We start from the raw sequence: 57,671 nt of genomic DNA on the forward strand, positions 1-57,671 counted from the left end.
CTCCCAGGCGTTCCCCATCACGCCCCCTCCCGACGGAAACGGCGCAGGAAACACCGACGAAGCAGCGGGGAAACGTGGGTCGGGCATCGTGGGGGCATCGCGTCGCCGATCGAAGGGGGAACCCCGATGAGCAGGAAGATCGTCGTCGTCGGCTGGGGGCCGGCGGCCCACCGTCTGGTCACCGGCCTGCTCGGCACGGATGCCGAGGTGGACGTCACCGTCTACGCCGGTGAGGGCGCCGTCGCGCACGACCGCTCCGCGCTGCCGAGCACGTTGGCCAGGAGTCGCGCGGGCCACGAAGGCCACGCCGCTCACGAAGGCCACGCCGCTCACGAAGCGCCCGGGGCTCGGGACCGCGGGGACGTCGCGTTCGACACGACCGCGGCCGCCCTGCCGACGCCGAACGACCCGCGGCTGGACCTGCGCGCCGGGGTCCGGGCCGTGGCCGTGGACCGGCTGCACCGACTGGTCCATGGCTCTGACCAGTGGGTGCAGCCCTACGACACGCTGGTGCTGGCCACCGGCGCCAATCCGGTGCTGCCGCCGATCAGGGGGCTGCGAACCGCTGACGGCCGGGACCTGCTGCCCGGCGTGCACTCGGCACACAACGCCGCCGACTTCCACCGGCTGGCCGAGGCGGCGGCCCGCGGGGTCCACGCGGTCGTCATCGGCGGCAGCAGCACCGGGCTCGCGGTGGCGGCGGCCCTGCGGATCTCCCGCGGCGACGACCCGCTGCACGTCGAGCTCGTCGACCAGACCCCGGCCACCCCCGAGATAACGCCGACCGACGCTTATCTGACGCTTCGGCGCACGGGAGTGATCGCCTACCAGGACTGCCGGGTCCGGGCCCTGGAATCAGGGTCCGCCGATGCCCTGACGGCGGTCACCCTCGCCGACGGGCACCGGCTCAGCTGCGACCTGGCGGTCATCGCCTGCGGCACGGCCCCGAACACGGCGCTGGCGTGGACCTCGGGGCTGGCGGTGGCGCGCGGGATCGTCGTCGACGACACGCTGCGCAGTGTCTCCGACCCGCACATCCACGCCCTCGGAGCCTGTGCCGAGCACCGGCGGAGCTTGTCCGGGCGGCACGAGACGCTGCTGGCGCAGGCCGATGTGCTCGCCGGACGGCTCTCGGGGCTCGACCCGCAGCGGACCTACCGGGGACCGGTGCAGCGCGCGGCGAACGCCACGAGTGTCGTGGCCGAAGCCGAGGCGCTGCTCAGGGCCGCCACGGCCTGACCCGCCCGCACCACCACCCATCCAAGCCAGGGCCGGCCAACGGCGCCCGACCCTCGGTGGCGGTACCGGTGCACCTTGCCGGTACCGCCACCGCTTTATTGCCTGACGGCTCGTCGCCACAGCTCATTGGCGCAGCTCGTCGCCACCGCCACTTCAGCAGGACGAAATCTCCGTGCCCTCACGAGGCCGAGTCGGCAGACTGTCCGGGTGGGAGATCAAGAATCGAATCCGGACGCCGGCGCGACACAGGATGCTGTCACGGCCGGGCAGGCGAGATCGGCGGACGCCACGCGCGAAGCCCGCCGCATGTCGTTCAACTCCGATGCGCTGACCTACCGGCGCGGCCGACCGCCGTACCCGGACGCGGTCTTCGATCTGCTGGCCGAGCGGTGCGGGCTGGGCCCCGGCACGCGGGTGCTGGAGATCGGCGCCGGAACCGGCCTGGCCACCGGGCCGTTGCTGGCGGCCGGCGCGCGGGTCCTCGCGGTCGAGCCCGGCGAGAGCCTGGCCGCGGTGCTCGCCGCGGAGCACGCCGGTGATCGGCTGGAGATCTCGGTGAGCGACTTCGAGACCGCGGACCTGCCGGGCGGATTCGACCTCGCGGCGGCGGCGACCGCGCTGCACTGGCTGGACCCGGCCACGTCGACGGCGAAGATCGGCGCCCAGGTGCGTCCGGGCGGCTGGCTGGCCGCGTGGTGGAACGAGTTCGGCGACGCCAAGCGGCCGACGCTGTTCCGCGACCGGCTCGACGAGGTCTACCACGACCTGCTTCCGGGCGAGACCGGCTACCGGAACAGCCGCTCGCACGTGCTGGACACCGACCGGTGGCGCGGGCAGTTGACCGCCGGCGGCTACTTCGGTTCCGTCGAGGTCGAGATCATCGAGTGGCAGCAGATCCTGACCGCGCAGTCCGCGCGGGATCAGTGGTCCACGTTCCCGAACATCAAAGAACTCGATCCGCCGAGCCGTGAGGAGTTCCTGACCCGGCTCGGTTCGCTCGTCGACGAGCTCGGCGGGCAGGTCGCGGATCCGCGGCTGACTGTCGTCTACACCGCTCAGCGCGTCGAAGGCGCGCCGTGACCGCTCAGCTCCGGAACCGCGCCACCAAATCCCGCTTGATCACCTTCCCGGTCGGATTCCGCGGCAGCCCTTCGACCACTTCCAGTTGCTCCGGCAGCTTGTGCGTGGTCAGCCCCGCGCCCTTGAGGAACGCGACCATCTCCGCGAACTCCAACGCCTGCGCGCCGTCCGCGCCGACCACGACGGCGCACACCCGCTCCCCGCGGTCGGCGTCCGGCAGGCCGACCACCGCGACGTCGGCCACCCTCGGGTGGGTGAACAGCAGGTCTTCGATCTCCTTCGCGGAGATGTTCTCGCCCTTGCGGATGATGATGTCCTTCAGCCGTCCGGTGATCCGCACGAAACCCTCGGCGTCGACCGTGCCGAGGTCGCCGGTCCGGAAGTAGCCGTCGGCATCGAACGCGTCGGCGTCCAGGGCCGCATCGACATAGCCGAGCATCAGCTGCGGCGCCTTGGCCCGCAACTCGCCTTCCTCACCCGGCTCGGCGGCCTTGCCTTCCAGCGTCACCACCCGCAGTTCGACGCCGGACATCGGGCGGCCCTCGGAGTCCTCGAGCGCCGACTGCGGATCGTGGACGGTCGACATGGTCAGGATCGGCGCCTCGGTCAGGCCCCAGCCGGCTATCACGCCCAGACCGCCGACCTCGTCGCGGATCTGGGCGTGCAGGGTGGCCGGTCGCGGTGCGCCGCCGCCGTTGCAGAGCCGGAAGGAGGGGAAGGCCCGCCGGCCCGGGTGTGTTTTCACGAACTCGCGCTGGGCCTTCAGGTACGCCAGGTGGAACGGTGTCCCCGAGCCGCCGAGCGTCACCTTCTCCCGACCGAACAGGTCGACGGCCGCCGCCGGGTCGAAGCGGTCCAGCAGGACGTTCGACAGGCCGGCCATCAAGGAGGAGGCCAGCCAGATGGGGCCCGCGACGTGGGTCAGCGGGAACGCCATGCCGTTGATGTCCTCGCCGGTCAGCGCCAGGCACTCGTGCATCCCGCGCGCCGCCGCGAGGATCGCCGTGTCGGTGTGGCGGGCGCCTTTGGGGTCGGCGGTGGTGCCCGAGCTGTAGAAGTACCAGCGGAGCTCGCGTTCACCAGGGGCCTGATACGGGGGCAGGACCGCCGGATCGCCTTCCGGGAGCGATCGATCGGCTGCGATGTGCCGGGTCCCGGTTCCCTCGGTGAGCCGCGCGATCATCGCCGCGAAGTCGAAGCCGCCGAATTCCGAGGGTGTGATCACCACTTCCGGGGCGATCTGCCGGACGATGAACCCCACCTCGCGGTCGCGGTAGATCGGGATGATCGGGTTCTGGATCGCGCCCAGCCGGCTCAGCGCGGCCATCAGGACGTAGCCGACGTTCCAGGTCGGGAGTTGCCAGGACACGACGGTGCCGGTGCGCACTCCATGGTCGTGCAGTCCGGCGGCCGTGCGCAGGGCGGCGTCGCGGAACTCGCCGTTCGTCATCCGCGACCCGCCGGAGTCCACCAACAGCTCGCGCCCGGGATCGGATTCGGCACGCCGCTCGATCAGCTCCCACAGACTCCCGGCGTCCAGCATCCCGCGGCCTCCAGATCGGATCTGACGGTGGGTCAGTTCTACGCTGTTCTACTGCACGCCGCGATCAGGGGGAAGAGCCGTGCCCCTTGCGGCCGCAATGCCGATCAGTACGATATCTGACGGTGCGTCAGATCGCGGCTCTGCTCTTGCCCGCGCCCTCCCGCGCTCAATGAACCGACGACGAGCAAGGAGCCCACCGTGGAGTTCGGCCTCTTCAACAGCCTCTACGTACCGAAGAACCACCCCGGGATAACGGAAGCCTCGCGGCTCCGCGACGAGATCGAGCTGGTCAAGGCCGCCGACCGGGCCGGCTTCAAGTACACCTGGGCCACCGAGCACCACTTCCTCGACGAGTACTCGCACCTGTCCGCCAACGAGGCCTTCCTGGGTTACCTGGCCGCCGCCACCGAGCGGATCCACGTCGGCTCCGGCATCTTCAACATCACCCCGCCGGTCAGCCACCCGGCCCGGGTCGCCGAGAAGGTCGCGGTGCTGGACCACCTGTCCGGCGGCCGGTTCGAGTTCGGCGTCGGGCGCGGCTCCTCGACCACCGAGACCAAGGGCTTCGGCATCGAGGACTCCGACCTGACCCGGGAGATGGTCGACGAGACGCTGCCGCAGATCGTGCGGATGTGGAAGGAGACCGACTACTCCTACGACGGCCGCTTCTTCTCGATGCCGCGGCGCAACGTCCTCCCCAAGCCGCTGACCGACCCGCACCCGCCGCTGTGGGTCGCGGCCGGCTCGCCGGGCACCTTCAAGAAGGCGGCCGAGATGGGCATCGGCGTGCTCTGTTTCGCCCAGGCCTCGATGGACGACCTGGGCAAGCTGATCGCCATCTACAAGGAGGAGATCGAGCGCTGCGAGAACCCGGTCGGCGGCTACATCAACAACAACGTCATGGTCACCTCGCAGCTGATGTGCCTGGAGGACGGCCAGCGGGCGCGCGAGGTGGCAGCGACGATGGGCTCCGGCTACCACCAGAGCCTGCTGTGGAAGTACCTGGACACCTTCCCCCGCCCGCAGTGGGTCAACGACCTCGGCGGCACGATCCCGGAGATGGACCGGGCGACCATCGACGCGGTGATCGAGGCCAAGGCGATGTGCATCGGCACCCCGGACGAGGTCTGCGAAGCGGTCGCGGCGGTCCAGGCGATCGGCGCCGACCAGCTGGTCTTCGGGATGCTGTCGACGGCGATGCCGATCGAGGCGGCGATCGAGTCGGTCCAGACCTTCGGGCGCGAGGTGCTGCCCCGGTTCGACACCGATCCGGTGCACTCCACGACGCGGCAGCGCGAGGCGCAGTTGGGGAGCTGAGGAGCTGAGATCTCACCTGCTCCAGGCCGCGGCGAGATCGGTGCTGGTCGTCAGCACGGCCAGCACCCTGAGGGTGTTCTCGATCACCGACTCGGCGTAGGCGGCCGGCACCCCGGCCACCGCGTCGCGCGGCAGGACCACGTCGAAGCCGGCGTTGACCGCGTCCATCACCAGGTTGGTGATGGCGACGTTGACCGAGACGCCGACCGGGATCACCGTGCGGGTGCCCAGATTGCGCAGGACGGCGGCCAGGCCGGAGTCGTACATGGGACCCAGGCCGTGGTAGCGCGGCAGTTCGAGGTCTGTGTCCAGCAGGCCGATCTCGTCGATGACCGCGGCGGCCTTCGAACCGGGCAGCAGGTCTTGGACGTCTTCGCGCCGGGCCGAGCGCAGCGCCGCGGCGAACAGGCCCGCGTTGGTGTTCGCGCCGCGGGTGTCCGCTCGGCGGTAGACGGTGGCGTGGATCACCGGGACGCCGGCCGCACGGGCGGCGTCCACGACCCGGGCCATAGCCGGGATGTGCGGACGGGCCACGTCGGCGAGTTGGGGGAACAGCGCGGACGGGCCCAGGACGCCGTTCTGCAGCTCGGAGGTGACCACGGCGCAGCGGGACGGCTCAAGCATCGCGAACACATCGACCGGCATGCCGCGCACAGTAACTGACACGGAGTCAGAACGGGAGTGGGCCTTGTGGCCCGCGATCCGCGGCAATACGCTCACCTGACGGACCGTCAGATTACTACGGAAGCCCGCCCGGAGCCCGACAGGAGCCCGCCTTGCAGCTGCGTGACACACCGGCCCAACAGCGGTTCCGCGAAGAGCTGCGGGCCTGGCTGCGCGCGGTCCTGCCGACCCTGGACCCGCAGCCGTCGCAGGACGACTGGCCGGCGCGCAGGTCTTACGACTCGCACTGGCAGGCGCTGCTGCACCAGGCCGGGTACGCCGGGCTGAACTGGCCGGCCGAGTACGGCGGGCGCGGCGCGACCCCGACCGAGCACCTGATCTTCCTGGAGGAGTCCGAGCTGGCCGGCGCGCCCTACGTCGGGGTGAACTTCGTCGGCCTGCTGCACGCCGGCCCGACGCTGATCGCCGAGGCCGGTCCGGAGCAACGCGAGCGGCACATCCCGGCGATCCTGCGCGGTGATGAGATCTGGTGCCAGGGCTTCTCCGAACCGGACGCCGGCTCGGACCTGGCCGCGCTGCGGACCCGGGCGGTGCTCGACGGCGGCGGTGACGACTACGTCGTCAACGGCCGCAAGATCTGGACCTCGCACGCCGAGGTCGCGGACTTCTGCGAACTGCTGGTGCGCACCGGCCCGCCGGACGGCCCGAAACACCAGGGCATCACCTGGCTGATCATGCCGATGGACGCCCCCGGCCTCACCCTGCGCCCGCTGATGACCGCCGGCGGCTCGACCGAGTTCTCCGAGATGATCCTGGAGGACGTGCGGATCCCGGTGGCGAACCGGGTCGGCGAAGAAGGCGACGGCTGGCGGATCGCGATGGTGACCTTCGCCTTCGAACGCGGCACCGGGTTCGTCGCCGAAGTGGTCTGGGCCCGGCGGCGGCTGCTGGAGATCGCCGCGCTGGCCCGGGAGAACGCGACCTGGGAGGACTCTGAGATCCGCCGCCGGATCGCCCGGCTGGCGGCCGAGTTCGACGCCCTGTGGGCCCTGGTGAAGCGGAACGTCTCAGAGGCCGAGCATTCAGCCGATGGCATCCCCGGCCCTGGTTCCTCAGTTTTCAAGTTGAGGTTTTCCGAAGCCCGGCAACACCTGGACGATCTGCACGCCGAAGTCCGCGGCCGGGACTCCCTGGCCTTCGACGACGACCTGTGCACCTACGACGGCGAGCCCGGCTACGAACGTCTCAGGTCCCTGGCATACACCATCGCCGCGGGGACGTCGCAGGTCCAGCGCAACATCATCGGCGAGCGGATCCTCGGCCTGCCCAAGGAGCCCAGGGAGCCCTCGGCGTCCGGCGCGGCGAAGGGGGGCGGGCGGTAATGGACTTCCGACCTACACAGGACCAGCTGGCACTGGCCGGCGCGGTGCGCGACGTGCTGGGCAAGCACCCCGCGCCGGGTACTCCCGGCGAGGACGGGCCGGAGCCCGGCGTGGGCGGCGTGGACGGGGCGCTGTGGCGCGATCTGGCCGAGCTGGGGATCTTCGGCGTGCGGGTACCGGAGGCCGACGGCGGGCTGGGCCTGGGCCACCCCGAATCAGTGCACGTTTTCGAGGAGCTGGGCCGCTCGCTGGCCACCGGCCCGTTCACCGCGACCGCGCTGGCCGCGACCCTGCTGCCGGAATACGCGGCCGGCCGGCACCGGGTCGGGCTGGGCGACCTGACCGGCGGCGCGCCGCAATTGCTGGAACACCTCGACGCCCTGGACGCGCTGCTGGTCGTCGAGATCGTGGACGGCGAGTCCCCGGGCGCCGCCGGGCGCAGCCAGGTGCTCCGGGTCGAACCGATCGAGCTGCGCGCCGACGCCGTTCCCCACCCTGTGGATCCCCGCGTCCCGCTGCACCGCCTGCGGCAGAAGCCGCTGCGCGGGGAGATCGTGGGCGATTCCGGGACCGCCGACACGCTGCTGCGCGAGGGCGCCCTGCTCACCGCGGCCTACCAGGTCGGCATCGCGGCGGTGCTGACCGAGCGCGCCGTCGCCTACGCCAAGCAGCGCACCCAGTTCGGCCGGGCCATCGGCTCGTTCCAGGCGGTCAAGCACCTGTGCGCGGACATGTTCGCGCGCGCCGAGCTGGCCCGGGCCGCCGTGCACTCGGCCGCGGTGCTGCTGGCCGACGAGGCGGCCGGACACGACGGCGCGGACCTGCCGGCCGCGGCGGCCGCGGTGTCGGCGGCCAAGCTGCTCGCCGACGACGCCGCGGTGGCGAACGCGCGGGCGGCGATCCAGGTGCACGGCGGCATGGGATGCACCTGGGAGATGGGTCTGCACTTCTACCTCAAGCGAGCCTGGGCCCTGTCTCTGGCCTACGGCCGGGCCGCGGACCACGCGGACCTGATTTCTGAATCCCTGTAAGGGAAATCCCACGCGCACCGGGGGCGTCGCGGCGGCGCGCCAGCGGTCCGGGCGAGGACGTGTCATCTCCGCCACACTCAGGCGTTGATTGATGGCGAATATTGACACCCCGCAACGCTGCGCCTATACCTGGATCCCTAGCGTAATCATGGCGAACCCCCAGCTCAGCAGGTCGCCGACGGCCCGAAAGGGTACGATTCGAGCAGGTGAGAGCCTGCTCGGCGGCGGTGCCAGGGCCCTGCGACCGACCGTTGCCAACCCCCCGGGAATCCACAGGACTACATCGGCCGCGACTGGTTACAACTGAATCAGAGTTCTCATTGCCACCATGGGAACGACCACACCGCCCGCCCAGAAGTATTAGTCCGCGCAATGCCACATAGCACCACAGCGCTACCGAACAATCGGGAAAGAGCTCAGCCCATGCGTACCGCACCCGCCCCTCCGCCGGTCGGCGGCGGCGTCCGCCCGAGCGCGCCGTCCGCCCGACCGTTCGCGGCCGCCGCCGGCCGCCAGCCGGTCCGGCGTACGCGGGACGCCGCGCCCACAGGTGCGCCATGGCGATGATCTGCCTGGTCTCGGCGAAGAACTCGCCCGGGGTGACCACCACGGCGGTGGCGCTGGCCGAGTCCTGGCCGCGTCCGGTGCTGCTGGCCGAGTGCGATCCGCGCTACGGCGACATCGTGGCCGGCTACCAGCAGGGCGGCGGCGACGTGGCCAAGGGGCTGCTCGGGCTGGCGGCCATCCATCAGCACGCGGACATCCGCCAGGAGGTCTTCCGCTACGTCCAGCCGCTGAGCCCGAACTCCACGGCCCGCTTCCTGGCCGGAGTCCAGGTCCCGGCCCAAGCCGCCGCTGTATCAGTACTCTGGGAACCGCTGTCCCGGGTGCTGCCGGCGCTGGTCGTGAAGCGCCGGCCGGTGGACGTGATCGTCGACTGCGGCCCGCTGCACGCCGCGCATGCCCCGCTGCCGCTGATCCAGCACGCCGATCTGGTGCTGATGCTCACCGGCGACCACCTGGAGCAGATCCGCGCGGCGCACGACGCGGTCGGCAGCATCACCGGGCAGCTGGCCGCCGCCCGGCCGCACGCCGACCCGCGCTGGTGCCTGGCCGGCGTCGTGATCCCGCCGGGCGCCCGCCGCCACAACCCCCGCGAGGCGATCGAGCAGGCGCTGGAGATCGACGTGATCGCCGAGGTGCGGCACGATATCAAGGTCGGCGCGGAGCTGCTGGGCCGTCGGAACCTCCCGAGCGGCTATTCACGCTCGGGATACATGCGGGACATCCGGGAGTTGCAGGCTGCGATCGACCGCCAGTTGAACCGCCCGGCACCGCCGGCGCGCACCGTCACCTCGAGCCGCCGGCTGACGGTGGTACCCGGGGAGGCCGCCCATGCCGGCTGACAAGAACGACCCTCGGCACGCCCAGGGCGGCAGTCCCCCAGGGCGGGCCCGCGGCGGCGGTAGCAGCAGATACGACCAGGTGTCAGAGCTGCGCGACGCGATCGCGTTCCTGAACCGGGAGAGCGTCGCGCTGCCCGAGCCCGGCACCCCGCCTTGGGAGGGCCGGCAACCGGCCGATCCGCCGCCGTCCGCCGGCCCCGGACCGAAGCCGCCGCTGGCCCCGGTCCGCGAGCTCAGGCCGCCGCCCCAGGGACGGCCGCCGTCCCACGCTCTGCCGCCCGCACCGCCGCCGATCGTGGAGAACGCCTTGCAGTTCAAGGGTGCGCCGAGCGCCGGTCGGCGTCAGCTCCCGCCGCCCCCGCCACCGGCCGCGGCCCCGGCCCAGTCCCCGCTTCCACCGCCGCCGGCGTCGCCACCGTCCGATGACGACGACGATCGGACGAACCGCTCGCGCCACGAACTCGCGCTCCGGTTCGGCGGCGGCGCGGAGTACCCGCCGGATCCCAAGCCCGCGCAGGGGATCCACGCCTTCGCGGCCGTCGACTGGCCGGGCGTCGACGCCATCCGCAAGCAGGTGCGCGACCGGATCGCCGACCGGTTCCCGCCCCCGGACCCCGGTACCGAGGAACAGCGCCGGGCCTTCGGGATGGCGGTCATCGAGGAGTCGGTGAACTCCTGGTCGGCCCGGGCCTCGGCGCGCGGCCAGGCGGTCGACGACGCGCGCCAGGACGCCATGCGCCGGGCCGCGGGCGCCTCGGTCTTCGGCATGGGCGGCCTGGCCCCGATGCTGGACCACCCGGATGTGGAGACCATCGAGTACCGGGGCTGCGACGACGGCCACGTGGTCTACACCGACGGCCGGGTGGAGAAGGCGCCGCGGATCGCCTCCTCGGACGAGGCGCTGCTGGCCGACGTGCGGACCTGGGCGGCGCGGCGTCATCGGATCCTGACACCGGCCGAGCCGCTGCTCGACCTCACCGTCGACGGCGGCGCGCGGCTGACGGCCACGATCGGCGTGTCCAAGCGGCCGACGCTGGTGGTGCGCCGGCACCGGGTCGTGAAGGTGACACTGGACGATCTGGTGGTGCGCGGCATGGTCTCGCCGGCGATCGCGGCGTTCCTGCGCAGCGCGGTGCTGGCCGGGCAGACGATCGTGGTCACCGGGCCGCTCAACTCCGGCAAGACCACACTGCTGCGCGCGCTGGCCGCCGAGATACCGGTCATGGAGCGCTACGCGACGGTCGAGGCAGAGTTCGAACTCAACCTCGATGAGGTCGGGCGGCACCCGCGGATGGTCGCCTACCAGTCCTGGCCGGGGACCTCCGAGCGCGGACCGGACGGCCGGCGGGTCGGCGAGGTGACGCTGTCGGACGTGATCGAGGTCGCGCTGCGGATGAACGTGGCGCGGCTGGTGGTCGGCGAGGTGCGCGGAGCCGAGGCGGCCACGTTGCTGGAGGCCGTGTCCACCGGCGGCCGGGCGGCGCTGTGCGGGATCCACGCGAACTCGGCGCGGGAGGCGTTCAACAAGTTCGTCATGCTGTGCATGCGGACCACGATGAGCCGGGACTTCATAAGCCGGGACTCGGCGGTCCAGCTGGCCGCCGAGACCCTGCACTACATCGTCGACATCCGGCTGGACACCGATTCCCCGACGGACCCCCGGGATCCGCGCGAGCCGCGAGCCACCGGCCGCTACGTCGATCGCGTGGTGGAGGTGAACGGGCTCGGGGACCGGCTGGCGCCGATCGTCACCGAGGTGTTCGCCCCCGGTCCGGACGGCCGCGCGGTGTTCGCGCAGCGGCCGGAGCGGCTGGCGACGTTGCAGCGGGCCGGGTTCGACCCCAAGTGGTTCCTGTACGGGAACGACCAGTGGTACGTGGCCCCGACCCCGGCGGCCCAGAACGTCTCGCGGCCCGCTCCGCACCAGCAGCAGCAACAGCAGCGGGACGGCGGCCGCGGGTTCCAGAACATGACGCCGGTGCCGAAGCCCTCGCTGACCGAGCAGGACGTCTTCGACCGGCAGTACCTGCACGACCGGCGGCGCTTGGACCAGGAGTGACATGGCGGACGACGGGGGCGTCGCGGGGTCGCGGCCCGGCTCGAGTACGGCTTCGGGGCCGCAGGCTCCGGAGTATCAGACCTATGTCGTGCGCAAGGGCGACTCGCTGTGGCGGATCGCCGAGGAGCAGTTGGGGGACCCCCACCGGTTCGCCGACATCGCCGAGCTGAACGACGGCCGGCGGATGCCGGACGGGACGGTGTTCAGCTACGTCGAGTTCCTGCAGTCCGGCTGGGTGCTGATCATGCCGCCGGACATGGGACGGCACCGGCCGGAGCTGACGCCCGAACCCGTGCAGCTGGCGATCGGGTCCGGGATCGGCACCGCGGTCAGTGCCCTGGCCCGGCGCGAGTCCACCTTCGCCACCACCGGCAACGACTCCGGCAAGACCGTGGCGGCGACCGGCGGGCTGCTGGCCGCAGGGGTCCTGAGCGCGCTGGGCGACCGGCGGCTGCGCAAGCTCATGCGGCGGCGGCCCGGCGAGCGGATCTCGATGCGCCGCCCCGGGGACTGGGAGCTGGAGCTGAGCCGGATCGACAACCCGACCGGCCAGGTGCTGATCGACGCGGCGCTGAGGACCCTGAGCGCCAAGCTGACGAAGGCCGACCGGGGCCTGCCGGACATCAGCGCGACGGTGCTCAAGCGGCACGGCCTGGAGCTGCACCTGGCGCGTCCGCAGCCGCCGGTCGCGCCGTTCTACGCCGATCCGCGCCGGCCCGGCGTGTGGATCTGCCCGCTCGGCGCGCCGGTCGGTGCGCCCCCGGCCCCGGCCCCGTATCCGGCGCTGGTGTCGTTGGGCTTCGATGAGGACGACGACACCGTCATGGTCGATCTGGAGGCCACCGGCGGGATCTCGCTGCTGGTGCCGGAGGCCGAGTCGGTGTCGGTGCTGCGGGCGATGGCCGTGGAGCTGGCGACCGGGATGGCGGCCGATCAGGTGGAGGTGACGCTCGTCGGGTTCGGCGAGGAACTGCCGCCGCTGTTCGCCCCGGGCCGGCTGACGTTCGGCGACGATCTGGTGCGCGCCGTGGAGGCGCTGGCGCGGTGGTCGGCCGGGGTCGAGGCGGTACTGGACCGGCGCGGCGTCACGGTGCGCAAGGCCCGGACCCACCCGGACGACGAACTGGCGCCGATCACGAAGACCCACGTGCTGCTCTCGGCGGTACCGCCGGACATGCGGCTGACGCACCGGCTGCGGCACCTGCTCTCGGGGCGGCAGCGGACGTCGGTCGCGGTGGTGGCGGTGGCCGGGGACCGGGAGCAGGTGTTGTCGCCGTGGACGATCGGCGGGCCGATGTTCCACACGCCGCGCTCGCAGTCCGGCGGGCCGGGGATCCCGCTGCGGGTGCAGGCGCTGCGCGAAGACCGGTTCGAGGCGGTCGTGCGGGAGCTGTCGGCGGCGGATTCGGATCAGGAGAAGCCGGCGCCGCGCGAGGGGGCGTTCCACTTGCCGGCCTCAGCGCGGCCCGAGGGCCCGGGCGCGAAGACGCCGTTGCCGAAGCGGAAGCCTTCGCATCCTCGGCGGCATGTGGCGGGGAACGCGGAGGGTGCGGGGTCCGGCTCGCTTGAGGCGACGGCGGCGACGGCGGCTGGCGCGGCGCGTCCGCCGGCCCGCGCCGAGCTGATCCCGACGCCGGATCCGGTGCAGCCCAACCGGTTCCGGGTGCCGGTGGACGACCTGTTCCGGGTGGACGCACTGCTACCGACCGCGCTACCGACGACCACGGCTCCGCTGCCGGGGCCCGGGGCCGCGAAGGCGGTGCGGCTGGCGCTGAAGCCGGCGAACCTGCCGCAGTTCGATCCGGTGGCCGACGGCGATGAGGAGCCTCCGCCGCCCCGGGCTGAGGATCGATTGATGGGGATCGACGACGACCGACCCGATTCACCGACTCGGCGCGAGCAGTCCGCCTTGCCGAATCGAAGCGACCAACCCGCCTTGTCGGCTCGAAGCGGATATCCCGCGGCACGCGATCGGTCGGTCGCCCGCGAGACCGCGCCGCGTAAGCCGGGCCAATGGCACGGCGCTTACTGGAGCCAGCGCAAGGCCGCCGTCGCGGGGATGGCGCAGCCGGGTGCTTCGAACCCCGGCGAGGCCGATGACCTCGCCCCGGCGCCGGCGTACACGATCGACGTGCTCGGCCCGATCGTGCTGGCCGGCACCGAAGGCTCGGCGGAGCTGGCGGAGGTCGCGGCGTACGTCATGCTGCACCCCGGCTGCTCGGTCCAGCAGCTGGCCGGGGAGCTGTGGCCGGCGCACGCGGGGGCGATGGCGATCATCGACGCGCAGCTGGTCCGGCTCCGCGAGGTCCTCGGCGCCGACGAGCAGCTGCTCCGGGTCACACCGGAGAGCGTGACCCTGGCGCCGTCAGTGACCTGCGACTGGCTGGAGTTCCTGCAGCGCACCCAGACCGGCGAGCTGGTCGGCGCGCTCAGCCTGGTCCGCGGCCGGCCGTTCGAGGACGCCCCGCTGCGCCGCTACGGCTGGGCCGAAACACTCCGGCACGAGATCGCGGCGCTGGCGATCGACACGGCGCACTACGTCGCCGAGGCGTGCCTGCACGAGCAGAGCCCGCGCAACGCCCGCAAGGCGGCCCTCCGAGGCCTGGCGGCGGCGCCCGAATCAGAGCTCTTGTACCGGGACCTGCTGACCGCGCTGGGCGCCCTGAGCGACCTGCCAGCCGCCCGCCGCCACGCCGACGCCCTCCTCGGCTACGCCGAGCGCGAAGGACTGCCGCTCCAGCCGGAGACGGCCGCGCTGCTGCGGGATGTGGCGCAGGCCGCCTCGCGCGGGTGAGGGTGAGTGAGTGAGGGGAGCTAGGGCGGGGCGGATGCCTTCGGCTCACACGCCCTCAGCAAGCTGAGCCACCAACCCGCGCACGCTCCGGGTGTCGGGCGGACTCGGGGCCGCTACTTCACCGCCACCGGAATCACCGGCGCCCCCACCGCGCGCGTGAAGGGCTCCGGCGAAGCCGTCAAGAAGAACTCGTACACGCCATCCGCCGCGCAGTCCTCCGCCAGCGCCTCCAGGTCCCAGTTCTGCCCCTGCAACATCCCCATCTCCACCAGATGCAGCAGGTGGACCGGCAGCTGCGCGTCGTCGCGCTCGGGCGGGTAGACCTCGAAGGCCATGGTGTCCGTCGCCACCGCTGCCACGTCGTGGGCGTGGAACCAGGGCACGGTCTGCATCGACGGGCCCGAACACGGATAGTTGTATCCCGGCTTGTCCCCGGCCTTCAGGGTCGTCATCGCGCCGGTGCGGATCAGCACGATGTCCCCCGGCCGGATCTCCGCCTTCCCGAATTCAGCCGCCGCGTCCAGGTCCGCGGCCGTCAGCGCGTGCCCGCGCGTCGCGTCGCCCAGTCGCGGGACGCCCAGCGCCCGTGCCACGTCGAGCAGGACCCCGCGGCCGACGATCGGCCCCGCCTTGTCGATCCCGCAGTGCGCCGCGCCCGCCTCGGTGATCTCCGAGGCGTCGAAGCCGTTGTACAGCCGCCCCTGGTACGACACGTGCGCCAGCGCGTCCCAGTGCGTCCCGGCCTGGAGTCCCATCTCCACCCGGTCGTCCGAGGTGCGGAAGGCGTGCTCCGGGCCCATCACCTGCGCGTTCACCATGATCATGGTGCGCTTCGGGTTGTCCCGGCCCTCGATCATGCCGATCTGCGGACCGTCCTCGTCCAGCGGGAGGGCGAGGGTGAAGCGGCGGCCGGTGCGGACCAGGGACGCCGCGTGGACCACGCGTTCGGGGGTGATCAGGTTCAGGGTGCCGCGTTCGTCCTCCGGGCCCCAGCGGCCCCAGTTGTTGACGCGGCGGGCGAGGCCGGTGAACTGCTCCGGTAGCGGCATCCTCAGGCTCCCAGTGATATCTGACACAGCGTCAGTTGATGCTGTCCACTGTCGCGAACCTTAGCTAACATGCCGTCAGATTCGAAGCTTGGCGACGACAGCGAGTACCCGGACAGCGAATACACGAGGAGCGAGCAAGGTGGCCGACTTCCTGGCAGGCAAGGTCATCGTGGTGACCGGCGCGGGGCGGGGCATCGGGCGCGCCGTGGCCCTGGGCTGCGCCGCCGAGGGCGCCTCCGTGGTGGTCAACGACTACGGCGTCTCGGTCGACGGCAGCGCGCCGTCCAGCGAGGTCGCCGAGGCGGTGGCGCAGGAGATCCGGGACGCCGGCGGGCAGGCGGTGCCGTGCCCGGACTCCGTCACGACGTTGGCCGGCGGGCAGCGCATCGTGCAGACCGCCCTGGACACCTACGGCCGGGTGGACGGCGTGGTGTGCGTGGCCGGGATCCTGCGCGAGCGGATGCTGTTCAACATGGCCGAGGATGAGTGGGACCCGGTCATCGAGACGCATCTGAAGGGCACGTTCACCCTGTTCCGCGCGGCCAGCGCGGTGATGCGCAAGGCCGGCGGCGGCGCGCTGATCGGCTTCACCTCCGGCAACCACGCCGGCAGCGTCTCGCAGGCCAACTACAGCGCGGCCAAGGGCGGCATCGTGAGCCTGGTCCACAGCGCCGCGCTGGGCCTGGGCAAGTACGGCATCACCGCGAACGCCGTGGCCCCGGTCGCGCGCACCCGGATGAGCGCCAACGTCCCGTTCGACATGGCCGAGATGGGCGAGCCGGAGGACGTCGCACCGCTGGTCGCCTACCTGCTGTCGGAGGCCGCGCGGGACGTCACCGGCCAGATCTACACCGTGGCCGGCCGCCGGATCGCGGTGTGGAACCAGCCGCAGGAGATCCGCTCGATGTACGGCGAGGAGCCGTGGACCGCCGAGTCGATCGCGAAGCGGCTGCCGGAGGCGGTCGGCGTCGAGACCATGCCGATGATCGCGAAGCTGGCCGCGTACGCGAAGGCGACCGAGGAACGGAAGACGCAGGAAGAGGGGCCGCGGTCATGAGGGCCGCGGTCTTCGAGGGCGGCAAGCTGGAAGTCGTCGACGGGATAGAGGTACGCGGCCCCCGCTCCGACGAGATCGTGGTCCGCATCGGCGCGGCCGGTCTGTGTCACTCCGACCTGAGCGTCGTCAACGGCACCATCCCGTTCCCGGGCCCGGCGGTGCTCGGCCACGAGGGCGCCGGCGTCGTGGAGGAGATCGGCGCGGCGGTGACCCGGGTCAAGGCCGGCGACCACGTCTGCCTGACCACGATCAACAACTGCGGCGTCTGCCCGGCGTGCAGCGCGGGCCGTCCGACGATGTGCCGCGGCACGTTCGGCAAGATCAGCAAGCCGTTCACCCGCGAGGCCGCCGACGGCTCGACCGAGAAGCTGTTCTCCTTCGCCAACACCTCGGTGTTCACCGAACGCGTGGTGATCAAGGAAGTACAGGCCGTGCCGATTCCGGAGGACGTGCCGATGGCCTCGGCCGCGCTGGTCGGCTGCGGCGTGCTGACCGGCGTCGGCGCGGTGCTGAACCGGGCGAAGGTGCGGATCGGCGAGACGGTCGTGGTGATCGGCGTCGGCGGCATCGGGCTGAACGCGATCCAGGGGGCGCGGATCGCCAGGGCCGGCCGGATCATCGCCGTGGACACCAACCCGCGCAAGGAAGAGGCGGCCCGGCAGTTCGGCGCCACCGACTTCCTCGACCCGAGCGGCCAGGACCTGGTCCAACTGATCAAGGACCTGCTCCCGCACGGCGCCGACTACGTCTTCGAGTGCGTCGGCCACCCCGCGCTGATCCGGGCCGCGACCGACCTGCTGGCCTGGTCCGGGACCGCGGTACTGCTCGGCGTGCCGCGCAGCGACGCCGAGGGGACGTTCCTCGTTTCCGGAATGTATATGGACAAAACGATAATGGGCTGCCGGTACGGAACCTCGCACCCGCAGTTCGACGTCGAAAGGTACGTGGACCTCTATCGGAAGGGCGAGCTACTCCTGGACGAACTGGTCACAAAGACCTACCCTCTGGAGCACATCCACGAGGCGATCCACGACCTGGAAAGCGGGTCATTGGCAAGAGGAGTCCTCTTGCTCTGAGACCTACGAGGGGAAGCTAAGGCCGTGACGGAGAGCCCGAGCGGGCAGGGCGCGCCGGAGCACGACAGCGAGGCAGCCGCACTGCTCACGGACGCATCCGCGACCACGGCTCCCTCGGTCCCGCACCAACCGAGGCGCGACGGCGCCGAGCGCACCACCGCGACGGAGGCCGTCGAGGACGTCTCCGCCCCCGGTCGGACCGACGACGACGAACTCCAGGCCGGGCTCGACACTGGCACCGAGGCCGAGGCCGAACTGGAAACCGAGGCCGAGGCCACCGGGACCGACCGATCCCCGGAGACCTCAGACGCCCCGAAGCACTTCCTCAACCGGGTGACGGCCCGGATCGCCGCGGAGTTCCTGCGCCCGAGCCCGGCACTGCTGCTCTCGCTGCTCTACATCGCGCTGGCCGTGTTCCTCACCTGGAAGCTGCTGTTCCACCCGATCGCGAGCGTCCTGGCCGGCAACCCCTACGACCAGTTCTACTTCGAGTGGCAGCTGACCGCGGTCGAGCACGCGGTCACGCACTTGCAGAACCCGCTGTTCACGCACGCGATGAACGCCCCCGACGGCATGAACCTGGCGGCGAACCCGCAGATCATCGGGCCGGCGATCGTGCTGACCCCGATCACCGCGCTGTTCGGCTCCGCGGTCTCGTTCGCGCTGCTGACCACCTTCAACCTGGCGGCCACCGCGATCACCTGGCGCTGGTTCCTGCGCCGGCACGTGGTGCGCACCGAGACCGCGGCCTTCGTCGGCGGCCTGTTCCTGGGCTTCTCGCCCTCGATGATGTCGCACTCGCTGGCCCACCCGAACCTGGCCGGGCAGTGGCTGGTGCCGCTGATCCTGGCCGGGGTGCTGCGGCTGCGCGAGCCGGAACGGCAGGTCCGCAACGGGATCGTCCTCGGCGTGCTGATCACGGCGCAGGTGTTCGTCGGGGAGGAGCTGCTGTTCCTGACCGCGATGGGCACCGGGCTGTTCCTGGTGGCGTACGCCGCGATGCGGCCGCGCCAGGCCCGGGACGAGGCGGTCACGTTCCTGCGCGGCGCCGGCTTCGCCATCGTCACCGCGGGCGTGCTGCTGGCGTATCCGTTGTCGTTCCAGTTCTTCGGGCCGATGTCGTTCAAGGGCATCCCGTTCGACATCGGCTACTACTCCGCGGATCTGAAGTCCTACGCGGTGTATCCGAACCTGGAGCTGTGGGGCGACCCGGCCAAGCTGGACCCGCTGGCCCCCGGCGGCACCGAACAGGCCGCGCTGGTCGGCTGGGCGCTGCTGCTCGTGGTGGCGCTGCTGGCGATGTGGCTGATCCGGAAGGCCGCGGTGCGGGCGCTGCTGATCGCCGCGCTGATCCTGGTCGTGCTGTCGCTCGGACCGACCCCGGTGTACGACCACAAGACACTGGGCTTCTGGCCGATCGGCCCGGCCGGGGTGTGGACGCACCTGGAACACCTGCCGCTGTTCTCCTCCAGCCTGCCGGTGCGCAGTGCGCTCGCGGTGAGCTGGATCATCGGGATCCTGCTGGCCCTGGGCCTGGACGAGGCGGTCCTGCACCGCTGGCAGGTGCTGCGCGGCGTGGGGATCGGCGCCGTGACCGCCGCGCTGATCCCGCTGATCCCGCGGGTGTTCGACACGGTCCCGCGCACCCCGATCCCGCAGTACTTCACGTCCGGTGCGTGGAAGGAATGCGTCTCGCCGGGACACCACACGATCGTCGGCGTCCCGCTGTCCGACGGCGGCGACCGGACCAACGAGACCTGGTCCACGGCCGAGAACACCGACTTCGCGATCCCGCAGGGCCCGGTGATGGGGCCGAACTCGGCCACCGACAAGCAGGTGGTCTGGGCCAAGAGCAACGTGCTGTGGACCGCGCAGTGGCTGGCCTACATCTACAAGAACGGCGGCGGCTCCACCCCGGCGGTGGACTCGGCGATCCAGAACCGGGTGGCGCTGGACCTGGGCACGTGGCAGGCGAAGTGCGTGGTCGCCGCCGACGGGACGCAGAACCTCGCGGCCATCAAGAACTTCCTGGACCAGGCGATCGCCCCCGGAAAGCTGGAGGGCGACGTGGTGGTGTGGATGGAGCCCGGTCGCTGAGCGGTTGATCGGCTGCCACGTTCGCGACTCCTTGCCGAATGAGCAGTCACTCGCCGCATAGGCGGTCGCAGGCAGTCAAGGCAGTCAAGGCAGTCACAGGCATCGGCCTCAGCCGAACGCCCCCTTGTGGAAGATCAACGGGTTCGACTCGCCGTCCGCGTCGAGCGCGTGCACCCGGCCGATCACGATCGTGTGGTCGCCGCCGGGATGGGTGGCCTCGATCGTGCAGTCCACCCAGCCGTGCGCACCGGCCAGGATCGGCGAACCCAGCCCCGAGCGCTGCCAGTCGACGCCGGCGAACTTGTCGCCGCCGCTGACCGCGAAGGCGCGGCACAGCTCCGCGTGGTCGGCCGCCAGGAAGTTCACACAGAAGCGGCCCGTGGCCTCGATCCGCGGCCACGTGGTGGACGTGAGGCCGACCGAGAACAGCACCAGCGGTGGATCCAGGGACAGCGCGGAGAACGCCTGGCAGGCGAAGCCCACGGGCCCGTCAGCGTCCTCGGACGCGACGACGGTCACGCCGGAGGGGAAATGGCCCAGGACGCGGCGGTAGTGCGCGGCGTCGATGGTCGCGCCGTCGGCGGCGTTCGCGGCGGGCCCGGCGGCGGTGCCGCCGTTCTCGGCGACGCGGCCGGCACGCTCGCGTGCGGTGGCCTGTGCAGGCATGATCCCAGCCCCTAGGTGTCACGCTGGTCGCTGCTGCGCTCTTCGCGGCTCGTTCGCCATTCCAAATGCGCAGCTCGGCCCAGCATACGTGCACGGACAGGCTCAGTGTGGGTGGGAACTGACGACCCGTCAAGAGAGCTTCCGTTCGCTATCGCGAACACCCCGGCCACGGTCAGCGCCCTGTGAATTCCGGCGCACGGCGTTCCACGAACGCCCGCACACCCTCCTGGCCGTCGTGGGTCGCCGTGTTCAGCTCCACGGCGTCAGCCTCCTCACGGAAGGCCGTCGCGCGGTCCACTTCCAGCGCGCGGTTCACGAGATTCTTGGCCAGCCCGAACGCCCGCGTCGGCCCCGCCGCCAGCCGGTCGGCCCACTCCCGCGCCGTCTTCTCCACCTCGGCGTCCGGCACCACCCGGTTCACCAACCCCAAGCTCAGCGCCTCGGCGGCCGGGACGTCGTCGGCGAAGAACATCAGCTCCTTGGCTTTGTGCACGCCGACCAGCCGGGTCAGCAGATACGCGCCGCCGCCGTCCGGCACCAGACCGCGCCGGGCGAAGACCTCGATGAACTTCGCGGACTCCGCGGCGATCACCAGATCGCAGGCCAGGGCCAGATGCGCGCCGATCCCGGCCGCGATGCCGTTCACCGCGCCGATGACCGGCTTCTCACAGTCCAGGACCGCGGCGATGAGTGCTTGGGCGCCTTCGCGGATGGTGCGGGCGACGTCCCCGGGCCCGGGCGCACCGGGTTCGGCGCCCGGCTGCGGACGCAGATCCGCCCCGGTGCAGAAGCCACGGCCGGTGGCGGTGAGGACGACGACCCGCGTCTGAGGATCAGCGGAGGCCTGACGCAGCAAGGCGATCAGCCGGTCGCGTTGGCCGGCGGTGACGGCGTTCAACGCCTCGGGGCGGTCCAAGGTGATCCACCGGACCCCGCCCGACGAATCCTGCCGGACGGTCTCTTCCACAGAGCGCTCGGACATGCGTGCTCCCATCGAAGTCAGAGAACGAAAACACCGGCGCCGGCCCACCCCCGCGCGACAGCACGACAGCGTTCCGGCACCGGAACTCAGTACACAAGCAGTCCTGGCGGCGATCAGTGCGCGATCAAGCGCGCCGAGGCGTCCAGCGCCACCGTCCCGCCGCCGCGCCCGAGCACCCGCAGCGGGGCGATGTCGAAGCCCTCCAACACGTCTCCGAGATCCAGCGCCATCCGCTGCACCCGCAAGATGGTGTCGGCCAGCGCCTCCAGGTCCGCACCGGCATTGGTGAGCAGCGGCAGGCAGTGCAGCTCGTCGAGCATCCGGCGGGCCTGGTGCCCGTCGAACGGCGCGACCCGGATCGCCACGTCGCCCAGCGTCTCGGCGTAGGCACCGCCGACCCCGACCACCACGGCCGGGCCGAACCGGTCGTCGCGCCGGATGCCGACCATCGTGTCCACGCCGCCGGTGATCTGCTGGCCGATCAGCACGCCGTCCAGCGTTCCGTAGCCTTGGCGGCCGGCCGAGTCCATCAGGTCCTTGAAGTTCTCCCGGACCTGCGACGCCGAGGTGATGGTGGTGCGGGTGAGCCCGGCCGCCGAAGCCGAGGGCAGCCCGGCCACCGAAGCCTTCATCACCACCGGATAGCCGATCGTGGCGGCGGCGCGCACGGCCCACGCGGCGCTGGTGACCAGTTGCTCGCGCGGTGTGCGGATGCCGTAGGCGCGCAGCAGTTGGTGCGTCTGCGACTCGGACAGGCCCTTGGACGGGTCGGTGTCGCGCTTGCGGACCGTACCCGGGCCTCCGCTGGAAGTCAGAATCTGCCGCGCCTTCACCCCGGCCATCGCGTTGTCCTCGACCAGGGACGGGATGCGGAAGCGGTGGTCGCAGTGGTCGTAGTAGGCCTTGGCGGCGGCGACCGCGTTGGTCAGCGTGCGGAAGGTCGCGATCTCGGGCGAGCGTTGCAGGATCAGGCGATAGCCGGTCTCGGTGCCGCCGGAGGAGCACCAGACCACGCCGATCGGGGTGGTGCTCTCGCGCGCCGCCTCGACCAGTGCGGCGGCCGTCCACTCGCCGGAGGACCCGGTCTCGGTGACCGCGTACAGGAGCATCCCGGCGCCGGGGCGCGCGGCGAGCTCGGCGATGTCCGAGGCGTCGCCGGCGTCCTCGGTCGCCAGGCCGGAGCGGCGGGCCAGGTCGGCCAGCAACGTGGCGGCGCCCGCGGAGTCCGCCGCGATCCGGACCGGGCCCGGAGGCTGGGTCGGGCGGGGGAAGCGGGCCAGGGTGGCAGCACAGTCCAGCAGTTGGTCGAAGCCCTCGACCCGGATCACCCCGGCCTGCCGCAGCACCGCGTCGATCACCCGGTCCGCGCCGGTGGCCAGCACGACCAGCGGGCGGCCGGCCCCGGCCGCGGACTCGGCGGCCCGCATCAGTGCTCTGCCGTCCAGGTCGGTGCCGATCGCGTCGACACAGGCCGCGATCGCCCCGACGCCGTCCGCCTGAGCGAACGCCTCGACCGTGTCCGCGAACGTCGGACCGTCGCCGTCCGGATCGGGGCCGCAATAGGTCCAGCCGGCCACCGGGACGCCCAGCTCGTCGGCCGTGACGAGGGGGCAGCCGGTGTGCGCGCCGGTGGTGATGAGCGCGATCGCCGGGGCCGGGGAAAGGGATTCCGGACTCCACGGTCGGGCCGGTACGTGGTGACGCCGGTCCTCGGGGGCGGGCCGGCGCCGGGTCACCGTGGTCTGTTCAGTGGTCATGACGCTGGTGGCAGGCATCGCACCGCCCTCTCATGAGCAAACTGACAAGTAACCTGACGAGGTGTCAGTTTAGGGCGCGGGTGCGAATTAGCACAGAGGTAACAGCCAAGAGATCTTGCGTTCACACGGATTTGTTCGTCATGAGCCCACCCGCTTTCGCAATGCCGAACGATCCACCTTCCCTCCGGCGGTCAGCGGCAGGCTCGGCACCACCCGCACCTCCTCGGGGAGCTTGTGCTTGGCCAGCCGGGAGCCGGCGAACAGGCGCAACTGCTCCACGGTCGGCGGCGCGTCCGGGTCGCACGGCACCACGAACGCCACCCCGACCTGGCCCATCACCGCGTCCGAGCGCGGGACCACCGCCACTTCGCCGACCGCGGCGTGCTCCTGCAGGACGGCTTCCACTTCCTGGGGATGGACGTTGTAGCCGCCGCGGATGAACATGTCGTCGCGGCGTCCGGCCAGCCGGAGGCAGTCGATGTCATCGAGCAGGCCCAGATCGCCGGTGCGCAGCCAGCCGTCCGGGGTGAGCGCCGCGCGGGTGGCGGCCGGATCGTGCCAGTACCCGGACATCACCGAGGCCGAGCGGATCCAGACCTCGCCGGTCTCGCCGGCCGGGATCTCCTTCCCCGTCTCGTCCCGCAACGAGATCTCGGTGCCGGCGCGGGGACGGCCGACGGTACTGAACAGTTCTTCGTCGGAGGCGTCGAAGGCGGTCAAGGTACCGAGGCCGCCGGATTCCGTGGAGGAGTACCGGATCGAGTAGGCCGCGCCGAACGCCTCGCGCGCCCGCCGGACCAGATCGGCCGGCGACGGACCGCCGCCGATGATCAGGGCCTTGATGTCATCGGTCCGGTAGCCGCCGAGCCCGGGGACCCGGAGCAGCAGGGCGACCTGGGCCGCGACCCCGCCGATCACCGGCACCCCCTCGTCGCAGATCAGGTCCAGCGCCTCCCGGGCCCGCCAGCGCGGCAGGATGTGCAGCCGGTTGCCGGCCAGCAGGTGCCCGGCGAGCTTGGTCATGAAGCCGACGTGGTTCAGGCCGGTGGCCACCAGCAGCGGCATCGGCGCGGCCTGCGCGCGGTTGTCCGTCTCGGATATCGCGGCGATCTGCTTCGCGCCGAACAGCGCGCCTTTGGGCAGGCCCGAGGTGCCGGAGGTGAAGACGATGGTCTCGGGTTCGTCGTGCGAGCGGGCCCTGGGCACCGCGCGGGACCGCTCCCGGCCCAGCATCGGGAGCCCGGCGGCGAACTCGCGCCGGTCCTCGGCCTGCCGGACCGGGATGATCTGCGCGTCCGGCAGGCGTCCGGTGAGCAGTTCCTCGGTCCCGATGACCAGGTCCGGGCGCAGATGCGCGAGCATCGCCTGCCGCTCGGCCGGGGAGTAGTGCGCGCCGACTCCGGCGGTGACGGCGCCGATCTTCGCCAGCGCGCAGTAGGCGACCACGTAGTCCAGACAGGCCGGCAGGAGCAACGCGGCGACCTGGCCCTGACCGATCCCGCGCGCCGCCAGACGCGCCGCGAGGGCTTCCGAGGCCGCGTTGAGCTGCTGGAAGGACAGGGAAAGCGGACCGCGGGCGGCCACCAGGGCGGTGGCCGGACCGTGGTCTCGGGCGGCTTTTCGGACGGCGAAGGAGAGGAAGGTCATCGGAGCTCCCGCCAGGGATGGGTACCGATCTGACTTGGGGTCAGAGTTTCCCCGTCTTCCGGGAGCTAATCCAGAGGTACGCGACGCCGACCCGACACGGCGCCGAATCCCCGGCTACGCCACCGTCACGCCGCGACGGGCTTCTTCTGCGTGATCCCCATGTACACCAAGCCGATCATCGCCGCGCGCAGCTCGGCCAGCTTGATGCTCCAGGCCTCGAAGACCCGCTGGTGGGCGGAGATCGAGGCGAGCATCGCCACCAGAGCGCCGGCCGTCGCGGTCGGCGGCATCACCGCGTCGGCCTTGCCCGCGGCCTGCAGTTCGCTGATGGTGTCGGCCAGCGAGATGGTGACGTTGTTCAGGATCTTCATGCGGATCTTGTGGAAGCGCTTGTCGCCCTCGGCGGTGGCCAGGTCCACCACGCGCAGGATCGCCTCGTGCTCCGTCCAGAACTCCAGGAAGCCGTCGACCAGTGCCTCGGCGGCCTGCATACCGGCCCGGCCGGACCAGGTGCGGCCGTCGGCGAGTTCCTTGAGATGCGCGCCGTCCTTGGCCATGTCGTTGGCGATCTCGATGATCGCCGACTCGATGTCCGGGAAGTACTGGTAGAACGTGGCCGGGGAGGTGCCGGCCAGCCGGGCCACGTCGATCACGGTGATCGAGCGGTACGGCTGGGAGACGAGCATCTCGCCGAGGCACTCCAGCAGCCGGGCCCGGGTGGCCTGGCCGCGCTTGCCCGCGATCCGCCCGTCGACGGTGCGCACTTGCTGAGCTGTCATGCCGTCAGTTTATGCGGTCGGAACCCCTTACCCGGTGCGGACCTGGGTGATCGTCCATGATCGGGATTCGGTATCATGCTCGTCACTTCCCGGCGGTGGTGGGATCGGGGCCCGGCGCGCCGGACCCCCGGTTGAAGCGGGGCGCCTCGCCCCCGCCGTGCACCAGCAGTTCCGCGCCGGAAACCTGGCCGGCGTCGTCCGAGGCCAGATAGAGGCAGGCGCCCGCGACGTCGGCGGGCTGGGCCATCCGGCCCATCGGCAGGCCCTGGCCGACCAGCGCCGCGGCTTCCGGTCCGCCGTAGTACGCGGTCAGCGATTCGGTCAGCACCGGCCCCGGGACGACGCAGTTCACCCGGACCCGCGGTGCCCACTCCAGGGCCAGGCTCTTGGTGAGCGAGGCCAGAGCGGCCTTGGCGGCGCCGTAGACGGCCGTTCCGGGGCTGGGCCGGGTGCCGGCCACCGAGCCGATGTTCACGATGGACGCGCCGCCGTGCTCGGGTGTCAGGGGGTACATGCACTGCGCGGCGTAGAGGACTCCCAGCACGTTGAGATCGAACGCGGCGCGGGCCGCGGCCTCGGGATAGTCCAGCGCCTGGCCCGGCCGCGCGCCCCCGGCGTTGTTGACGAGCACGTCGACCCGCCCGAACTCGTCCGCGATCGCCTCGAACGCGGCCTGGACCGCGCCGCGGTCGGCCAGATCGGCGGCGATGAAGCGGCCCACGGCCCGCGCCGGCTCCGTGCGCGCCAGGGTGACCACGGTCGCCCCGGCGGCCTCGAACCGCGCCGCGACCGCCTGCCCGATGCCCTTGGTCCCGCCGGTGACGACGGCGACCCTTCCGGTGAACGACGTCACACCACCGTGTGTATCAGAGGCGGGTTTTAGTGGGAAGAGTTAGGGATTCACCCGTGTGGTCGATTGACCGTAACCGAATGGGGTTGTCGACTCTTGCACAGTCCGGAGGAGATGACGACGATGGGCGAATCCGCCGCAGTACCGCAGCTCGACCCCGCCGATGGCGGGGACGACGAACCCTTCTTAGGCCTGGCGTGGGCCGAGGCCATCGAGGCCACGGAACTCTTGCGCTCGGCACTGGCCGCCCTGGGGCTGGCCGGAGAGATCCCGCGCCTGCGGGGTGACGTGAACGTGTACGGCCGGCCGATGGTGACGGTGGGCCGCATCAACCCGACGGCGGCCCGACGGCTGGCCGCGGCGCTGAGCCGGGCGGCACAGCACCAGCCGCGGATCTACGGACAGGCGCAGCCGGCGGCCGGCGAGACAGCCCCCGGGTGCGGACTGCCGGGACCGGGCGGGCCGGGCGGCGGTGCGAACGGGGCCGCCGCCGGAAACGGGCCGGCCGGGGAACCGCACCGGAGCCTGCGGCCGCCGCGCACCGCGACCCCGCTGAACCTGCCGGTGGCGGTCCCGATGGCGACGGTGCTGCCGATGGCCGTTCCCCCGCCGATGGCGACGCCCGGCGCGCCCCCGGCGGCCACGACGGCCACGGCGGCCACGGCGCCGGGATCCTCGCCGGCCGACTCCATCCGGCTCCCGGCTTGACGCCTGGACCGGTGCTCCACCCCACGGCGATGGCGGCCGGGTCGGCGGGATGACCCGGCCGCCATCGCCGTTCGGGGCGGGCCCGCTGTCTCGGGCGCGGCGCGTAGAAACGTAGCGCCCGCGGGCGAAGTTGACCATGGTTTGCGCTCTGTGCGGAACAGTGCGACGCGCCGGTGGGCGGCTCAGAACGCGCAGAAGCGGCTGGAGCCCGACACGGCTCCAGCCGCGATCCCGGCTGACCCGGGGGGATCGTCAGCCGGGATGTGGGTGCCGATCCCGCGGCCACCCACGCCCTTGACTGCGGAAAGCAGATTACGAGTCGGCGCTTCGGCCCGGCCAGCGTTTCGCCCCAGCGGCGAAAGGCTGGCCCGGTCCTCAGCGGGCCCGCCAGCCACCGCCCTTGGGCCGGGCCGCGAACAGTTCCGCCTGCCGCTCGGCGCTGATGTTGCCCAGCTGCACCAGATGGGGGGCCAGGCCCAGCGCCTGGCCCTTCGCCAGCTCACGCGCCGCCCAGATCGCCCGCACCGTGCCCTCGATCGCCGAGGGTTGGCATTCGGCGATCGTCCGTGCGGCGTGTTCGGCCGCGGTCAGCAACGCCGCGTTGTCCGGGACGACCTCGCTGACGAAACCGATCTCGTACGCGCGGCGCGCCGTCATCCGTTCGGCCGTGCCGAGCAGGGCCAACCGGGCCAGTTCGCCGTGCGGCATGCGCTGCGCGAGGTGCACGGCTTCGTAGGCCATCACCATGCCGTAGCTGACGTGCGGGTCGAAGAAGGTCGCGTGCTCGGCCGCGATCAGGAACTCGCACTCGCCGAGCAGGTAGAACGCGCCGCCGCAGGCCATCCCGTTGACCGCGGCGATGACCGGCTTCCACAGGTCGGCGGTCTTCGGGCCGAGCGCGACGCCGGGGTCGTCCACCATGAACGGCGACGAGGGCTGCGGCACCTGCGCGTCCCGGTCGATACCGGTGCAGAACGCCTTGTCCCCGCTGCCGGTCAGCACGACACAGCGCACGGAATCGCGGTGCCGAAGCGTTGTCCACAGCCTGTGGAATTCCTCAGCCATCGTCAGGTCGAAGGCGTTGTGCCGCTCCGGGCGGTTCAGCGTCACCCAGGCGACGCCGTCCCGCTCCTCGTACAGGAGGGTACTGAACTCAAGGTCAACGTCTGACTTGGAATCAGGCATCGGGGATCCAGGCGGCTACGAAAAACCCTTCGATCTCCCGGAACACCGCGCGCACCGGCTGCCCGATCTCGATCGTCGCCGGATCGACCGAGTTGATGTCGGCTTCCTCAGCCGCGACAAGGTTCCCGACCACCCGCAGCCGCCGGTCCTCCTCCAGCTCCACCACGACCACCGGATACGGGGCCAGCGCCGCGTAATCCGGCAGCAGCGGCGGATGCGGGACCGCGAACGACCACACGTGCCCGCGGCCGGACATCAGCTTCCATGCGAACTCGATGCCCTGGCATCTGGGGCACATCGGCCGGGGCGGGAACAGCACCTCCCCGCAGTTCGCGCAGGTCTGCATGCGCAGTTCGCCCTTGGCGGCGTACTCGAAGTACGGCGCGCCGTCGTCGTCGACGAGCGGTTTGAGCATCGTGGACCCCACTTCTTCAGTCGCGACGGAGCAGGACGGCCGACGTCGGTACAGCCTCGCCCGCGGTGACCAGGCATGTCGAGGCCCCGGCGACCTGGTTGGCGGAGGTGCCCCGCAGCTGCCGCACGCCTTCGGTGATCAGGTTGAAGCCGTGCACGTAGGCCTCGGACAGGCCGCCGCCGGAGGTGTTGACCGGCAGCCGGCCGCCGAGTTCCAGCCCGCCGTCGTCGGCGAAGGCGCCGCCCTCGCCCTTGGCGCAGAAGCCGTAACCCTCCAGGGACAACGGAATCAGCGGGGTGAAGGCGTCGTAGATCTGCGCCACGTCCACATCGGCGGGGCCGAAGTCGGCGTGTTTCCACAGCTGCCTGGCCGCGGTCCACGACGGCCCGGCCAGCGGGTCGTCGTTCCAGTAGTTGACCATGCCGTGGTGCTGGGCCGGCAGGCCCTGGCCGAAGGCGTGGACGTAGACCGGCTCCCGGCGGCAGTCCACGGCGCGCTCGGCCGAGACCATGACGACCGCCAGCGCCCCGTCGGTCTCCAGGCAGTTGTCGAACAGGCACAACGGATCGGAGATCATCCGGGCACTGAGATAGTCGTCCAGGGTCAGCGGCCGGTCGTACATGATCGCCGCCGGATTGGCGTTGGCCCGGTTGCGGCAGGCGAGCGCCACCGCGCCGAGCTGCTCGCGGGTCATGCCGTACTCGTGCATGTAGCGGCGGGTCAGGACGGCGATCTCGTCGACCGGCCGCAGCAGGCCGAAGGGCCGGGTCCACTGCGCCGGGGTGGCCAGCTGGTTCACGGTGTCGGTCCACGGCCGCGGCCCGCTGCCGCGCTTGCGGGAGCGCCAGGCGACCCCCACGTCCGCCTGCCCGGTGGCGATCGCCATCGCCAGGTGGCCGACGGTGGCGCACGACCCGCCGCCGCCGAAGCCGACCCGGGAGAAGAAGGTGACGTCCCCGGCCCCGACCGCCTTGGCGATCTCGACCTCGTCGGTGGCCTCCATGGTGTAGGCGGCGAACGCGTCCACCTCGTGGGCGGCGATCCCGGCGTCGTCCAGCGCCATGGCTATCGCCCGACAGGCGAGCGCTTTCTCCGACGGCTCAAGGTGTTTGGCGAACTCGGTCTGGCCGATGCCGACGATCGCGGCCCGGTCCTTCAAAGGAGTGGGATTCATGCACCTTCCCATCTGACGCGGCGTCAGATATCTCCCTATCATGGGCCCCGGCGCGGTGCCAGAGCCAACTTCCCCCAGGGCGAGAGGTCCGGCGAAGATGACGGTGCAGCATGGCGAGACGACGATCCCGGACCTGGTGGCGCGCGCCGCCGCCGACCACGGCGACCGCGAGGCGGTGGTCGACGGCGAACAACGGCTGACGTTCGCCGACCTCGCGTCCCGGGTGCGGCAGACGGGCCGGGCGATGATCGCCTGGGGCGTGGAGCCCGGCGACCGGGTGGCGATCTGGGCCCCGAACTCGGCGGAGTGGATCGTCACGGCGCTCGGCGCGGTGTCGGTCGGCGCCGTCCTGGTGCCGTTGAACACCCGGCTGAAAGCGGCCGAGGCCGGCTACATCCTGCGCAAGTCGCGGACGAAGCTGGTCGCGGTGTCCGGCGAGTTCCTGGGCATCGATTATGTGGGGCGGCTCAAGGAGATCCGCGAGGAGCTGCCGGACCTGGAGACCATGACCGCCTTCACCGACGGCGGGCTGCCGCCGGTGGTGTCGCGCCGGCAGTTCCGGGCGCCGGGGATGAAGATCCCGGCGACGGTGTTCGACCAGGCGGCGGCGTCGCTGACCCCTGATTCGCCGAGTGATCTGTTCTTCACCTCCGGCACGACCGGCGCGCCGAAGGGCGTGCCGGCCACGCACGGGCAGACGACCCGCGCATTTGATCAGTGGTCGGAGATCGTCGGCCTGCGCGCCGGAGACCGCTACCTGATCGCGAACCCGTTCTCACACACCTTCGGCTACAAGGCCGGGATCCTGGCCTGCCTGATGCGCGGGGCCACGATGGTCCCGCTGCCCTCATTCGACGCCGAGGCGCTGTTCGCGACGATCGAGCGGGAGCGGATCACGGTGTTCCCGGCGGCGCCGGCGGTGTACCAGATGATGCTGGCGCATCCGGACCTGCCGAAGCACGATCTCAGTTCGCTGCGAGCGGCGGCCACCGGCGCGGCCGTGATCCCGGTGGAGTTGATCGAGCGGATGCGCGACACCCTGGGCCTGTCGACGGTGATCACCGCCTACGGCCTCACCGAGGCCACCGGCGTGGTGACGATGTGCCGCGACGGCGACGCCCCCGAAGTCGTGGCGCGCACCTCGGGCCGCGCGATCGACGGGGTCGAGGTGCGGACCGCCGAGGACACCGGGGAGATCCTGGTGCGCGGCTACAACGTGATGCGGGGCTACTTCGAGGACGAGGCGGGCACCGCCGAGGCGATCGACCCTGACGGCTGGCTGCGCACCGGGGACGTCGGGGAGCTCGACGAGGCCGGGAACCTGCGGATCACCGACCGGATCAAGGACATGTTCATCTGCGGCGGCTTCAACGCCTATCCGGCCGAGATCGAGCAGGTGCTGCTGACGTTCCCCGGGGTGCGGGAGGCGGCCGTGGTCGGCGTGCCGGACCAGCGGCTCGGGGAGGTCGGGAAGGCGTTCGTGATCACGGTACCGGGGCAGCGGGTCGAACCGGAGGCGCTGATCGCGTACGCGACGGAACGCCTCGCCAACTACAAAGTGCCGCGGCACGTTGAGTTGGTCGAGGCGTTCCCGCGCAGTTCGCTGGGCAAGGTGCTCAAGCGCGAACTGCGGTGAGGCGGAGGGTCAGTCGTTGACGATTCCGTTGGAGTCCGAGTACCTGGGCACGCATGTCGTCTGCCGACCGATCTTCAGCCCGAATTGGGTCCCCATCTGCTGGCCGTGGTCCTGGAACTGCATCATCGTCATGTAGTCCCCGGCCGGGATGGCTGCCTTGTCGATCACGAAGTCGTAGCCGTGGGCCGGACGGATCTTGAGGGCCGCCCCGCCGGTCGATCCGGCGTCGACCACCCCGGGGTCCGGCGTGCACTCGATGCCCTTGCTCATGTCCCACCCCCGCGGGACCTGCTGGACCAGGATGGCCGCGGGGACTCCGGCCTTCGTCAGCACGGACTGAAGCAGGGCCGGGTCGACGATCTGATTGACGGTCAGGTGGACCGTGCCGTCCGCCTTCTCGTCCATGGAGAACCCGGCCTCCTGGATGCTCAGGGTCTGGGCGGCGCCGGGCGTGGTCGCGGCCTTTTCGGTACCAGGGGTGGTGGCGGGCGTGGTGGCGGCCTTTTCCGTGCCGGGGATGACAGCCTTCTGCGGCGCCGCGTTCGGCACGGTCGCGTTCCCAGGCCCAGTCCCAGTCCCCGCCGACGGCGCCAGCACCCCGATCGCCGCGACGAGCGCCGCCGCGCTCGTCCCGATCCCGGCCGCCACAGCGCGGTTCCGGTTGCGGGTGCGGCGGCCCAGCGCCACCACGTCGGCGGCGCTGGTGGCCAGCGTCGCCCCGGCCACCGACCGGTGCAGGCCGTTGAGCAGTTCCTCGTCGCCTGGGGCCAGAGTGTCCATATCGTCTGTGCTCATCGCGTGATTTCCTCCCGCTCGTTGGTCTCTTCGAGCTCCGCCCGCAGCGCTTTGATCGCGCGGTGGAGGTGGGACTGGACGGTGCCGGGCGCGACGCCGAGGGCGGCGGCAGTGCTCCGGGTGTCCAGGTCGAGGAAGACCCGCAGCACCACCACTTCGCGCTGCCGGGCCGGCAGTTTGCGCAGGGCCGCGCGCAGCGCGAGGTCGACGACTGTCGCATCGTCGTCGGCCGGTTCGCGCTGCCCGGCGCCCACGGCCGCGGCGTCCCACGGCACCTCCCGGCGGCGCCTTCGCCACCAGGAGACGTGTGTGTTCAGCGCGGTACGCACCACCCACGCCGCCGGCGCCGGGTGCCCACGCACCTTGCGCCAGTGCCCCCAGGCCCGGGCGAAGGCCTCGGCCGTCAGCTCCTCGGCCAGGTGCCGGTCGGAGACGGTGGCCAAGACCGCCCGGAAACAGGGGTCGCGGTGGCGTTCGTAGAAGGCTTCGAAGTCTTCGGATCCTCGGTCCACGGTCATTTCACGCTTTCGAGTGACGATGCGTTTACCTCGGCGGGGCAGTGAGTACGAATACTCTGATACACGGCATATCGGGCACAACTTGGAATGATCCTGATCTTATGAGGCACCCCCGCTCTCCGCGCCGCCGGCTCGGCGCGCTCGGCACCCTGGCCGCGCTGTCCGCGCTGGCGCTGTTCACCGGCCTGTGCGGCGCCCCGGCTGCCGCCGCCGACAACCCGATCGTCGACGACCCGCCGGTGCTGGCCACCGCGGCGGTCCTGGACGGCAAACCGATCGACGGCATCCCCGCCGGACCGATGGTCGCCGGCGGCTACCACGTGCACTCGCACCTGACGCTGTATGTGGACGGCACGGAGCACTGGGTCCCGGCCGGCGTCGGCGTGACCCGCCCGATCGTCCTGGATCCCACCCGCCCGGACCCGGTGATCACCGCGGCCGAGGGCTTCTACTGGCTGCACACCCACGACGAGTCCGGCGTCATCCACGCCGAGGCCCCGACGCCGCACGACTTCACCCTCGGCGAGTTCTTCGACCTGTGGGGCCAGCCGCTGACCCGGCACGCGGTCGGACCGGCGGACGGGGACGTGACGGTGTGGGTGGACGGCAAGGAGTACGACGGGGACCCGCGGGACGTGGCGCTCAAGGAGCACACCGAGGTGCAGCTGAACGTCGGGCGGGACGTGCCGTTCCAGCCCTACGAGTTCCCGTCCAACTTCTGAAGCCGGCTCCGCAGGAAGTCGCCCTCCACGTCGTTGTCGGTGAACAGGAGCGCTTCCTCGTAGGCGGCGCGGGCCGCCGCGCGGCGGCCCAGGCGGCGGAGCATGTCGGCGCGGGCCACGGCAAGGTAGGCGTAGCCGGCGAGGCGGGGTTCCAGGGCCAGCCCGTCGAGGGCTTCCAGACCGCGCTCCGGGCCGTAGCCGTCGCCTTCGGCGAAACCGATGGCCACGGCCCGGTTGAGCGCGGCGACCGGCGAGGGCCGATACCGCAGCAGGAGGTCGTAGAGGCCGACGATCTCCGGCCAGTCGGTCGCCTCCCAGGTCGCGGCGTCGGCATGCACCGCGGCAATCGCGGCCATGAGCGCGTACCGGGTCGGCGGCCTCCGCCGGAGGGCTTCGCGCACCAACCGCCGGCCCTCGGCGATCGCGTCCCGGTCCCACAACGCACGGTCCTGATCCTCCAGCAGGACGAGGCGGCCCTGCGCATCGACGCGAGCGGCCCGCCGGGCATCGGTGAGCAGGATGAAGGCGAGCAGCCCCGCGACCCCGGCATCACCGGGCAGCAGCACCCTGAGCATCCGCGCCAGGTCCCGAGCCCGGTCCACGAGATCGGTCCGCACCAGCTCAGGCCCGGCGGGCGCGGTATGCCCGGTGGTGAAGACCAGATCGACGACGGCCAGCACGGCTTCTATCCGCTCGGGCAACTCCTCGGTGTCCGGCACCCGGTACGGAATCCGCGCAGCGGCGATCTTCTTCTTGGCGCGGGTGATCCGCGCGGCCATGGTCGCCTCGCTGACGAGGAACGCGCGCGCCACCTCGCCGGTGGTGAGGCCGCAGAGCAGGCGCAGCGTCAGCGCCACCTGCGCTTCGAGGGCGAGCGCGGGATGGCAGCAGGTGAAGATCAGGCGCAGGCGCTCGTCAGGGATCTCCGCGACGGGATCGGGCAGCTCATCGAGCAGGAGCGGGAGGCGCTTGCGCAGCGCGACGTCGCGGCGCAGGACGTCCAGCGCGCGGTTGCGGGCAGCGGTGGTGAGCCACGCGGCGGGGCGCCGGGGGATGCCGCACTCGGCCCAGGCGGTGAGGGCCTTGGCATAGGCGTCCTGGACGCACTCCTCGGCGAGGTCGAGGTCGCCGGCCACGCGCGCTGTCGCGGCGAGGACGAGGGCCCACTCGCGGCGATGGGCTTCGGCCACGGCTTGGGCGACGGCGCGCGGGTCGGTGGCGGCAGCGTCTTCGCCAGGCGAGTCGGTGGCAGCCGCACGCGGATCGGTGGCGGCGGCGTCTTCGCGGGGCGAGTCGGCAGGCAAGACCGCAGAAGCCGCGGCGATCGCCCTCTGATCACCGCCCAGCCCCGCAAGCGAGCCCCGGGACGCCGCGGCAGCCCCGACCGCCCCGCCGGCCGCCGGGGCCGCCGGCACGTCCTGGGGCTCGCCCGCGGTGGTACTCACGTCAGGGCAGCCATGTCAGGGCTGCTCGAAGACCATGACCGGCCGCACCTCGACACCGCCGAAGCGGGCCGGCACCTGCTTGGCGACGGCCAGGGCGGCGTCGATGTCGGGCGCCTCGATGAGGTAGTAGCCGCCCAGGGCCTCCTTGGTCTCGGCGAAGGCGCCGTCGGTGACCACGCCTTCGCGGATGCTGGTGGCGGTGGTGGTGGGCATCAGGGGCTCGCCGCTGAGGACCGCGTCCTTGTTGTCGGCGATGAAGGCCATGTGGTCGGCCAGGACTCCGTTGAGCGTCTCGGCGTCCGCGGTGGCGTAGGAGGCTTCGTCCTCGTAGATCAAGACCAGGTACTTGGACATCGCTGTCGCCTTTCTCCGTTGGGCGGGCCCCGGGCGGGCCCACACCGAACCGACGAACGGCGCGGGCCCGGAATCGACAGCCCTTCCGGAGATTCTTACGCCAGCGGCAGCATCGTGCGCAGCAGACCGCGCGAGTCGGCGGCGCGCGCCGCCTCGATGCGCTCGGCCGGTACCTGGCCGTACAGGGTGGTGCGCTGGCGGGTGGGGCGGCCGAGGGGGGCGCAGATCTCCTCGAGTTCGCTGATGCCCTTCGCCGAGCCGTACTCGGAGCCGGCCATGCGCGAGATGGTCTCCTCCATCAGCGTGCCGCCGAGGTCGTTGACGCCGCCGGTGAGCATCGCGCGCGAGCCCTCCACGCCGAGCTTGACCCACGAGGTCTGGATGTTGTTGATCCGCCCGTGCAGCATGACCCGCGCCATGGCGTGCACCGCGCGGTTGTCCCGCAGCGTGGGTCCGGGCCGCGCGAGGCCGGCCAGGTAGACCGGCGCGTTGGAGTGGATGAACGGCAGCGGCACGAACTCGGTGAAGCCGCCGGTCTCGTCCTGGATCCGGGCCAGCACCCGCAGGTGCGCGACCCAGTGCGCGGGGTTGTCGACGTGCCCGTACATCATCGTGGACGTGGTCGGGATCCCCACCTGGTGCGCCGTGGTGATCACCTCGATCCACTGCGCGGCGGGCAGCTTGCCCTTGGTCAGCACCCAGCGGACGTCGTCGTCGAGGATCTCGGCGGCGGTACCGGGCAGCGAGTCGACGCCGGCCTCCTTGGCCGCGGTCAGGAAGTCGCGGATGGACATCCCGGTCCGGGAGACGCCGTTGATGATCTCCATCGGGGAGTAGGAGTGCAGGTGCAGCCCGGGCGCGCGCCGCTTGATCTCGGCCGCCAGGTCGAAGTACGCGGTGCCGGGCAGATCCGGGTGGATCCCGCCCTGCATGCAGATCTCCGTGGCCCCGACCTGCCACGCGGCCTCGGCGCGGTCGCCGACCTCGGACACCGACAGCGTGTAGGCGTCGGCATCGGTACGCCGCTGCGCGAAGGCGCAGAACCGGCACCCGGTGTAGCAGACGTTGGTGAAGTTGATGTTCCGGTTGACGATGTACGTCACCTCGTCGCCGACGGCATCGCGCCGCAGCCCGTCGGCCAGCGCGGTCAGCGCGTCCAGGGCGGGACCGTCGGCGTGGATCAGGGCCAGCGCGTCGTCGTCGGACAGGTTGCCCGGATCGCGCTCGGCGGCGGCCAGCGCCGTCTTCAACGCCGCGTCGATCCGCTCCGGAGCGCCGGCGCTGTGGTCCACCGAGGTCCGGGACGCGTGCTCCCGCAGCTCATCCCAGTCCCCGTACACCTCCGAGAAGTCCGAGCGGCGATCCTCGGTCCGGCCGTCGGTGTCGATCGACGCGTGCAGGTCGGTACGTCCCGAAGAGGTATCCCAGCCGCCATCAGGCTCCTGCCACCGGATACCGGTGGGGATCCGGCCCTCGACGGCCATCCCGGTCTCGGGATCGGCCAGAGCCCGGACATGCGGCATGATCCGCGGGTCCAGCCACGGCTCCCCGCGCAGCACGTACTCGGGGTAGATCGTCAGCCGTTCCTTCAGGTCGAAGCCCGCGCCGGCCGACTGAGCGGCCAGCTCGTCGATGGCCGGCCAGGGCCGTTCCGGATTGACGTGGTCGGCCGTGAGCGGCGAGACCCCGCCCCAGTCGTCGATCCCGGCCCGCAGCATCAACCCGTACTGCGCGTCCACCAGGTTCGGCGGCGCCTGGATCCGCACCGACGGCCCGAGGACGACCCGCGCCGTGGCGATCGTCGCCGCCAGCTCCTCCAGGTCCGCGTCCGGGGTGTGCATCATCGCGGTGGCCGGCTTGGCCCGGAAGTTCTGGATGATGATCTCCTGGATGCCCCGGTAGGTCCGGGCCACCTTCCGCATCGCGAAGATCGAGTCAGCCCGCTCCTCCAGCGTCTCCCCGATGCCGATGAGGATCCCGGTGGTGAACGGGACCGAGGAACGTCCGGCGTCTTCCAGCACCCGCAACCGCACCGCGGGCTCCTTGTCGGGAGATCCGTAGTGCGGACCGCCCGGCTCGGACCACAACCGCGTCGCCGTGGTCTCCAGCATCATGCCCATCGACGGGGCCACCGGCTTCATCCGCTGGAAGTCGGACCAGGAGAGCACACCGGGGTTCAGGTGCGGCAGCAGTCCGGTCTCCTCCAGCACCCGGATCGACATCGCCCGGACGTAGTCCAGCGTCGAGTCGTACCCGTGCGCGTCCAGCCACTCCTTCGCCTGCGGCCATCGGTCTTCCGGCCGGTCGCCGAGCGTGAAGAGGGCCTCCTTACAGCCCAACGCCGCGCCCTTGGCCGCGATGTCCAGAACCTCGTCGGGCGAGAGGTAGAGCGAGTCCAGGCGCCCGGGAACCGTCACGAAAGTGCAGTAATGACACCGATCCCGACACAATCGGGTAAGGGGGATGAAGACCTTCCGGGAGTAGGTCACCACCCCGGGCCGGCCGGCGGCCTCCAACCCCTGGTCACGTAAGCGCGAGGCGACAGCGCACAGCGCGTCCAGATCGGCTCCCCGCGCAGCGAGCAGAACCGCCGCCTCCTCGGTACTGAGCGCGACTCCCTCACCCGCCCGGTGCAGGGCACGGCGCATGGCATTGGCGGTGGGATGCATCGTCATTCCAGTTCCTACGCGGCAGTGAACCGGGTCTATTCCCGCTCGACGTAACGAGCGTAGTCGTCCAGCACGGGCAAGATCTGCTCCGCGGGCGCCGATGGGACGTTGAACACAATCTCCTCGATGCCCAGCGACCGGTAGTGCTCCATCTTCCCCGGCGTCGGCTCGGTGCCGAACGGCACCACCCGCAGCGTGTCCGGATCCCGGCCGGCCTCCTGCGCCGCCGCCCGCAGCACCGGCAGCGCCTGCGTCAGCCCGCGGCCGCCGATCGGCATCCAGCCGTCCGCGTAGTCCAGCACCGCCCCGAACAGCTTCGGCCCGGCCGCGCCGCCGATCAGCACCGGAACGCGCCCGGCCGCCGGCTTCGGCCAGGACCACGACGGGTCGAAGGCCACGTGTTCCCCGTGGTAGGAGGCGACCTCCTTGCCCCACAGCTCCCGCATCGCCAGGACGGTCTCGCGGACGTGCTCCCGGCGGGTGCCGAAATCCACACCGTGGTCGGCCATCTCCTCCTTGTTCCAGCCGAAGCCCACGCCGAGGTCGAAGTTGCCGCCGCTGACCAGGTCCAGCGTCGCGGCGGTCTTGGCCAGCAGCAGCGGGTTGTGCTGGGCGGCCAGGCAGATGCCGGTGCCGACCCGGATGCCCGGGGCGGCGGCCGCGACCGTGGCCAGCACGACGAAGGGGTCGAGCATCCGCGAGTAGTACTCCGGTAGCGGCTCCCCCAACGGCGCCGGAGTGGCCCGGCTGACCGGGATGTGGGTGTGTTCGGGGGCGTAGTACGACTGGAACCCGCGCTCGGCGAGCGCGCGCCCGAGCTCGGCCGGACCGATGGTCTGGTCGGTCAGGAAGACCGTGACGCCGATGCGCAAGATGACTCCTTCTGCGAGCGGGTGCTGTCTCGATACCCGATGGGTTGTCTATGTACTTACTTACCCAGCGCCGCCGCGGCGCTGCGGAACCGCGTGGTCCGGTGCACCGGATCCTTGTCCAGCTTGGGAATCACGTACCGGCCGATCAGCTCGATCGTCTCCAGCGTGTCGGCCAGGGAGAGCTGGATCGGCAGGCCGAACACCAGCTGGTCGATTCCCGTTGCCTCGTAGCGCTTGATCTGGGCCAGCACCTCGTCGGGGTCGCCGCAGATCAGGTAGCCGTTGTGCAGCCGCCACTCGACCTCCTCGACGGTCGGCTCGGGCAGCACCCCGGGCCACTCCGGGACCCAGTCCGGGCGCGGGAACGTGTCGTGGTAGCGGAACACCAGGGACTGGAGCCGTCCCATCCCCATCGCCGCGGCGGCCTGCCGGGCCCGCTTGCCGTCGGCCAGGCACACCGCCGAGGACGTGACCATGACGTTGTCATTGACATATGCCCCGACCGGCTCGGCCGAGGGCACCGCCTTCTTGTACGCCGCGACGGCGGCCTCGGCGTCGGCGGCCGAACCCACCGAGAAGCCCAGCACGCCCAGGCCCATCCGCGCGGCCATCTCGTACGACGGCGGGTTCCCGGCCGCGTACCACATCGCCGGATGCGGCTTCTTCCACGGCTTGGGCAGCACGTTGCGCTCCGGCATCGAGAACCACTTGCCCTCGTGCGAATACGAGTCCTGCAACCACATCTTGGGGATCTCGCGCACCACCTCGGCCCAGATCTCCTTGGTGATCGCGGTGTCCGGCAGACCCAGGCCCAGGATCTCCCGCGAACCGGCGCCGCGGCCGGTCCCGAACTCGAACCGGCCGCCGGTCAAGTGGTCCAGGGTCGCGACCTTCTCGGCCACCTTCACCGGGTGGTTGGCCTGCGGCAGCGGGTTGAAGATGCCCGAGCCCAGGTGGATCCGCTCGGTCGCGGCGGCCAGATAGCCCAGGAAGACGTCGTTGCTGGCCAGGTGCGAGTACTCGTCGAGGAAGTGGTGCTCGGAAGCCCACAGGTACTTGAAGCCGGCCCGGTCGGCGGCCTTGGCGATCTCGATGTCGTTCATGAGCGAGGTGTGCTCGAAATCGGGGTCGGCGGCCAGCTTCGAGAGCGGTACGTGGCCCTGGACGAAGATGCCGAACTCCATGGAGTCTCCTAGCCGAAGTGGATGCCTAGCCGAAGTGGATGCCGGCCAGCGCCCCGCCGTCGAGGACGAAGTCGGCGCCGGTGCAGTAGGACGAGTCGTCGGAGGTCAGGAACAGCGCGGCTTTCGCGATCTCGAGCGGGGTACCGACGCGCTTGAGCGGAATGCCGGAGTAGCCGATGTCGGGGTCGGCGTCCTCGGGCATGAACTCGGTGACCATCGGGGTGTGGACGCCGCCGGGGCAGATGCAGTTCACCCGCACAGTCGGCCCGGCCTCCAGAGCCGCGACCCTCGTCAATCCCCTGACAGCGAACTTGGTGGACACATAAGACCCCAGATATGCCATCCCCGCGAAGCCGTCGACGCTCGCGGTGTTCACCACCGTCCCGCCGCCGGCCGCCCGGATCCGGGGCAGGCACACGTGCAGCCCCAGGAAGACGCCGACCTGGTTCACGGTCACCACCTGCATGTACTCCTCGAGCGAGGTCTTCTCGATCTTGTTGAAGCGCAGGATGCCGGCGTTGTTGATCAGGCCGTCGAGCTTGCCGAACTCGGCCGTGGCGAAGTCCGCGGCGGCGGTCCACTGCGCCTGGTCGGTGACGTCGAGCCGGACGAACCGCGCCGCGTCGCCGATCTCCTTGGCCACCGCCTGCCCAGCCTCCTCCAGCACATCGGCGAGCACCACCCGCGCCCCCTCCTCGGCGAACAGCCGCGCCTCCTCGGCACCCTGACCCCGCGCCGCGCCGGTGACCAGCACCACCCGCCCGTCCAACTTTCCCATCGGCCGTCCCCTGTCCTCACTCGCGCTTGACATCTGACTAGGTGTCAGATTGATTCCTCCCAGGCGAAAAGTGAAGGGGAGACGGCCCATGAAGTTCTGGCTCTCACCGGCGTTCTGCGACACCGCACACTTCACCGGCCTCGCGCGGGCCGCGGAAGAGCACGGGTTCGAAGGGATCGCCATCCCGGACCACCTGTTCCATCCGGTCGAACTGTCCTCCCCCTACCCCTATACGCCAGACGGATCCCGCTACTGGACGAAAGACACCCACTGGCCCGAGCCCTGGGTGGCGATCGCGGCAATGGCAGCGGTAACGACCCGCCTGCACTTCACCACCAACATCTACGTGGCCCCGGCCCGCGACCTGCTGACGGTCGCCAACCAAGTAGCGACCGCCGCCTACATCTCACAGGGCACACCAACCGGCCACCACCGGATCGCACTCGGCGTCGGCCCAGGCTGGAGCCGAGACGAATTCACCGCCACCGGCCAAGCCTGGCCCAAACGCGGAGCCCGCCTCGACGAGATGCTGCTGGCCCTGCGCCAACTGTGGACCGGGGACGTAGTCGAGGTGGCGGGCCCGAACTACACCCTCCCGGCCTGCTCGATCACCCCGACGCCGAACGCCCCGATCCCGGTCTACGTCGGCGGCGTCTCCGACATAGCGCTCCGCCGCGCAGCCCGCAACGACGGCTGGATCGGGATCTACCACACGGTCGACGAAACCCGGTCGATCATGGACCGGATCCGCGCGGCCCGCGAGGAGGCCGGCACCGTGGACCGGCCGTTCCGGGCGATGCTCGCGGTACTGGCGGAACCAACGCCAGAGCTATGTGCGCAGCTGGAGGAGTGGGGCGTCACAGACTTGCTGGGCGCACCGTGGATGTCGAACATCAAGGCCATGACGGCCCCGGGACCGTCACTGGACGAGATGGTCGAGGCGGTGGCCCGGTATGCCGAGCGCTATGTGAAGAACTAGCGCCGCGAGCTGGAGCACGTCTGCGCCGAAACGCCACGGGCGCCAGAAGCCGAAGCCTCTGGCGCCCGTGGCGCACTCACCAATTCAGTGACTCAGTCCCTCAGTACACGCAAGGGATCCCGTCCTGCGATCCCGCGGCGCTCACCGCTCCGCCGGAGCTCAATCCGGAGGAGTCGGAGGAGCCGTCCGTGGGCACGCTGGTCGCACCGCCACTGGGCTGTCCCGAAGGCGGCGCCGTGCTCTTCGCCGGCGGCAGCTTGTAGTCGTACCCGAGGGTGACTGTGATGCTCCCCTTCGGCAGCGAGCTGCTGGACTCCGGTGCCAGCTTGGTGCCGAGCTTGGCCTGGATCTGCTTGGCCAGGGCCTCCTCGCCGGCGCCGTAGCGGATGGTCGTGTGCTGGACGCCGTTGCCGCCGTTGCCGGTCTTGCTGACCGGGATGCCGTCGTCGAACAGGGCACCGCCGGCCTTCAGCGCCAGGCTGGTGGTGGTGGTGCCGTTCAGGACGGTGATGGTCGCCGGGGGCACCGGGGTCGTGGACGGGGCCGACGGCGGCGGCGTCGAGCTGGAAGCCGTGGTCGGCGGCGGCGCCACCGCGGCGTCGTTGTTGAACGCGGAGGTGACCTGGTTCTTGATCGCGTTCGGGTCGACCGTCAACGCCTCCTCGCCGTTGACCGTGACGGTCCCGGTGGTCGGCAGGGTTATGAACTGGGCGTTGCCGCCGGTCAGGTTGGAGGCCTGGGAGGCGAAGTCCAGCACGTCCCATTGGTTGTCGATCACGATGTCGTTCTTCACCACGTTGAACAGGCCCTGCATGGACCCGACATCGCTGAGCACGCCCTTCTTCTTCAGCGCCTGCATCACCGAGGTCAGGAACGCCTGCTGGCGGTGGGTGCGGTCCAGGTCGCCGTTGGGCAGGTGGAAGCGCTGGCGCACGAACTGCAGCGCGGTGGCCGCGTCGATGGTGGACACGCCGGCCGGCAGGTTGATCCCGGTACCCGCGCCGTCCTCGATCGGGTCGTAGGCCGGGGCCTTGAGGCAGACCTGGATGCTGCCGATCTGCTTGACGATGTCGTAGAAGCCGACCAGGTTGACCTCGGCGAGGTGGTCGACGCGCACGCCGGTCAGCTTCTGCACGGCCCGGATCGTGGCCTCGCGGCCGACCTCGCGGCTCTCGGACTCCTCGGTGGCCTTGTCCGGCTTCTTGCCGCTGGCGTTGATCTTCTGGTCGGCGAAGGCCTTGGCGTCGCCGTAGGCTTCCTTGATCTTGCCCATGCCCATGTCCGGCACCTGCACGGTGCCCACGCCTGGGATGGCCGCCGGGCCACCGGGCCGCTCGACGTCGCTGTCCCGCGGGATCGAGTACGCGGTGACCTGGCCGCCGTTGGCCGGGATGTGCATCAGGATCAGCACGTTGGTGTTGTAGCCGCCGATATCGGAGGACCCGGCGTGCAGTTCGTCCTCGACCAGGGACGTCGGCAGGTCGTTGCCGTTCATGTCCTTGCGCGAGTCCAGACCGATCAGCAACAGGTTGACGTCCGTGCCGGCGTGCGGGGCCACATAGCCGTCCTGGCCGGGCTTGATCTGACTGATCGAGTCCGAGGTGTGCAGGCCGTCGGTGAGCGACTTGTGCGCGTACCAGACGAAGCCGGTCGCCAGGACCACGATCGCACTCATGGTGGCGGCGGTGATCCGGCCGGCCAGCACCCCGCGCTTGCGGGCCTTGCCGGGGCCCGGATCGACAGCACCGCGCCCGCCTCCGCGCCGACCGCCGCCGCCCGCGCCACCCCGGCGGCCGGACTCCAGGTGATCGTCGTCGTAGTCGTACTCGTCGGCGGCGTCGCCATAGCCGTCCGGGGCCTGCTGGCCCATGACGCTCGTCTGCTCGGCGGCGTGCCAGTCGCCGGGGCCGCCGTGGTGGGTCGGGTCGTCCGGACGTGCGCGCGGCGGCTGTTGCTGCCAGCCGCCGTTGTCCCGCTGCTGCTGCGGCGGTTCGGGCCGGCGCTGGGCCTGGGCCGCCCGCCACGGCTGCTCGGGTTCCTCACGGCGGCCTCCGCCACCGCCACGGTAGTCATCGCCACCGCGCCAACGCTCACCGCCGCCGCCACGGCGGCCGCCATCCCCGCGGTAGTCACCGTCCTCCGGATACCAATCAGACACGACGCGTGCCTCCCCCGCTCTGTCGCCCGCCGCTCTGTCGCCCGCTGCTCTGTCGCGTACCGTTCCGTCTGCCGCTGTCCTGCCGCCCGCTGCTCTGCCGGCCACTGCTGCTCTGCCGGCCACCACCGCTACCGCTCTGTCGGGCACGCACGACTGCGCCCCCTATAACCAGCCCCATAACCACCAGCGCGACCAGGATCACCGGGAAGACGTGGGTCGTCGCGTGCACCAGGCCGACCAGCTTCTGCTTGGTGCTCACATAACCCGGGTCGTGCCAGGCCAACTCGGCCACCGCCGCGACCAGCCAGGCCACCGGGGGCAGCGCGCTCATCACCCACCAGCGGCCGTTCGGGGTCGCCGCCGCGACGGCCAAGGCGGCGCACAGGACGGTGGGTACCGCGAATCCCGGGCCGTAGTAGTTGCCCAACAGCTTGCCCAGGATGACGGCCAGAATCGGCCCGCCCAGCACGGCCGCGGCCGGTAGCCAGTTCGGCGCCCCGGCCAGCAGTCGGTCGCCGCCACCGCCGGCGGCGGTGCCGGATCCGGACCGAGACGCGGCGCGACGGCGGTCGGTGCCCGAGGCACCGCGGTCGGCACGTCCGGCACGGTCAATGCGGCCGGCACGGTCAACGCGGCCGGCACCCGGAACGCCACGGTCATCACGGTCGGCGTAGTCATCACGGTCGGCATAGTCACCACGGTCTGCACCCGGATCCCCATAGCCGCCGCGCTCGACACCCGGAACGCCGTAGTCACCGCGCTCGCCGTCCGAAACGCCCCGCTCGGGGTACGAACCATCGCGCCCAGACGGGCCCGGCCCACGGCCATAGCCCGCGTTCGGCGGCGGCGCAGACCGCCCCGACCCGGGCGGCATCGATGACCCACGGTCCTGGCGGCCGTAGCCGTCCGGGCCCGGACGCCGCGCCGGCGACGTGCGTGCTGATGAGGACATGACGGCGATCCTCACTCAGCCGTTCAACCGGGCCATCCCGCTTTCGTCACAACCGCGCTACAAGGGGGGATCTCCCATCACCGCAAGTAGTCGCCGGCGTTGACCGCGAGTGACTGACCAGTGATTCCACCGGCATAGGGCGACACCATGTAAACGGCCGCATTCGCAACGTCACCGTCGCTGGCGATCTCCGGCAACGCCGTGCGAGCGGTGAGTGAGGAGATCACCTGCTCCTCCGGAATGCTTTGTGACGAAGCAGTCCACGCCACATACCCCTGCACCATCGGCCCCCACATCCACGACGGCACGACGGCGTTCACCCGGATCCGCCGCGGCCCCAGCTCCTTGGCCATGCCATAGGTCGCGGACAGGAGCGCGCCCTTGGAGGCGGCGTAGGCGGCCTGCATGACCTCCGTCGCCGGCACCCACATCGACTGCGACAGGATGTGGACGATGCCCGTGGCCACCCCGGACTCCCGCGCCAGATGCGGGATCGCGGCCTTGCTGAGCTGCAGGGTGCCGACGACGTTGACCTCGTAGACGGCGCGCCAGTCGGCGAAGTCGGCGTCGCTGACGCCCCCGAAGACCTGGTCCATCGCCGCGACGTTGACCAACCCGTCCAGCGCGCCGAAGCGTTCGACCGCGAGGTCGACCAACCGCCGGCAGGCGTCCTCGGAGGTGATGTCGGTCGGCGCGTAGGCGACCCGCGCGGCGTCGAAGTCGGCGGCCGCCTTGACCAGGTTCGCCTCGGTCCGCGCCCCCAGCACCACGTTCGCGCCCTGGCCGTACGCGGCCTGCGCGACCTCCCGGCCGAGGCCTTCGCCGACCCCTGACACGATCACCGTCTTGCCTTCGAGCAACATGAGCGGAGCCTTTCGTAGGCGGTGGCGGCACTGGCGGCCCGGGTGGCGCGCGGAGCCTGATGGTGCGTCAGATTAGGCGGGGCGGGGTGAGATGGCCAGGGTCGGCGCGGCAGTCCTGACAGCTCCTCGCCGCACCCCTTGACGCGTGATTGTTCTAGCTGTTCTATATCAATAGCCAGAAGGAGGCAGACCTTTGCTCCTCACCGTGGAACCCGACGGCGACGTCCCGATCTACCAGCAACTGCGCGATCAGATCGTGCTGGCGGTGGCGGCCGGCGTGCTGGTACCGGGGGATTCGCTGCCGACGACGCGGCAGTTGGCCGCCGATCTCGAGATCAACATGCACACCGTGAACAAGGCGTACGACCTGTTACGGCGTGAGGGATTGGTGCGGTTGGGGCGCCGGACCGGCGCGGTGGTGGCGCGGGGGCCGGGGGCCGGACCCGCTTCGGCGCAGGAGGTCGGCGACTGGGAGCGGCGGGCGCGGACGCTGCTCGCCGAGGGCTTCGCGAAGGGGATGGCGCCGCCGGAGGTGCTGGCGCGGTGTCAGGCCCTGCTGGGCGAGTTCACAGAACACTGATTTGGACGGAAGGCTCCGATGCACACCTCTGCTCTCCCCGCGGTCCTCCCGGCCCTGCTGATCGGGTCCCTGTCCCTGCTCACCCCGGTGCTGACGCCGCCGAGCGTGCAGTTCGGGGTGCGGGTGCCGGCCGAGCGCGCCGGGGACCCGGTGGTGACGGCCGCCCGGCGGACGTACCGGATCGGCGTCGGCGCGGTGACGGTCGTCGCGGTGCTCGCCGGATGGTTCGCGGCGTCGTCGCAGGCTGCGATACCCACCGCCCTGCTGGTCGAGTTCGGCGGATCGCTGGCGGCATACCTGGTGGCGCGATCGCACGTCGCGGACGCGAAGCGCGACGGCCGCTGGTTCCAGGGCCGCACCCAGGTCACCGTCACCGACACCGCGCTGCGCACCCGGCCCGAACCGTTCCCCTGGCTGTGGGCGCTCCCGGCGGCGGTGATCACCGTGGGCACGGCGATCGTCGGCGCGGTCCGCTACCCGCGCATGCCAAACCGGCTCGTCTCGCACTACGACGGCGGCGGGCATCCGACCTCGTACACCGACAAGAACTTCGGCTCGGCGTTCGCCCTGGTTCTGGCGCAGATCGGGATCACGGCGCTGATCGTGGCCGTGTCTTGGGCCACCGCCCGCGGCAAGGCGCAGCTCGACGCACAGGACCCGCACGCCACGCGGCGGCACCGCCGCTTCGTCACCGCGATGGCGCGCTGCCTGCTGGTCCTGGCGGCCGCCGTGGACCTGTCGATGCTCTTCGGCGCGCTGGCGATGTGGAAGCTGACCGGCAGCACGGGCGTCTTCGTGGTGCTGCTCCTGGCGCCGATCGTGCTGGCGACGGCCGGGCTGATCGTGGTGTCGGTCCGGTTCGGGCAGGGCGGTTCGCGGCTGCGGTTCGCCGAGGACACGCCGGGCGACGGCGGCTCGGGCGACGGCGGCTCAGGCAGCACCGCCTCACAGGCCGGCGGCACCGTCAACCGCGACGACGACCGCTTCTGGAAACTGGGGATCTTCTACGCCAACCGCGAGGACCCGTCCGTCTTCGTCCAGAAGCGCTTCGGCGTGGGCTGGACCATCAACTTCGCACGCCCCGCGGCGGCCGGCGTCTTCGTCGGCATCCTCGCCATCGGGCTGCTGTTCGGGACCCTCCTCGGCTCGCACTGAGCCGCGACAGCGGGCGCTACTGCGGATACCGCAGCGGTGACACGTCGAGTTGCCGTCGGTAGCGGGCGGCTTCGGCCGGGGGCAGGTCGTCGAAAACCGCCAGGGCCCGGCGGTGGGACTCCTGCGCCTCCGGGATGCGTCCCTCGGCGTGCCGAATTCGGGCGATGCCGTTGAGACTGTCGGCGTGCAGGTAGCGGTTGCCCAGGTCGCGTGCCATGGTCACCGACTCTTCGAAGGCGGTGACGGCTTCGGCGTAGCGTTCCAGGACGGAGTAGGTGAAACCCAGGTTGTGCAGGCCCATCGCGACGTACATCGCGTCGTCCTCGGCGCGGGCCGCGTCGATGGAGGAGATGACGTGGGTCAGCGCCTCGGCCGGCCGACCCAGGTTGTGGAAACAGATGGCCACCGTGTTGAACACGTTGAAGCTGCGTTGGGCGAGGCGCACTTCGTCGCGGTCCCGTAGCGCCAGGGCCTGGAGGGCGACCTCCAAGCCTCGTTCGTGATCCCCGACCCCGGTGTACGCCATGGCCAGACAGTTCAGCACCTGTTGTCCGGTCACCAAGTCGTCGTACTCGCTGGTCAGGGCCAGGGCTTCTTCCAACGGGGCGATCGCCTCGTCGGATCTGTTGTCCGACCAGAGGGTGAACCCCAACCGTTGCAGCACCTGTGCCTCGGCCCCGGGGACGCCGCACCGCCGGGCGTGGGGCAGGGCGGCGCGAAGCAGTCGCTCGGACTCCCGCCAGTTCCGGGCGACGTCCTCGATCCGGATCATGCCCAGCGTCAGCAGGACGACCACCCGGTCGTGGGCGGACGCCGCCGCCGCCGAGAGGATCCGCAGCAGGTTCGGCCGTTCCCGGTCGTACCAGGCGATCGCCTGTCTGCTGTCACGGAACCGCATGCCGTGGCCTCGCGGTTCGGCGGCGGGGAAGGGCAGCGGCTGGCTCAGGTTCACCGTCCGGCCCGCCGCCAACATGGCCGCCACGTACCAGGTGAAGACGGCGGTGACGGCCTCGGAGCGCTCCTGCTCGCTGAGCTCCGCCGCGGCCCGTTCGGCCGCGTAGACGCACAGCAGGTCGTGCAACTCGTAACGGTCCGGGACCTTCTGCTGGACCAGCCGCTCGTCCTGCAACGACTCCAGGATCCGCTCGGCCTCGCCGCGGTCCACCCCGGCCAGCGCGGTGACCGAGACCGCGGTGAAGTCCAGCGCGGGATGGACGCCGAGCAGCCGGAAGACCCGTTGCGCGGCCGCGGGCAGGCCCTGATACGACAGGTCGAAGACCCGGGCCAGCCCCCGGCTGCCCGCCGCGATCTCGTTCAGCCCCTTGCCCAGCCGGTCGGCCAGATAGCGCAGGGTCCACACCGGACGGGAGCGCAGCCGCGCCGCCACCAGCGAGACCGCCAGCGGCAGACCGCCGCACAGCTCCGCGAGCCGTTCGGCCGCCTCCGGTTCGGCGCCCACCCGCTCGCCGCCCACAACGCGGGCCAGCAACTCGACCGCCTCCCCCGGGTCGAGCACGTCGAGGATCACCGAGCGCGCCCCCTCCAACGCGGCCAGGCTGCGGCGGCTGGTGATCAGCACCAGGCAGGTCGGGGACGCCGGCAGCAGCGGTCGGACCTGGTCGACGTCCGCGGCGTTGTCGAGCAGGAGCAACGCCTGGCGGCCGTGGACGCGGTCGCGGAACATCGCGGCCCGCTCGTCCAGCCCGGCCGGGACGTGCGCGGCCGACACCTCCAGCTGACGCAGGAACGCGTCGAGGATGGCGGCCGGATCGGACGGTTCGTGGTCCGGGTCGAAGCCACGCAGGTTGGCGTAGAGCTGGACGTCGGCATACCGCCCGGCCTGCACGAGACTGTGCGCCGCGTGCAGGGCGAGCTGGGTCTTGCCGATACCGGCCATACCCTCGACCGCCGAGATCACGACGGTGTCCGAGTCCTGATCGGCGCCCGCGGTCAACGCGGCGAGCTCCTTCTCCCGCCCGATGAACGTGGCCAGGTCGACAGGCAGCTGCCGCAGCACCGCGGTCGGCCCCACGGCCTTGGAATCGCGGTGCACCCGCAGGTAAGCCGCACGCCAACGACGCACCGTCGCCTCGTCCGCGCCGAGCGCGCGCACGATGGCGATCACCAGATCCAGATCAAGGCGCCGCCGCCGGGTCTGGAACACCTCGGCGACCGTGGTGTGCGAAACCGCACGCGGCGGCCGCAGCAACGGCCCCACCCGCTTGGCCAGACTCCGGACGGACGGCGAACCGGCCCACAGGCGCAACTGGTTCAGGTGCTCGATGTAACCGGCCAGGTCGACGGCCGCTTCCGGATCAGGCCTGCCGCCCGGGTCAGCGCTCCCCGACATCGCGCCCTCCCCCTCCGATTCCGGGCATGGAGTCTAACAAACGGGTGGTGAGCGGAGTCAGGGTTTATTGACGCACATGCTGGAGGGATCAGGCCGGTGACGCCGGCCGGGTATCCCCCCTTCGCGAAATCTGACGTATCGTCAGCTCACCCGGAAGCCCAGACCTGGAGGCGCCATGTCAGGAAAACAGGAGCACCCCGAGCGCGAGCCGCGCCCCTACAAGACGCTGGCCTCGGAAGGGCCGTACAGCCCCGGGATCGGCAGTGCCCTGATCACCATGGTGGAGCCGCATCCGGGCCACGAGCTCAGCTACAACAGATGGTACGAAGACGATCATTTCATCTCTGGCGCGATGTCGATGCCGTGGATGTTCGCCGGGCGGCGGTGGGTGGCCACGCGGCCGTTGCAGTTGCTGCGGTATCCGGCTGATTCGGCGGTCGCGAGTCCGGTGACGGCCGGCGCTTACATCACCGTGTACTGGATCAATGAGGGCCGCTATCAGGATCACCTGGATTGGACCGTGGCCATCAATCGGCGGCTGCTGCCGGATGGTCGGGTGTACCAGGAACGGACGCATGTGTTCACGTCGTTCCAGGACTACCTCGGCGTGGTCTATCGGGACGGCGACAAGGGGCCGCGGGATATCCATGCGCTGAGTTATCCGTATGCGGGGCTGGTCGTCGAGGTCTACGACGCGGGGGCGGACCAGGATCCGGCGGCGTTGTCGGCGTGGCTCAGGGAGAAGCACCTGCCCGGCAAGTTGGCGGGGTCGCCGGTGGCGATGGCCATGGTGTTCGAGCCGATGCCGTTGCCGGGGAAGACGCCGACGTACGTCAAGCCGGTCGAGGGGGTCGGCAAGCGGATCACAGTGCTCTACTTCACCGAGGCGGATCCGGCCGAGGACTGGGAGCGGTTCGCCGGGGACGGGGCCGCGGCTGAGGCGTCCGGGCTCGGGCGGCTGGAGTTCGCCGCGCCCTTCATTCCGACGCTGCCCGGGACGGACGAGTACGCGGACCGGCTTCGGTAATCGATTCCTGGGAAACGAGAACGGCCACCGGGAAACCGGTGGCCGTTCGTCTCAGCGTCCTGTCACGGGGTCACAGGTTGCTGATCGCGATCGTCTGCTCGCCGAGCTTGGCGGCGAAGGCGTTCCAGTCCGCGACCGCCTTGTACTTGGCCTTGCCCGCATCAGTGCCGGCGCTGTTGCCCTTGTTGAAGTTGTCGTTCGCGCCGGGCTTGCCGGTACAGGTCAGGTTGTCGTTGGCCCAGGCCGCGTAGTCCTTCTCGGACTCCGCCGACAGCTGCCAGGAGTCGATCAGGTCCTTCTGCAGCTGCGGGCCGCCGGGCAGCTTGTCGACGCTGAGCGGCTTCATGCCGTCGGCCTGCGCCTGCCGCTTGGTCGCGACGTCGGTGAAGCTCGCCTTGTTGGCCGCGACGTTCTTGCACTGCTGTACGCCGGTGATCGCGTCGTTGGCCGTCTCCCGCAGGGCGTGGCTCTGCGAGATCAGGGCGAAGATCGCGTCGGCCTGCGCCTTGGCCGCCGGGTCCACCCCGGGCGGGGCGGAGACGCTGGTGCTCGGCGCCGGGGTGTCGACGTTCGTGGTCTTGCCCGCGTTGTTGGGCTTGGACTTGCCGCCCCCGCCGGAGAACGCCACCACGGCCACCACGATCAGCACCACGAACACACCGAGGGCGATCAGCAGCGTGCGGTTGGACTGGCGCCGGTCCGGGCCGGTGGCCAACAGCAGGTCCGGGTTGCCGTTGTTCATGCCGCCGTTGTTCATGCCGCCGTACATCGGCGGCTGCGCCGGCACTCTCGGTATGGACTGGGTGTGCGAGTCCGGGTCGACCGGGCCCTGGGCCTGCGCGGAGTAGCCGCCCGGATCGTAGGCGCGGCTGGGCAACTGCTGGCCGTAGCCGACCTGATCTTGAGTCGGGGGCTGGTAGACCGGAGCCTGGCGGCCGGCGGCATCGGCCGGCGGCAGCGCCTGGGTGGGCTGCGGGCCGATATTGGTATTGGTACCGGGACCCGGGCCGAAGTCCGCGCCGGAACCGGGACCCGGGCCGGCGGTGCTTGGCGCGCTCGTCGCAGGATTCTGCGAGTAACCCGATCGCGAATAGCCGGGGGCACCCGGCACCGAGACGCCTATCGTGCCCTGGTTGGGCATCAGCGAACGGCGGCCGTCGGCCGGGGCGTCACGGAACAGGTGGTCGAACTCGTTCGGGATACCGCCCTGTGCCTGCTGCACGGGCGCCGGCTGGCCCGGCAGTCGCCAGGAGAAGCCGGAGGATTCGGGGATCGGACCGCCCGGGAAACCGTCTTCCTCGGGCGGAACGGGGGAGACTGCCTGGGTAGGCGTCTCGACAGGGGCGAATTGCGCGGTATACGGCTTTTCCGCCTCGGCGGTCGCGACATCCTCCGGCGGCACCTGTCCGCCCCCGGCTGTCGACTCGCGTTCGTGCGTCTCGTCCATAGGCGGGACCGAGCCTACCCGATCGGACTTTCGATACCTCACCACATCGTCGGAACGGGCCGGCCCGGACGTTCAGGCGTTGATCGGCTCCCCGGGCCGCCGCAAGGCGATCAAGCTGCGGAACTCCCGGGTCGCGGCGACGGTCGCGTACGGGTTCAGCCGCCGGTCGAAGTCGTGCAGTGCCTCCACCGCGCGCGCCGACCGGGCCCGGCCGGACAGCTTGACCGCCTCGGTCGCCGCCGCGCAGCCGGCCTCCACCTCGCCGCCCTGCACCCGGGCCGCGGCCAGGGTGAACAGGTTCAGCACCCGGCGCCGGGTCTTGTCCACGCCGAAGCCGGCCAACGCCGCGGCGGCCTGTTCGGCGGCCTGCCGCGGCTGGTCCAGGTCGCGGTGGCAGGCCGCCGCCGCGTCGGCCACGTAGTGCTGGTCGAAGTAGGAGGACCAGACCGGGGCGTCGCCACCGCCGCGTTCCAGTTCGTCACTGGCCCGCCCCAGCGCCTGCTCGGCCGCGCGCCGGTCGTGCATCGCGGCGTAGCCGCGGGCCTCGGCGCAGAAGAACTCGGCCCGCACATGCGGCGAGGCCATACCCCGCGCGCCCTCGTCGGCCGACCGCGCCAGCTGCACGGTCTCCCGCGGTGCGCCCAGGGAGTTGGCCAGGTGGCTCATCGCCGACAGGATGTGCCCGCCGTGGGCCCGGTCGCCGGCGGCCTGGGACAGTCTCAGGGCCTGGATGTAGTAGCGCTGGGCCAGACCGAGGCGGCCGGTGTCGCAGGCGAGGTAGCCGGCCAGTTCGGTGAGCGCCGCGGCGGCCCCGAACAGTTGGCGGCCGACCCGCTCCGGATAGGTGCCGCGCAACAGTTCGGCGACCACGCCGTCCAGGTAGCGCACGGCCAGCACCCGGACGTGGCCGCCGCCGAAGCGGTGGTCCAGCGTGCGGAAGGCGTCGGTGGTCGCGCGGACCGCGGCGACGTCGGACAGGCCGACGCGCAACGGGGCGTGCCCGTTCTTGGCCGCGGCCATCCCCCGGGCCACCACCGGGTCCTCGGCCATGATCAGCCAGTCCCGGCTCGGCCCGACCATCGCGGCCACCGCGAACGACGCCGCGCGCAGCTGTTCGCGCCCGGCGGCGTCGGCCCGCCAGAGCCCGGCCGCGACCGCGATCGCCTCCTGGGTGTCGGCGGCCAGCCCGAGCGCGAGGGAGGAACTCCCGTCCCGCTCGTCGACCATGCCGATCTCCTCGACGGTGACCGGCCGGCCCAACTTGCGGCCCAGTGCCTCGGCGATCAACGCCGGCGTGGTGGCCCGCGGCTGCTGTCCGCGCAGCCAGCGCGCCACCGAAGTCTTGTCATAGCGCAGGTCCAGGCCGAGCTCCGCGCCCGCGAGGTTGACCCGCCGGGCCAGTCCCGCGTTCGAGCAGCCGGCCTCGACGATCAGCTCGGCGAGTCTGCGATTCGGCTCGCGCGGCCCCCGGTGCCCCTCCATACCCTCAGGTGTACCCGCCGGACAATCGGACGAACACGGGTCGAGGAATCTTATACAGATCAACTCGATGAAATATCAGACCTCTTGCACATTCGGGCAATCAGGTGACAAGCGACCCGTAACCAGACTCCAGTCACTCGCGTTATGGGCACATGACTGTGCTGTCACTCCCCGAGGGCGACCTGGCCGACCCCGGACCCGCCCCGTCGGACGCGGACCCGCTGGGCCTCAAGGCCGCCGCGTTGAGCTACATCGAGGAACGACACTGGGACATCCTCCCGGGCGCGTCAGTAATCCGGGCGGACGGCGCCTGGCGCTGCTCCTGCGGCAACAACGCCTGCCCCGCCCTGGGCTCCCACCCCGCACACCGGGACTGGAACAAGCAGATCACCGCGCAGCCCTCGCGCGTGCACGGCTGGTGGGACGAGAACCCGGACGCCGCGATCCTGCTGCCCACCGGCCGCACCTTCGACGTCATCGACGTCCCCGAGCAGGCCGGCTGCCTGGCACTGGCGCGACTGGAGCGCAGCGGGGCGGCGTTGGGCCCGGTCTCCGCGACCCCGACCCGGCGGCTGCACTTCTTCGTCCTGCCGGGCACGAAGAAGAAGATCCCTGAGATGCTGATGCGCGCCGGCTGGGGCCGGGCCCAGCTGGATCTGGTCTGCCACGGCGAGAAGGACTTCGTGGTGGCGCCGCCCTCGCGCATGGGGACCGGCGGGCAGGTGCAGTGGGCACGGCCGCCGGGGGAGTCGAACCGGTGGCTGCCGGAGGCGGCGGAGCTGATCCCGACGCTGGCGTACGCGTGCGGGCGTGAGCGGTACTGACTTCGCCAGAGCCTCTAAGGCCTCTGTGGAACAAGACCCCTGATGGAACAAGGCTTCTGACGGAACCAAAGCGGCGATCACCGAGTCGGTGACCGCCGCTTTGGTGAGTCCTGTCAGCGAGTGCCTACTCCTTGGGCCGCAGCCCTGCCGCCTTCTTCCGCAAGAACACCACCAGGGCGGCCCCGCCGACCACGAGAACGATCGCGATCACCGCCATCGGCAGCAGCGAGCCGCTGGCACCGGTGTGGGCCAGCGTGCCGCCGGTCTTCTCGGACAGCGCGAGGGGAGCGGCCACGGCACTGCTCGTGGCCGTGACCGCCGCGGCCTTGGCGGTACTGGTCGCCGCGGCGCCCGAGGAGGTGGCGGCCGGGCCGGAGGACGACGCGCCCGTGGTCGGCGAGCCGACGCCGACACCCGCGGCCGGTACGCCGGGAGTGGTGCAGGAGGCGGAAGCCAAGGTGAGGCCACCGCTGACGTTCACCAGACCGACGCCGTCAACGGTGACCCGCGCTTCGACCGAGGCCGAGGCGCCGTCCTGGTCGGTGGTGGTGACCGGGGACAGGTGCACGTCGGCGTTCACGACACCGAGGTCCAGCGAGACGTCACCGCTCAGCGGCACCGGAATGTCCTGGCCCAGCAAGGTGATCGTCGCGGGCATCTTCGCCGACGCCACCGGTTTCTGTCCCGGCACGCAGGTCGCCTGCGCGGAGATCGCGTCCAGCTTCAGGATCCCGTTGTCGGCGCTGGCCCCGGGCAACGTCACCAGCGGCAGGAAGACCCGCAGGTTCGCGACGGTCGCATAGGCCTGGGTATAGCCGCCCGTGCCCCGGATCACCCGCGCCGTCCCCGATGCCAGGTCCGCCTTGATCAGGTCGGCTTCCGGGCCGGGCAGGTGCAGGGTGTCGATCAGGTTGTCGTGCAGCCGGACCACCGAGTTGGTGAAGTTCGCGGAGTCGCCGTTGGCGTCCGGCGCGTCGGCCTCTCCCAGCGCGAGGTTCACCAGCGGCAGGTCCAGCCCGTTCGGGCCGGTCAGGTGCAGCCCGCCGAGGACCGCCGGGAGCAGTTGGACGTCCAGATCGACCTTCCCGGCCACCGCCTTCGCGGTCCCGGGCGAGGAAGCGGACGAAGACGGCGATCCGCTCGCCGAGCCGGAAGGCGTGGCGGGGGACCCGGCGGCGGAAGCAGCCGCGGGCAGCGCCCCGAAGGCGGTCACGGTAAGTGCGGCGACGGACGCGAAGAGGAGGGAAACGCGGCGTCGACGCCCCAACGGGGAAGGCATCGAGCCGCGTAAGTCGGCATCCTGAGTGGATATCGAAGACATCGTGGCGAACCCCCAAGACTTTTGGACAGCCTCGCCATTCTTGCTCACCCTGGGCGGTCTGACTATCACAAAGCGTGGATTCACTCACACAGGCTATCCGACTCCGAATTTCCCGGGTAGACCTTTCGTGCGAACGGATCGACCGCCTGATTCGGGCCCGGCGCACCGGCTGACGGCGCCCCGAAAACCCCGGCCCGTCAGGCCGCCCGCACCGTCACGAACACGTGCCCGGCCAGCTCCAGGTCCAGCTCGGCGGTCTCCCCCACCGACCCGAGCAGCACCCCGCCCGGCGACACCGAGGCCCGCACCGTCTGTCCGGGCTGCACCCCGGCCCGCCGCAGCCGCAGCATCAGTTCCGGGTCGTTCTGCAACGGCTCGCCGAGCCGCCGGACCACCAGGTTCTGCACGCCGCCGTTGCGGGCGCCGCGCTCGACGACGTCCCGCAGGTTCGCCACGTCGCCGTCCAGGAACGCCTCCTGCTCGCCGACGGAGGCGTCCAGTTCGGACAGGCCCGGGATCGGGTTGCCGTAGGGGGACTGGGTCGGGTGGTCCAGCAGTTCCAGCAGCCGGCGCTCGACCGCCTCGCTGATGACGTGCTCCCAGCGGCAGGCCTCGACGTGGACGTCTTCCCACTCCAGCCCGATGACGTCGGTGAGCAGCCGCTCGGCCAGCCGGTGCTTGCGCATCACGCGGGTGGCCTGCTCCCGGCCGGCGTCGGTGAGCTCCAGGTGCCGGTCGCCTTCGACGGTCAGCAGGCCGTCGCGCTCCATGCGGGCCACGGTCTGGCTGACGGTCGGGCCGCTCTGGCCCAGCCGCTCGGCGATCCGGGCGCGCAGCGGGGTGATGCCCTCCTCCACGAGCTCGTAGATGGTCCGCAGGTACATCTCGGTGGTGTCGATGAGGTCGCTGCTCACGTTCTCCAGTCCCTTCCCGCGGGCCACGCGGCCGCCGTCACATGGTGCCTAGCCGCCGGTCTCATGGCCGGTACGCGCAGCGGTCCTCCATTGTTGCGCATTCCACCGACAGCCACCGGCACCTCGGGCCGTTTTCTGGCCGGTCAGTGCCGATTCGCCCGATGAATGCCCTTCGGCGGCGACCGCCTGGTGAGACCTTCGAGCGCCGGTGAGACCGCCGGGAGGGACATCGCCGGCCCGGCACCGCCAGTCCCAACCTAAGCGCTTCAGCCCAACAAGGCTTCCGCGCGCTCGGTCCGAAGGTGCAGCACCGCCCGGCCGTCGCGCCGAGTGGCCACCAGCCCGGCCCCGCGCAGCACCCCGAGATGCTGCGAGACCGCCCCGGAGGTCACCCCGAGCCGTCCGGCCAACTCCCCGGTGGTGCCCGGTTCGGCGAGCTGCACCAGCAGTTCGGCCCGGGTGCGGCCGAGCAGCGCCGACAGCGCGTCGGGCGCCGGCTGGCGCGTCTCCCAGACCGTCGCCACGGCCCGCGCCGGATAGTGCAGCAGGCCGGAGGTGACCGGCTTGGTCGCCACACAGACATCCGGCCAGCCGAGCACCGTCGGCGACAGCACCAGCGACCGGCCGTCGAGGACCACTTCTTTAGCGGCGAACGGCCAAACGGCCTCGCTGATTCCCGGGCCGTGCAACCGCAGTTCGCCTTCCGACCAGCGGACATCGTGGTGCAGG

Annotated in this window: 48 protein-coding genes (1 of these 48 running past the window's edge); 19 read left to right on the top strand and 29 right to left on the bottom strand. The window is 71.2% G+C overall.

Translation table 11 applies throughout. From position 1 onward, the window contains the following. The first annotated feature begins 126 nt into the window (after positions 1–126). Both KGQ19_RS11645 and KGQ19_RS11650 read left to right on the top strand, forming a co-directional pair. Entirely contained in the window at positions 127–1,239 is a 1,113-nt protein-coding gene (locus KGQ19_RS11645) for an NAD(P)/FAD-dependent oxidoreductase (RefSeq protein ID WP_212009110.1), read from the top strand. Between the two features lie 207 nt (positions 1,240–1,446). Then, a complete protein-coding gene (locus KGQ19_RS11650) occupies positions 1,447–2,319 on the top strand; it encodes a class I SAM-dependent methyltransferase (RefSeq protein WP_212009111.1) in 873 nt (290 codons plus the stop codon). Positions 2,320–2,323: 4 nt separating this feature from the next. On the opposite strand, the gene KGQ19_RS11655 is transcribed toward KGQ19_RS11650, so the two are convergent. Next, positions 2,324–3,862, bottom strand: coding sequence for a class I adenylate-forming enzyme family protein (locus KGQ19_RS11655; RefSeq protein WP_212009112.1), 1,539 nt, complete (start codon positions 3,860–3,862; stop codon positions 2,324–2,326). A 198-nt stretch (positions 3,863–4,060) separates the two neighbouring features. Here KGQ19_RS11655 and KGQ19_RS11660 point away from each other — a divergent pair, with 198 nt between their 5' ends. Continuing rightward, on the top strand, positions 4,061–5,179 hold the full coding sequence (locus KGQ19_RS11660) for an LLM class flavin-dependent oxidoreductase (RefSeq protein ID WP_212009113.1): 1,119 nt from the start codon (positions 4,061–4,063) through the stop codon (positions 5,177–5,179). A gap of 12 nt (positions 5,180–5,191) precedes the next feature. Here the strand turns inward: KGQ19_RS11660 and KGQ19_RS11665 are convergent, their stop codons facing one another. After that, a complete protein-coding gene (locus KGQ19_RS11665; protein ID WP_230418508.1) occupies positions 5,192–5,824 on the bottom strand; it encodes a cysteine hydrolase family protein in 633 nt (210 codons plus the stop codon). Between the two features lie 131 nt (positions 5,825–5,955). Here KGQ19_RS11665 and KGQ19_RS11670 point away from each other — a divergent pair, with 131 nt between their 5' ends. The 5 genes from KGQ19_RS11670 (at position 5,956) to KGQ19_RS11690 (ending at position 14,475) form a co-directional block, all read left to right on the top strand. Next, a complete protein-coding gene (locus KGQ19_RS11670; protein ID WP_212009115.1) occupies positions 5,956–7,185 on the top strand; it encodes an acyl-CoA dehydrogenase family protein in 1,230 nt (409 codons plus the stop codon). Then, complete coding sequence (locus KGQ19_RS11675; RefSeq protein WP_212009116.1) at positions 7,185–8,216, top strand: acyl-CoA dehydrogenase family protein; 1,032 nt, start codon at positions 7,185–7,187, stop codon at positions 8,214–8,216. The genes KGQ19_RS11670 and KGQ19_RS11675 overlap by 1 nt, the downstream gene beginning before the upstream one ends. Positions 8,217–8,773: 557 nt before the next feature. Then, the gene (locus tag KGQ19_RS11680; RefSeq protein WP_212009117.1) at positions 8,774–9,622 is read left to right on the top strand and encodes a CpaE/TadZ family protein; all 849 of its coding nucleotides are present in this window, start codon (positions 8,774–8,776) and stop codon (positions 9,620–9,622) included. Continuing rightward, positions 9,612–11,681, top strand: a complete 2,070-nt coding sequence (locus KGQ19_RS11685; RefSeq protein ID WP_212009118.1) for a TadA family conjugal transfer-associated ATPase — start codon at positions 9,612–9,614, stop codon at positions 11,679–11,681. The genes KGQ19_RS11680 and KGQ19_RS11685 overlap by 11 nt, the downstream gene beginning before the upstream one ends. 1 nt (position 11,682) lies before the next feature. Beyond that, positions 11,683–14,475, top strand: coding sequence for a LysM peptidoglycan-binding domain-containing protein (locus KGQ19_RS11690; protein WP_212009119.1), 2,793 nt, complete (start codon positions 11,683–11,685; stop codon positions 14,473–14,475). 113 nt (positions 14,476–14,588) lie between these two features. Here KGQ19_RS11690 and KGQ19_RS11695 read toward each other — a convergent pair whose 3' ends face one another. Continuing rightward, positions 14,589–15,524, bottom strand: coding sequence for a cyclase family protein (locus KGQ19_RS11695; RefSeq protein ID WP_212009120.1), 936 nt, complete (start codon positions 15,522–15,524; stop codon positions 14,589–14,591). A 139-nt stretch (positions 15,525–15,663) separates the two neighbouring features. Here KGQ19_RS11695 and KGQ19_RS11700 point away from each other — a divergent pair, with 139 nt between their 5' ends. From KGQ19_RS11700 to KGQ19_RS11710, 3 genes are read left to right on the top strand one after another with little or no spacing between them, the layout of a single operon-like run. Further along, a complete protein-coding gene (locus KGQ19_RS11700) occupies positions 15,664–16,581 on the top strand; it encodes an SDR family oxidoreductase (protein ID WP_212009121.1) in 918 nt (305 codons plus the stop codon). Next, entirely contained in the window at positions 16,578–17,657 is a 1,080-nt protein-coding gene (locus KGQ19_RS11705) for a Zn-dependent alcohol dehydrogenase (protein WP_212009122.1), read from the top strand. Before KGQ19_RS11700 ends, KGQ19_RS11705 begins: the two co-directional genes overlap by 4 nt. Positions 17,658–17,681: 24 nt before the next feature. Then, positions 17,682–19,754, top strand: a complete 2,073-nt coding sequence (locus tag KGQ19_RS11710; RefSeq protein ID WP_212009123.1) for a DUF6311 domain-containing protein — start codon at positions 17,682–17,684, stop codon at positions 19,752–19,754. A 108-nt stretch (positions 19,755–19,862) separates the two neighbouring features. Here KGQ19_RS11710 and KGQ19_RS11715 read toward each other — a convergent pair whose 3' ends face one another. From KGQ19_RS11715 to KGQ19_RS11740, 6 genes are all read right to left on the bottom strand, one after another. Beyond that, positions 19,863–20,420, bottom strand: a complete 558-nt coding sequence (locus tag KGQ19_RS11715) for a flavin reductase family protein (RefSeq protein ID WP_230418509.1) — start codon at positions 20,418–20,420, stop codon at positions 19,863–19,865. 172 nt (positions 20,421–20,592) lie between these two features. After that, entirely contained in the window at positions 20,593–21,402 is an 810-nt protein-coding gene (locus KGQ19_RS11720) for an enoyl-CoA hydratase/isomerase family protein (protein WP_212009124.1), read from the bottom strand. A 113-nt stretch (positions 21,403–21,515) separates the two neighbouring features. Continuing rightward, on the bottom strand, positions 21,516–23,159 hold the full coding sequence (locus KGQ19_RS11725) for an acetate--CoA ligase family protein (RefSeq protein WP_212009125.1): 1,644 nt from the start codon (positions 23,157–23,159) through the stop codon (positions 21,516–21,518). 138 nt (positions 23,160–23,297) lie between these two features. Then, a complete protein-coding gene (locus KGQ19_RS11730; RefSeq protein WP_212009126.1) occupies positions 23,298–24,806 on the bottom strand; it encodes a class I adenylate-forming enzyme family protein in 1,509 nt (502 codons plus the stop codon). 125 nt (positions 24,807–24,931) lie between these two features. Continuing rightward, on the bottom strand, positions 24,932–25,585 hold the full coding sequence (locus KGQ19_RS11735) for a TetR family transcriptional regulator (protein ID WP_194898835.1): 654 nt from the start codon (positions 25,583–25,585) through the stop codon (positions 24,932–24,934). An 82-nt stretch (positions 25,586–25,667) separates the two neighbouring features. Beyond that, positions 25,668–26,438, bottom strand: coding sequence for an SDR family oxidoreductase (locus KGQ19_RS11740; protein WP_212009127.1), 771 nt, complete (start codon positions 26,436–26,438; stop codon positions 25,668–25,670). Between the two features lie 120 nt (positions 26,439–26,558). On the opposite strand from KGQ19_RS11740, the gene KGQ19_RS11745 reads away from it, so the two are divergent. Next, a complete protein-coding gene (locus tag KGQ19_RS11745; RefSeq protein ID WP_212009128.1) occupies positions 26,559–27,143 on the top strand; it encodes a hypothetical protein in 585 nt (194 codons plus the stop codon). 375 nt (positions 27,144–27,518) lie between these two features. Here the strand turns inward: KGQ19_RS11745 and KGQ19_RS11750 are convergent, their stop codons facing one another. From KGQ19_RS11750 to KGQ19_RS11760, 3 genes are read right to left on the bottom strand one after another with little or no spacing between them, the layout of a single operon-like run. Then, positions 27,519–28,328, bottom strand: a complete 810-nt coding sequence (locus KGQ19_RS11750) for an enoyl-CoA hydratase/isomerase family protein (RefSeq protein ID WP_212009129.1) — start codon at positions 28,326–28,328, stop codon at positions 27,519–27,521. Then, the gene (locus KGQ19_RS11755; RefSeq protein WP_212009130.1) at positions 28,321–28,743 is read right to left on the bottom strand and encodes a Zn-ribbon domain-containing OB-fold protein; all 423 of its coding nucleotides are present in this window, start codon (positions 28,741–28,743) and stop codon (positions 28,321–28,323) included. The genes KGQ19_RS11750 and KGQ19_RS11755 overlap by 8 nt, the downstream gene beginning before the upstream one ends. A gap of 16 nt (positions 28,744–28,759) precedes the next feature. Continuing rightward, complete coding sequence (locus KGQ19_RS11760) at positions 28,760–29,917, bottom strand: lipid-transfer protein (RefSeq protein ID WP_212009131.1); 1,158 nt, start codon at positions 29,915–29,917, stop codon at positions 28,760–28,762. A 97-nt stretch (positions 29,918–30,014) separates the two neighbouring features. Between KGQ19_RS11760 and KGQ19_RS11765 the strand changes: the two genes are divergently transcribed. After that, the gene (locus tag KGQ19_RS11765) at positions 30,015–31,553 is read left to right on the top strand and encodes a FadD3 family acyl-CoA ligase (protein WP_212009132.1); all 1,539 of its coding nucleotides are present in this window, start codon (positions 30,015–30,017) and stop codon (positions 31,551–31,553) included. Positions 31,554–31,562: 9 nt separating this feature from the next. Here KGQ19_RS11765 and KGQ19_RS11770 read toward each other — a convergent pair whose 3' ends face one another. Further along, positions 31,563–32,348 carry a hypothetical protein gene (locus KGQ19_RS11770; protein ID WP_212009133.1) on the bottom strand — a complete coding sequence of 262 codons (786 nt, stop codon included), beginning with the start codon at positions 32,346–32,348 and terminating at the stop codon, positions 31,563–31,565. Further along, positions 32,345–32,866, bottom strand: coding sequence for an RNA polymerase sigma factor (locus KGQ19_RS11775; protein WP_230418510.1), 522 nt, complete (start codon positions 32,864–32,866; stop codon positions 32,345–32,347). Before KGQ19_RS11775 ends, KGQ19_RS11770 begins: the two co-directional genes overlap by 4 nt. A gap of 101 nt (positions 32,867–32,967) precedes the next feature. Between KGQ19_RS11775 and KGQ19_RS11780 the strand changes: the two genes are divergently transcribed. Continuing rightward, entirely contained in the window at positions 32,968–33,588 is a 621-nt protein-coding gene (locus KGQ19_RS11780) for a hypothetical protein (RefSeq protein ID WP_212009134.1), read from the top strand. Here the strand turns inward: KGQ19_RS11780 and KGQ19_RS11785 are convergent. The 6 genes from KGQ19_RS11785 to KGQ19_RS11810 all read right to left on the bottom strand — a co-directional run bounded on the left by KGQ19_RS11785 (position 33,564) and on the right by KGQ19_RS11810 (position 40,890). Further along, positions 33,564–34,778: an RNA polymerase sigma factor gene (locus KGQ19_RS11785; RefSeq protein WP_368862094.1), complete on the bottom strand. Its 1,215-nt coding sequence runs from the start codon at positions 34,776–34,778 to the stop codon at positions 33,564–33,566. The genes KGQ19_RS11780 and KGQ19_RS11785 overlap by 25 nt on opposite strands. A gap of 270 nt (positions 34,779–35,048) precedes the next feature. After that, entirely contained in the window at positions 35,049–35,387 is a 339-nt protein-coding gene (locus KGQ19_RS11790) for a YciI family protein (RefSeq protein WP_212009135.1), read from the bottom strand. Positions 35,388–35,482: 95 nt separating this feature from the next. Further along, positions 35,483–38,062 carry a bifunctional FO biosynthesis protein CofGH gene (locus tag KGQ19_RS11795; protein ID WP_212009136.1) on the bottom strand — a complete coding sequence of 860 codons (2,580 nt, stop codon included), beginning with the start codon at positions 38,060–38,062 and terminating at the stop codon, positions 35,483–35,485. A gap of 29 nt (positions 38,063–38,091) precedes the next feature. Next, a complete protein-coding gene (locus tag KGQ19_RS11800) occupies positions 38,092–38,928 on the bottom strand; it encodes an LLM class F420-dependent oxidoreductase (protein ID WP_212009137.1) in 837 nt (278 codons plus the stop codon). Between the two features lie 56 nt (positions 38,929–38,984). Next, positions 38,985–40,112, bottom strand: coding sequence for an LLM class flavin-dependent oxidoreductase (locus KGQ19_RS11805; protein ID WP_212009138.1), 1,128 nt, complete (start codon positions 40,110–40,112; stop codon positions 38,985–38,987). A gap of 25 nt (positions 40,113–40,137) precedes the next feature. Beyond that, the gene (locus KGQ19_RS11810) at positions 40,138–40,890 is read right to left on the bottom strand and encodes a glucose 1-dehydrogenase (protein WP_212009139.1); all 753 of its coding nucleotides are present in this window, start codon (positions 40,888–40,890) and stop codon (positions 40,138–40,140) included. Between the two features lie 88 nt (positions 40,891–40,978). Between KGQ19_RS11810 and KGQ19_RS11815 the strand changes: the two genes are divergently transcribed. Beyond that, the gene (locus KGQ19_RS11815; RefSeq protein ID WP_212009140.1) at positions 40,979–41,869 is read left to right on the top strand and encodes a TIGR03619 family F420-dependent LLM class oxidoreductase; all 891 of its coding nucleotides are present in this window, start codon (positions 40,979–40,981) and stop codon (positions 41,867–41,869) included. A gap of 100 nt (positions 41,870–41,969) precedes the next feature. Here KGQ19_RS11815 and KGQ19_RS49500 read toward each other — a convergent pair whose 3' ends face one another. The 3 genes from KGQ19_RS49500 to KGQ19_RS11830 form a co-directional block, all read right to left on the bottom strand. Then, a complete protein-coding gene (locus tag KGQ19_RS49500; protein ID WP_212009141.1) occupies positions 41,970–44,027 on the bottom strand; it encodes an LCP family protein in 2,058 nt (685 codons plus the stop codon). Continuing rightward, on the bottom strand, positions 44,020–44,979 hold the full coding sequence (locus tag KGQ19_RS11825) for a hypothetical protein (RefSeq protein ID WP_212009142.1): 960 nt from the start codon (positions 44,977–44,979) through the stop codon (positions 44,020–44,022). Before KGQ19_RS11825 ends, KGQ19_RS49500 begins: the two co-directional genes overlap by 8 nt. A 77-nt stretch (positions 44,980–45,056) precedes the next feature. Next, positions 45,057–45,842 carry an SDR family oxidoreductase gene (locus tag KGQ19_RS11830; protein WP_212009143.1) on the bottom strand — a complete coding sequence of 262 codons (786 nt, stop codon included), beginning with the start codon at positions 45,840–45,842 and terminating at the stop codon, positions 45,057–45,059. A 193-nt stretch (positions 45,843–46,035) separates the two neighbouring features. On the opposite strand from KGQ19_RS11830, the gene KGQ19_RS11835 reads away from it, so the two are divergent. Further along, complete coding sequence (locus KGQ19_RS11835) at positions 46,036–46,422, top strand: GntR family transcriptional regulator (protein ID WP_212009144.1); 387 nt, start codon at positions 46,036–46,038, stop codon at positions 46,420–46,422. Between the two features lie 18 nt (positions 46,423–46,440). Continuing rightward, complete coding sequence (locus tag KGQ19_RS11840) at positions 46,441–47,577, top strand: DUF1648 domain-containing protein (protein ID WP_212009145.1); 1,137 nt, start codon at positions 46,441–46,443, stop codon at positions 47,575–47,577. Between the two features lie 16 nt (positions 47,578–47,593). Here the strand turns inward: KGQ19_RS11840 and KGQ19_RS11845 are convergent, their stop codons facing one another. Continuing rightward, positions 47,594–49,927, bottom strand: coding sequence for an ATP-binding protein (locus KGQ19_RS11845; protein WP_212009146.1), 2,334 nt, complete (start codon positions 49,925–49,927; stop codon positions 47,594–47,596). 175 nt (positions 49,928–50,102) lie between these two features. Between KGQ19_RS11845 and KGQ19_RS11850 the strand changes: the two genes are divergently transcribed. Then, a complete protein-coding gene (locus KGQ19_RS11850) occupies positions 50,103–50,954 on the top strand; it encodes a hypothetical protein (RefSeq protein WP_212009147.1) in 852 nt (283 codons plus the stop codon). Between the two features lie 70 nt (positions 50,955–51,024). On the opposite strand, the gene KGQ19_RS11855 is transcribed toward KGQ19_RS11850, so the two are convergent. Together KGQ19_RS11855 and KGQ19_RS11860 are read right to left on the bottom strand one after the other, a co-directional pair. Further along, positions 51,025–52,401, bottom strand: coding sequence for a hypothetical protein (locus KGQ19_RS11855; RefSeq protein ID WP_212009148.1), 1,377 nt, complete (start codon positions 52,399–52,401; stop codon positions 51,025–51,027). A gap of 72 nt (positions 52,402–52,473) precedes the next feature. Further along, the gene (locus KGQ19_RS11860) at positions 52,474–53,883 is read right to left on the bottom strand and encodes an NsdA family TPR-like regulatory protein (RefSeq protein WP_212009149.1); all 1,410 of its coding nucleotides are present in this window, start codon (positions 53,881–53,883) and stop codon (positions 52,474–52,476) included. Between the two features lie 152 nt (positions 53,884–54,035). On the opposite strand from KGQ19_RS11860, the gene KGQ19_RS11865 reads away from it, so the two are divergent. After that, positions 54,036–54,707, top strand: coding sequence for a bifunctional DNA primase/polymerase (locus KGQ19_RS11865; RefSeq protein WP_212009150.1), 672 nt, complete (start codon positions 54,036–54,038; stop codon positions 54,705–54,707). A 124-nt stretch (positions 54,708–54,831) separates the two neighbouring features. Here KGQ19_RS11865 and KGQ19_RS11870 read toward each other — a convergent pair whose 3' ends face one another. The 3 genes from KGQ19_RS11870 to KGQ19_RS11880 form a co-directional block, all read right to left on the bottom strand. Further along, positions 54,832–55,920 (bottom strand): hypothetical protein, encoded by a 1,089-nt coding sequence (locus KGQ19_RS11870; protein WP_212009151.1) that lies wholly within the window; start codon positions 55,918–55,920, stop codon positions 54,832–54,834. 305 nt (positions 55,921–56,225) lie between these two features. After that, on the bottom strand, positions 56,226–56,912 hold the full coding sequence (locus KGQ19_RS11875; protein ID WP_230418515.1) for an iron-dependent transcriptional repressor DtxR: 687 nt from the start codon (positions 56,910–56,912) through the stop codon (positions 56,226–56,228). A 296-nt stretch (positions 56,913–57,208) separates the two neighbouring features. Further along, on the bottom strand, positions 57,209–57,671 hold the 3' portion of the coding sequence (locus KGQ19_RS11880; RefSeq protein WP_212009153.1) for an ArsR/SmtB family transcription factor. Its footprint extends 527 nt past the window's final position; 463 of the gene's 990 nt are visible here — the last part of the coding sequence; its start codon lies off the right edge, out of view; it ends in the stop codon at positions 57,209–57,211.

It is taken from the genome of Catenulispora pinistramenti (assembly GCF_018274385.1).
GTDB lineage: Bacteria > Actinomycetota > Actinomycetes > Streptomycetales > Catenulisporaceae > Catenulispora > Catenulispora pinistramenti.

Coding starts and splice junctions, on each gene's coding strand:
- KGQ19_RS11645 (WP_212009110.1), top strand. CDS start 127: ATGAGCAGGAAGATCGTCGTCGTCGGCTGGGGGCCGGCGGCCCACCGT.
- KGQ19_RS11655 (WP_212009112.1), bottom strand. CDS start 3,862: ATGCTGGACGCCGGGAGTCTGTGGGAGCTGATCGAGCGGCGTGCCGAA.
- KGQ19_RS11665 (WP_230418508.1), bottom strand. CDS start 5,824: ATGCCGGTCGATGTGTTCGCGATGCTTGAGCCGTCCCGCTGCGCCGTG.
- KGQ19_RS11675 (WP_212009116.1), top strand. CDS start 7,185: ATGGACTTCCGACCTACACAGGACCAGCTGGCACTGGCCGGCGCGGTG.
- KGQ19_RS11680 (WP_212009117.1), top strand. CDS start 8,774: ATGGCGATGATCTGCCTGGTCTCGGCGAAGAACTCGCCCGGGGTGACC.
- KGQ19_RS11685 (WP_212009118.1), top strand. CDS start 9,612: ATGCCGGCTGACAAGAACGACCCTCGGCACGCCCAGGGCGGCAGTCCC.
- KGQ19_RS11690 (WP_212009119.1), top strand. CDS start 11,683: ATGGCGGACGACGGGGGCGTCGCGGGGTCGCGGCCCGGCTCGAGTACG.
- KGQ19_RS11695 (WP_212009120.1), bottom strand. CDS start 15,524: ATGCCGCTACCGGAGCAGTTCACCGGCCTCGCCCGCCGCGTCAACAAC.
- KGQ19_RS11705 (WP_212009122.1), top strand. CDS start 16,578: ATGAGGGCCGCGGTCTTCGAGGGCGGCAAGCTGGAAGTCGTCGACGGG.
- KGQ19_RS11715 (WP_230418509.1), bottom strand. CDS start 20,420: ATGCCTGCACAGGCCACCGCACGCGAGCGTGCCGGCCGCGTCGCCGAG.
- KGQ19_RS11720 (WP_212009124.1), bottom strand. CDS start 21,402: ATGTCCGAGCGCTCTGTGGAAGAGACCGTCCGGCAGGATTCGTCGGGC.
- KGQ19_RS11725 (WP_212009125.1), bottom strand. CDS start 23,159: ATGACCACTGAACAGACCACGGTGACCCGGCGCCGGCCCGCCCCCGAG.
- KGQ19_RS11730 (WP_212009126.1), bottom strand. CDS start 24,806: ATGACCTTCCTCTCCTTCGCCGTCCGAAAAGCCGCCCGAGACCACGGT.
- KGQ19_RS11735 (WP_194898835.1), bottom strand. CDS start 25,585: ATGACAGCTCAGCAAGTGCGCACCGTCGACGGGCGGATCGCGGGCAAG.
- KGQ19_RS11745 (WP_212009128.1), top strand. CDS start 26,559: ATGGGCGAATCCGCCGCAGTACCGCAGCTCGACCCCGCCGATGGCGGG.
- KGQ19_RS11750 (WP_212009129.1), bottom strand. CDS start 28,328: ATGCCTGATTCCAAGTCAGACGTTGACCTTGAGTTCAGTACCCTCCTG.
- KGQ19_RS11755 (WP_212009130.1), bottom strand. CDS start 28,743: ATGCTCAAACCGCTCGTCGACGACGACGGCGCGCCGTACTTCGAGTAC.
- KGQ19_RS11760 (WP_212009131.1), bottom strand. CDS start 29,917: ATGAATCCCACTCCTTTGAAGGACCGGGCCGCGATCGTCGGCATCGGC.
- KGQ19_RS11765 (WP_212009132.1), top strand. CDS start 30,015: ATGACGGTGCAGCATGGCGAGACGACGATCCCGGACCTGGTGGCGCGC.
- KGQ19_RS11770 (WP_212009133.1), bottom strand. CDS start 32,348: ATGAGCACAGACGATATGGACACTCTGGCCCCAGGCGACGAGGAACTG.
- KGQ19_RS11775 (WP_230418510.1), bottom strand. CDS start 32,866: ATGACCGTGGACCGAGGATCCGAAGACTTCGAAGCCTTCTACGAACGC.
- KGQ19_RS11780 (WP_212009134.1), top strand. CDS start 32,968: ATGAGGCACCCCCGCTCTCCGCGCCGCCGGCTCGGCGCGCTCGGCACC.
- KGQ19_RS11790 (WP_212009135.1), bottom strand. CDS start 35,387: ATGTCCAAGTACCTGGTCTTGATCTACGAGGACGAAGCCTCCTACGCC.
- KGQ19_RS11795 (WP_212009136.1), bottom strand. CDS start 38,062: ATGACGATGCATCCCACCGCCAATGCCATGCGCCGTGCCCTGCACCGG.
- KGQ19_RS11805 (WP_212009138.1), bottom strand. CDS start 40,112: ATGGAGTTCGGCATCTTCGTCCAGGGCCACGTACCGCTCTCGAAGCTG.
- KGQ19_RS11810 (WP_212009139.1), bottom strand. CDS start 40,890: ATGGGAAAGTTGGACGGGCGGGTGGTGCTGGTCACCGGCGCGGCGCGG.
- KGQ19_RS11815 (WP_212009140.1), top strand. CDS start 40,979: ATGAAGTTCTGGCTCTCACCGGCGTTCTGCGACACCGCACACTTCACC.
- KGQ19_RS11825 (WP_212009142.1), bottom strand. CDS start 44,979: ATGTCCTCATCAGCACGCACGTCGCCGGCGCGGCGTCCGGGCCCGGAC.
- KGQ19_RS11830 (WP_212009143.1), bottom strand. CDS start 45,842: ATGTTGCTCGAAGGCAAGACGGTGATCGTGTCAGGGGTCGGCGAAGGC.
- KGQ19_RS11840 (WP_212009145.1), top strand. CDS start 46,441: ATGCACACCTCTGCTCTCCCCGCGGTCCTCCCGGCCCTGCTGATCGGG.
- KGQ19_RS11845 (WP_212009146.1), bottom strand. CDS start 49,927: ATGTCGGGGAGCGCTGACCCGGGCGGCAGGCCTGATCCGGAAGCGGCC.
- KGQ19_RS11850 (WP_212009147.1), top strand. CDS start 50,103: ATGTCAGGAAAACAGGAGCACCCCGAGCGCGAGCCGCGCCCCTACAAG.
- KGQ19_RS11855 (WP_212009148.1), bottom strand. CDS start 52,401: ATGGACGAGACGCACGAACGCGAGTCGACAGCCGGGGGCGGACAGGTG.
- KGQ19_RS11860 (WP_212009149.1), bottom strand. CDS start 53,883: ATGGAGGGGCACCGGGGGCCGCGCGAGCCGAATCGCAGACTCGCCGAG.
- KGQ19_RS11865 (WP_212009150.1), top strand. CDS start 54,036: ATGACTGTGCTGTCACTCCCCGAGGGCGACCTGGCCGACCCCGGACCC.
- KGQ19_RS11875 (WP_230418515.1), bottom strand. CDS start 56,912: ATGTACCTGCGGACCATCTACGAGCTCGTGGAGGAGGGCATCACCCCG.